Raw genomic sequence first — 57671 nt, forward strand, 5'->3', positions numbered from 1 at the left:
GTAAAGGTATACGGTCCCAAAGATCGAAAAGACACTGGTGGCACCCTACTCATCAATTTTTTTAATCCGGACAACACCCAAATCCCTTTTAACATTGTTGAAGAAAAAGCAAACCAAAAACGTATTTCACTTCGGTCGGGGTGTTTTTGTAATCCTGGGCTTGACGAAATTAACAGTTGTGTTTCTATAGAAGAAACCGCAAAATATTTTTCCAGCAGGGACGATTCCAGTGAAACAGAATTCACTGCCTCTCTCAAAAAAATGAGGGGAGCTGTAAGAGTATCGGTTGGGCTGGCCACGACAAAGCAAGATCTAGAAAGCTTTTTGGGTTTTGTAGGAAGTTTGAAAGACACCATAGTTTAACTGCTTCTCTTTATCTTTAGCAAAAAATAATTGTACTATGACCAAAAAAACTTCCCAACCTTATATCCTTGGCACCGATGCGCAAGAACTGCACCGCTTGGGCATACAACATCAAATATGGGCCAGTGAAGCACAACAAGGATGGGCAACTGCTGGGTTTTCGGCTGGACAGACCATTTTGGACCTTGGTTGCGGCCCTGGTTTTTGTAGCAAAGAATTGGCTTACATTGTTGGGGAACAGGGAAAAGTAATTGGTGTAGACCTTGATGAGGGCTATATACAGCATTTTACCCAAGTTGCAGATCTGTACCATTTGAACATGGAAGGCATCTGCTCCAGCTTTAACGATTTAAAATTACAGGATAACTCCTTGGGCGGAATGTATTGCCGTTGGGCATTGGCATGGATTCCCAATCCCAAGCAAACACTCCAAAAAATATATAAAGCCCTAAAACCTGGCGGGAAAATGGTAGTGCATGAATACTACGACTGGAGCACCCACCAAACCGAACCTCCACTTCCAGGACTCAACAAAGCCATAGCAGCTTGCCTTAAAAGCTTTAAGGAACAAGAAGGGGAGATAGACATAGGCCGTGAGCTCCCAAGAATTTTTTCTGAAATAGGTATGCGAGTTACAAGTATACGACTGATGCCAAAATTGGGGTCGCCAAAAAATTTGGTCTGGCAATGGCCAAAAACTTTTTACCACAGCTATTTTCCGCGGTTGGTAAAATCGGGGTATCTTACCGAAACTGAAGCACAACAAGCCTTTACAGATCACACAAATTTGGAAAAAACTGAAGGAGCCACCCTCTTCTGCCCTATGATGGTAGAGGTGATTGCCGAAAAAACAACCTAGCACTCTATGTACTGTAGTTCCTGGTTACTCAAACAGCCACCTGTAAATATCATTACCGTTTGCAAACAGAACCAGGGCAATCAACAAAAAGAACCCTATCATTTGGGCTACTTCCATAAACTTGTCATTGGGTTTGCGGCCCGTGACCATTTCATAGAGCAAGAACATTACGTGGCCTCCGTCCAGAGCAGGAATGGGCAAGATGTTCATAAAAGCTAAAATAATTGAGATAAGCGCGGTAGTGTGCCAAAAAGCACTCCAATCCCAAGCGTCGGGGAATAAGTTTCCAATAGCTCCAAAACCACCTACCTGTGTAGCTCCTTCAGCAGTGAAAACATATTTAAATTGGTACACATAATCCTTTAAGATATTGTACCCGTACTCAAGCCCACCGCCTATACTTTCGCCAAAGGTGTAGTTTATTTGTTTAAAATTGTTCGTGTATTCCCTAGCTAGGTTATTAATTCCCAATTGGCCGTTTTCGTTAGGGGCAACGGTATAGTTCAAAGTGTCGCCGTTACGTAAAACAGTAAGCGAAACAGGTTTTTCTGGGTTTTCTCGAACAATCTCGGACATACTCCTAAAGGTGGTCACATCTGTCCCATTAACCTGTAACACACGGTCGCCCACTTGCAATGGAGAAGTTCCTGCTGGTAGTTCAGGGTAAATAGTATCGATAACCGTTGTTCGCATAGGCATGAATGGTTCCCGTATCCCTTTTTTGAACATGGACATGCCAATATCCTCAGGAAGTGAAATGGTTTCCTGTTCACCATTGGGGTGCTGTACGGTTAGCGTAGATACATCCCTAAGCATCAAATACTTGTTGAGGTCGTTCATGTTCTCGAAATCCTCACCATTGAGTTGTAGTACGTGGTCTCCATCCTGGAACCCAAGATCCTTAAATTCCTGTGCTACAGAAAAGCCGTTGGGCAAGTTTTCGTTGGTCACTATCTTTTGTCCATTACTATAAAAAAGGAATATGTAAATTACCATTCCCACGATTATGTTCACCGTAACCCCGCCCAACATAATAATCAATCGCTGCCAAGCCGGTTTGCTTCTAAACTCCCAAGGCTGTGGTGGTTTTGCCATTTGCTCCTTGTCCATACTCTCGTCTATCATCCCGGCAATTTTTACATAGCCTCCCAAGGGCAACCAACCTATTCCGTAAGTGGTCTCGCCAATTCTTTTCTTCAGCAGCGCAAATTTTACGTCAAAAAACAAGAAGAATTTCTCAACGCGTGTCTTGAATAGTTTTGCAGGGATAAAGTGCCCCAACTCGTGAAGCACGATCAATATAGATAAGCTCAATAATAGCTGGATAGCTTTAACGGCAAATGGACTCATAATCTCTCGTCTTGATTTTTGCAGGAATCCCTGCAATTTTGAAGCCACAAAAGTAACCTTTTGGCACCTCATTTAAAAATAAATAAATACCGTGGGGTAAGACGCTAAAAAGTATTGGCCGTTACACTTTTGGATTCCCTCTTTGGGTTGTAATTTTGCTGAAATTTCTTGATACCTCATGCTTCAGTTTTTCTCGAGATATAAATTCTTTTTAGTGGTGCTTTTGGTGCTTTCAGCAATCATTATTTCCATTATCTATTCCATTTTAAAACCGAAAGAATTGTTGCCCGTATTTCAGCCCGCAGAAGTAAATGCCGAATTGGTAGACAGCACGCTTCATTACAAAAAGAAATACCACACCATTGCGCCTTTCAGTTTAAAGAATCAGAACGGCGAAACCATTACCGAAGCAACCTATGAAGACAAGATTTATGTGGCCGATTTCTTCTTTACTACCTGCCAGACCATTTGTCCGGTCATGACCGACCATATGGCTCAAATTCAGCAAGAATTGAAGAACGATGCCGAGGTGTTGCTCCTTTCGCATACAGTACAACCCGAAGTAGATACCGTTACCCAGCTAAAGAAATACGCCTTGGAAAAAGGTGTTAACGATGAGAAATGGAACCTCGTCACCGGTGACAAAGAACAGATTTACAATCTGGCCCGTAAAAGCTACCTCGCTGCAAAAGATGCCCCTTACAGCCCTTACGAGCTCATCCATACCGAAAACTTCGTCTTGGTGGACAAGAAAAAAAGAATCCGCGGATTTTACGACGGTACCCAACCAGAAGCTATTGTGGAGTTACTGAAGGATATTGAAATATTAAAGAATGAGGAGGATCACTAAGCACTTAAACTCCTTAACCCTCAGTGCAATTTTATAATTTCAACTTTGGCTAACGATTACAAATCCCTTACTTTTGCCTTGTTTAAAATCAGTCTAAATAAACTTTATGCTCACTATTGCCCATTTAAAAAGAGGACAGCGTGCTATCATTAAAACTTTTGAGGTGGAAAATGTCCCGCTGAAACTATTGGAGATGGGCTGTTTGCCGGGCAACGAAGTTTCGGTGGTACAACAGGCACCGTTTCGCGACCCCTTGTATTTAAATATTAACGGTAGCCACCTGGCAATTCGCAAAGAAACCGCCGCGCTTATTGAAATTGAACTCCTGTAATCTATGGCCAGACAAATTAATGTAGCACTTATTGGCAACCCAAATACGGGGAAGACCTCGGTTTTTAATAGGTTGACGGGACTAAACCAGCAAGTAGGAAACTATCCGGGTATTACGGTCGAAAAAAAACAAGGAATCTGCAAACTGGACCGTGGCCTAAAGGCACATATAATAGACCTCCCCGGCACCTACAGTCTCAACGCATCTTCTCTGGACGAAAGCGTAGTGATTGAATTGCTGCTCAACAAGAACGATAAGGATTTCCCAGATGTTGCCATAGTAGTGGCCGATGTAGAAAACCTAAAACGAAACCTACTCCTTTTTACACAAATTAAGGACCTTGGGATTCCCACCATCCTTGCCATAAACATGGCGGACAGGATGAAGCGCAAGGCCATTACGGTAGATGTAGAAGCATTGGAGGAAAAGCTGGAAACAAAGGTAGTTCTGGTAAGTTCCAGAAAAAACACAGGGTTTGACGACTTAAAAAAATGGGTCGTAAATCACTCCCAACTATCTACAAAACCGTGTGTAAACGCTTCGGTGATTGCACCAGAATATTTTGGCAGATTAAAGAAAGCGTTCCCAAACCAAGATTTGTATAAGCTCTGGCTGGTTATTACCCAGGATGTAAATTTTGGAAAACTGGAACGAGGAGAAGTAAAAGGTATTGCAACATTTAAGACCGAAAGTGAAAGCAACTTAAAACGACTTCAGCAAAAAGAAACCATTGCGCGCTATCAATTTATCAACGGAGTGCTAAAGGAAACGCTTACCGTAGATACTGCCAATGCAAAGGACTTCCGGAGTAGGCTGGACCGTATCCTTACACATAAATTTTGGGGATATGTTATCTTTTTCAGCATCTTATTGCTCATTTTTCAAGTGATATTCGATTGGAGCAGTTACCCCATGGATTTCATAGACGAAACTTTTGCTAATTTGAGCGAATGGGTAAAAAACACACTCCCTCCAGGTGACTTTACCAATCTTTTGGCCGAAGGAATTATCTCGGGATTGGGCGGTATCGTGATTTTCATTCCGCAGATTGCCTTTCTTTTTCTCTTTATTGCCATACTCGAAGAAAGCGGTTATATGAGCCGGGTAGTGTTTTTAATGGATCGCATTATGCGCCGTTTTGGGTTGAGCGGGAAAAGTGTTGTCCCATTGGTCTCAGGAACTGCGTGTGCCATCCCGGCCATTATGGCTACCCGTAATATCGAAAGCTGGAAAGAACGCCTTATCACCATTTTGGTTACCCCTTTCACCACGTGTTCGGCAAGATTACCTGTTTACCTCATTATTATCGCTTTGGTGATCCCAGAAGAGCGTGTGCTGGGAATTTTCAGTTTGCAAGGGCTCACATTAATGTTTTTATATCTATTAGGATTTGGAGCTGCTATTTTTTCAGCGTGGTTGCTCAACAAGTTTTTAAAGATTAGGAGCAGAACTTTTTTTGTGGTAGAAATGCCAAACTACAAGGTGCCTATGTTCAAAAACGTCGCCATTACTGTAGTTGAGAAAACCAAATCGTTCGTATTGGGTGCCGGAAAGATAATTTTGGCTATCTCTATCATCCTTTGGGTATTGGCAAGTTACGGTCCGGGAGATTTTAACGAGGCTTCCCAACTTGTTACACAACAGAACGTTTCGAACCCGCTTACCGAAGAAGAACTGGAAACAAAAATAGCTGCTTTTAAATTGGAACACAGCTATATTGGTATCATGGGAAAAGCTATTGAGCCTGCTGTACAACCCTTGGGCTACGATTGGAAAATTGGTATTGCTATTGTAAGTTCTTTTGCGGCGCGTGAAGTGTTTGTGGGTACCCTGGCCACTATTTACAGCGTAGGTAGCGAAGAGGAAGAAACCATTAAAAACCGAATGGCCGCGGAGGTAAATCCTGTCTTGGGCACACCACGGTTCAATTTTGCCAGTGGGATTTCATTGTTATTGTTCTATGCTTTTGCCATGCAATGTATGAGTACACTTGCTGTTGTGAAAAAAGAAACCAATAGCTGGAAATGGCCCATGTGGCAATTATTCTTAATGAGTGCCATTGCGTATGTCGTGGCACTGGCAGCGTATCAATTTTTAAAGTAACTTTGTAGTATGCAAACTATTCTTGTATTAATCACTTTTGCCATTGCTTTGGGCTACTTGCTCAAAAAATTTGTATGGACTCCTGTTTTTGAAAGCCGCACAACACCACCAAACTCACTGGACGGAAATAAAGTGAAGTGTGGGAAGAAAGATTGTGGGTGTCACTAATTGGCTTTTCAACAAAGTACTTTTTACTATTCTATTTGGTTTGTACCTTAAACACCAGTTCATACGGTAAATTTACAGTTCCCGTTTCCTTGGTTGGATATGGATTAATGGCAGTTGCCGTAATGGTAGTGTTTCCTCTTTTGTAAAAGGTGTGGTTTTTGGTTTCGCCTTCCTTCAGTTCCCCAAAAATTAGTTCGCTCCTATCTACCGTCATCCCGTCTTCACTGGTCTCCAGCAAAATCTTAGCACGTCCCTGCCAAAAACAGTTGGTTCCCGTGGGACAGCGAGAATCCTCTAATACTTCCTTAAAGTGAACCATAATATCGCCTACCATTTCTTGTTCGCCCAAAGCCAATGTAATGGTACCTTCCTGTATGGTCGTTATGTTTTCAATTTGTTCTGCTTCAACAGTTTGGGTTCCGTTTTTTGGGGTGCCACAGGATGCGGCTATGAAGAAAACAAGTAAGATGGATTTGTACATACACTGAAATATTTTAGATTTTAAAGGTATAAAAAGTAATGCTACCCCCTGAACAAAAAGAAATCATCCTTCATAGGTTCAATTTTTTCGTCTTTGTTGGTAATGATGTATTCTAGGGCAAGATCTGTAAATTCCTTGCCTTTTTCAGTAAGGGAAACCACTTTATTGTCAATCTCAATCATGTTGTTTTTCAGCGCTAGGGTTACCACCGTTTTGGATCGCACCTTTTGCCAATTTATATGTTCCTGCAAGTGGTTTATGTGCCGTTCGTTTTCTTCGGTGTGGTTGTTCAAGTGCAATAGAAACGTGATGAGGGAAACTTCGGTGCGTTGTTGTTTTTGGCGATATAACACGGCGATGAGTCCCTTCCTGGGCGCAAACAAGTACACCATCAAGAACACCATACCCAACATGGTGGTGATACTCCCTGAGATGGATGCATCCAACAAATTTGCCATCCAATAGCCGGCAATGGCCGAAAACACTCCAAAAAATATAGAAAGCAGCAGCATCTTCTTTAAATCTGCTGTGAGCAGATAAGCGGTTGCGGCGGGTGCGATCATCATTGCTACCACCAAAATAGCTCCCACGGCATCAAACGCACCCACCACCGTTACAGAGCTAACGGACATAAGCCCATAATGCATGAGCATAGGCGAAATACCCAGGGCCGAGGACAGACCAATATCGAAAGTACTTACCTTTAATTCCTTATAAAAAAGTAACAACAGCGCTATAATTACTATAAAAATACTTCCCATGATCCAGAGCGATTTGGGCCCAACGTCCACGCCGCCCATTAAAAGCCTATCGAATGGCGCAAAGGCCAGTTCGCCCAGCAGCACTGCATCTACATCCAAATGGACATCGTTAGCGTTCTTGGCAATGAGAATAACCCCAATGCTGAACAACGCCGGAAATACCAACCCAATGGCAGTATCTTCTTTCACCAAACCAGTTTTTTGAATGGCCTCCACCAGTACTACCGTAATCACACCCGTACATGCTGCGAGCAAAATCAGCAAAGGGGAATTAAGGTCGTGCGTTATGAAAAAGCCCAGTACAATTCCTGGCAAGATAGAATGGCTTATGGCGTCACTAATCAACGCCATTTTCCGGAGTACCAAAAACACCCCGGGAATGGCACATGCCATGGCGACCACTGCAGCAATAAGTTGTATTTCTATTTGTGGGCTAGTCATTCGTGTCGGATTGGTTGTACAAATTTTCAGCTTTATTGAATCCTTTCTGTGTCATAGACCATTGTTGCCCAGAGAGGGTGATCCATTTTTTTTCTTCCAGTTGCTGAAGGGTCTTTTTGGTAAACCCTTGAAAATTATTTAAAATTCTGATGGCATGCGGATGTGAAATATTGTCATGGGTACTTACGATATCGTACATAAACTGAAGGGTTTTCTGAAGTTTCAGGTCACGCCTATTCTGTAAAAACCGAATTTGCTTGAACAATAATCCCCGCCCAGGTGAAAACACAAACGACACCAGCACAAATACCGAAGCTACCAATACAATGACCGGCCCCGTAGAAAGATTATTTTGGGAGGCACTGATGGCCGTTCCAAAAACCCCTGAAAATGCCCCAAAAATGGCTGCTATAAAAATCATGGTGCTCAACCTGTTGGTCCATTGTCGGGCGGCGGCGGCGGGTGCCAATAGCATAGCGCTCATAAGCACAACACCTACAGTTTGTAGTCCCAGTACTATGGCGAGGACTATAAAAAATGTAATGAGCGTATCAATAAATTTGGTGTTGAAACCAAGGGTTTTGGTATAATCTGCATCGAACAGCAAGATTTTGAACTCTTTCCAAAAAAGTAATAAAATCAATAATGAAATTCCTGTGACCACCACCATTAAAATAACATCGCTCTCAACCAACGTTGCGGCTTGTCCAAAGAGATACTTGTCCAATCCTGCTTGATTGGCGTTGGGCTGTTTTTGGATAAATGTGAGCAACAACATCCCAAACCCGAAGAACAAAGAAAGTATGAGCCCTAGTGCCGTATCGGTCTTTAAATGGGTTTTGGTGATAATGCCTCGAATCCAGAATGTGCCCAGCAATCCACTTACCAAAGCCCCCAACAACAGTGTATTGCTGTCCTTGGCTCCTGTGATTAAAAACGCTACTGCTATTCCGGGAAGTGCTGCGTGGCTAATGGCGTCGCCCAACAAACTCTGTTTCCTGAGTACCGCAAAACTCCCCAACATGCCGCAAATGGCACCCAAGACTGCCGTGCCCAGTGTGATAGTACGTAGGGTGTAATCTGTCCAAAGGAGGTTGAAGTAATCGGTAATCGTCATTGGTCTTTAGTCGTTGGTCTTTGGTGTTATTTTTTTAAATATTTTTGAAGATTTGTGGTCATTTTTGCCATTTGAGAAAGCGCCAATCAAGCTTGATTATCTTGTTGGGTTGTTATAAAATTTTGTCTTCGGGAAATAGTAGAGCAAACCACACACTCTTTAATGGAATCTTGAGCAATCTGTATATATCTATTGAACTGTGCATCCGTATCTCCTACTCCTTCAGCAATGTTAAGTCCTATTGAAATTGCAGCTCTAATATATTGAGAAGTAAGTCTAAATCTCTCATCTTTGGGAAAATGATTGGTAGTTTCATATATAGAGTCTATATAATCTAGAGCTTTTTGATATACATGTAACTCTTCAAAATTAAATTTCACTTCTTTCATATTCTAGGTTTTAAAAGCTATCATTATGTCTAAAGACCGATGACTAAAGACCAACGACTCATTTATTTACTGCTACCTTATAATTAATCCCATACGTTTTCGTCAAATTATCATCATTAAAAATTTCTTTTACGGGGCCTGTGGCTATTTTTTTAACGTTGAGGAATGTGACCCAGTCAAAATATTCTGGAACTGTCTGTAGGTCGTGATGTACCACGACTACTGTTTTGCCAGCTTTCCGAAGCTCTTTTAAAATATTGATAATGGCTATTTCGGTAGTGGCGTCTACACCCTGGAAAGGCTCGTCCATAAAGTAGATGGAAGCATTTTGTACCAAGGCTCTTGCCAAAAAGACCCGCTGTTGCTGGCCCCCGCTCAACTGACTGATCTGCCTGCTTTTGAACGCCAGCATGCCAACTTTTTCCAAAGCTTCCAGTGATGCTTTTTTCTCTTTGGTGCTAGGGCGTTTTATCCAGCCCAACTGGCCGTAAGTACCCATCATAACTACATCTAGCGCCGTGGTGGGGAAGTCCCAGTCCACACTCCCTTTTTGGGGCACGTAAGCGACCTGTTTTCGTTGTTTTTCATAGGGTTTGCCGTAGATGGAGACACTGCCCGCAATGGGGTCTAAAATGCCCAAAATTGCTTTAATCAAAGTAGATTTCCCAGCTCCGTTAGGCCCTACAATGGCCATGAGCACTCCTTCGGGTACGTGCAAATCTATATCCCACAATACGGGCTTATAGTTATAGGCTACCGTAAGGTCGTCTACTTGTATGGCATATGTTGGGTTTTGCATTGATGTATTTTTAGTCACATTAAGGTTTCGACAACTGCGTTGGGTATCTTCAAAATTACTCACGTAATTTTTCAAATAGTGCTCAACCTGACATTGTTTATTTCAGTTCGTTTATTATGGTGTTTACGTTATGCTTGAACATCCCGATATAGGTTCCTTCTTCGGTGCGTGCACTTCCTAACGCATCGCTGTATAGGGAACCTCCTATTTTTACATCTTGCCCTTTGCTCTTTACAGATTGTTGTAGGGCTTCAATAGTACGCCTTGGGACAGAACTTTCTACAAAAATTGCTTTTACGTTGTTGTCTATGATGAATTGCGAAATACGTTGCACATCTTGCACGCCCGCTTCGGTTGCGGTGGAGAGTCCCTGTAATCCCACAACTTCAAAATTGTATGCTTTCCCGAAGTAGTTAAAAGCATCGTGGGCAGTAACCAAAATTCTTTTTTCCTTCGGAAGGGTTTCAATCTTGGCTTTTACCTCAGTTTCCAGTTGTGTTAATCTCTGTATATATTCTGCTTCATTTTCAGCATATTTTGAAGCATTCTTTGGGTCTTTTTCCACTAAGGTTTCAGTAACCTCTCCAGCAAACTGTTTAAAATATTCAATGTTGAACCACACGTGCGGATCGTAGTTGCTCGCAAAATAATCTGAACCAATCAGGCCAGATTTGTCCAAACTTTCGGCCAGTGCTACTTGTGTCTTCCCTGTGCGCTCCATTTTTTCGAACACTTCCACGAGCTTTCCTTCTAGGTGAAGGCCGTTGTAAAAAATAATATCGGCCGTGTAGAGTTTGTTCACATCGCCCTCGCTGGCTTTGTAGAGATGTGGATCTACACCAGCCCCCATCAAACCGTTCACTTCCACCAAGTCGCCGCCTATGTTCTTTACAAGATCGGTAATCATTGTAGTGGTGGTTACAATGTTCAATTTTTCGTTTTCGGCAGTATCTTTTCCTTCGTTTTTACACGATAGAAGAGCACTTAAGAGTATAATGGATAACGTTGTTTTTCGTACTATTTTCATCTTTAATTTTTTTCTGAATGATTAATTAGGCACCCTGAAGCTCACCCCTGCGCTCAACAAAATATCCTGTCCTTCAGTAAAACTACTGCCCACCGTAGCATCTAACTGAGGGTTGGGTTTAAGCAAATAGGTGAGGCCTGCATCCCATAAATGGTTGGCACGGCTATCCTCGGGGAAGTCGCCATATATCTCGGCATACAATCCAAATGTGTCGGTTACTGCATAGCCGTACGCTACCGTATAGATGTAGGCTATCTCCGGTGAGTCATTGCCCCACTGTGCCCCAATGTTGTAGGAAAGGCTCGATTTTTCACTTAAGGTATTCGATAGGGAAAAGCGAAAATCGGCACCCGTAGTTTCAGGTCTATAATCGCTGCCAGCCGTAAAGGGAAGGAACAAATGCCCAATCAATCCTATTTGTGGTTTCCAACCATCTTCATCGGCAATTTCAACTTTCATTCCTGCGAGCAGTGGTGAGAAGCCGCTGAGCACATCAGGGCTTTCTTGGCCATTAAAACTGAAGCGGGTCTCCTCAAAATTCCATCCCAAACGGAGCTCGAAATTGTCCAGAATACCGTAGCGCAGCAAGGTAGTGTTGTAGCCATAGGTTTCGGTCTTAAATCCGTTTTCTTCAAACGAAGTGTAAAATCCGCCCGTTTCCACTTGCAGAAATCCTTTTGGGACAGTAAGTGGGGCCTCGGTAGCGTCTGGACGGTCCGTAACCATGGGTTCGGGCACGTTTTGTTCCTGGGAAAACGCTATTGCGCTAAGGCAAAATAATGAGATAGTGATGAGTTTTTTCATGTTAGTTGGTTTGTATATATAGGTTTTCGGCTATTTTTTGAGAGATAAAAAACTGGTCGCGCCCCACTTGAATGACCATGGAGCCATCAAAAAATTCTTTTCCCAGTACCGAAATTTTAGTCCCGATAGTAATATGCTTTTTATCCAAATATTGTAAAAATTCGCTGTTGCTTTCTTTTACGCCCACACAAACGCCCTTTTGGTTTTTGTGCAATTCTGAAAGTAACTTTTTCTCGGTGGGTTTTATGTTCCCATGTTTGTCTGGGATGGGATCGCCGTGGGGATCAAAATCTGGGAAACCGAGAAACTTATCCAATCGCGAGATAAGCTCTTCACTGTGGATATGTTCCAATTGTTCTGCAATGTCATGCACTTCGTCCCAATGAAAATTGAGTTTTTCTACCAGAAAAACCTCCCACAAACGGTGTTTTCTAATAACATTGGCAGCGGTTTTTTTTCCTTTTTCGGTAAGTGAGGTGCCTTTGTATTTAATGTATGAGAGCACCTTCTTTTCAGCCAGTTTCTGCACCATATCGGTCACTGAGGAAGGTTTGGTGTCCATTGCTTCGGCAATGGCATTGGTACTTACCGCACCTTTGTTTTTACTTTCAAGGTGGTAAATGGCTTTAAGATAGTTTTCTTCGGCTAATGAATACATACGCCAAAGGTAAAACTATTTTTTGAACTGTATAGTTTTTATTTTTAGGGATGGCTAAAATTTGGTCTGTTCTATGTGTTTTGACAGAAACACCCTTCTAAGTCTTGTGTCTTCCTATCACTCGTTCCTCGCTCGTGGGAGACAGGAAGGGGAGACTTTTCTAAAAGTTTTTATGTGTGTTTAACGCAACGGGAAACCTTTGGCGGCCCACCAGGGGTGTATTTCTATGACCAATCTACCTGCTTGTACCATAGGGTCGCTATTGGCTAGGCTATCGGCCATTTTTAAGGTAGGGACATTATAAATAGTCACGCCCCGTATTTCGCCATCGTCGCCAAATGGTCCGGAGATGTCGGCATATCCTTCGGCATACATTTTCCCCAGATGCTCTAAATGAAGTTTTTGAAGGCTATCTGCTTGGGCTTTATTTTGGCTCCGGTTGGGACCTGCTTTTAAAAAAGCCATATAGTATTGTTGCATCACTACGGTATCTCCCGAATCAGGGTCCACATAGTCAAAAATCTGGTAACCGTCCTGGGTTAGTTGGGCTTTTAGCGCCGCAACCGATTGTTCTTCATCCTCTGGGCAGGGTTCCATAATATATTCGCGATGGATCTCGGGTTTGCAGGAGAAAATTAATAATGAAATGATCACTAGGGCTAACACCCCCCTTAGTCCCCCCTCAATGGGGGAAAAACTTCTTATTTCCATAATGTGAATGGTTTTTTGGTTAATTGTGAATTGTAATATTGAACCTCGCCAGTCACCTCATCTCCCAACCAATCAGGTTTTTCAAAGGGCTCGTTTTCTTCTTTCAATTCTACTTCTGCCAGGGTAAGGCCTTTGTTGTTGCCAAAGAATTCATCTACTTCAAAAATATGGTCTTTTACGGGAATTTCGTATCGCACTTTGTCTATCTGCCCGTCTTCGCATAGGGCTAGCAATGCTTCAGCATCTTGCACGGTGATCTCACTCTCCCACTCCAAGCGAATAGTTCCGGCTGCATTGGACTTTCCCTTTACAGTTAAAAATGCTTGTTCCCCCTTGATCCTAACCCGTACCGTACGTTCGGGGTGGGTGTTTAAAAAACCTTGTACGATGCGTTTTTTTGAAACAGCTTCGGTTTTATAACTATTGTTTTTTACTAGGAATTTTCGTTCTATTTCAAGCATGTACTATTTCCTTTATTTTATCTGAAGGTATCCGCTGCTTTTCATATCCATCTTCTGCAACTCTTACCATTGCTTGTGCAATAGTGTTGGGGTAGATAATTTTATATTTCTTCGGAATCAAAAAGCTGAACGTTCCCATAAAAAACTGTGCTACCCGCTCTCCTAATCGTTTCTCATCCCTATCACCACCAATTAAGGAAGGCTGAAAAATATAGGTGTTTGAAACGCCAACAGATAACACATCCCGCTCCATCTCGCCTTTAGTTTTGTTGTAAAATGTACTGCTGTTCGGGTCTGCTCCCATGGCCGAAATTACTTCAAAAGTATCAATCCCGTTCCTTTTTGCCAGTTTTGCTGCGTTTACGGGAATACCGTAATCTATTTTTTTATAGGTTTCCTTATCGGGCGTTTTAGCCTTCGTTGTGCCTATACAACACAATACCACATCGCCCGTAAACGCTTCGGAAAATTGGTCAAATTGAAACAGGTCTCCCAAATGCTCTTCAATTTTTGGGTGGGAAATATCACTGCTACTTCGACTGAACAATTTTATGGTCGCATAGCGGTTATCATCCAATAAAAAACTAAGTAATGCTCCGCCTACTAATCCCGTGGCTCCTAAAATGATAGCTGTTTTGGGCATTGTTTTGGTTTTAAATCCCAAGTTGGGGTTTGTGTTTGATAAAGGTATTAAATTTACGCTATGGAAACCGAGCTTCCCATCCGAAAAATCATCCACGTAGATATGGACGCCTTTTATGCATCCGTAGAACAATTGGACGATCCTTCCTTGGTGGGAAAAGCCATTGCCGTGGGTGGTGGTGGCACGCGCGGGGTTGTGAGTGCCGCTAGTTACGAGGCAAGGAAGTTTGGTGTGCGGTCTGCTATGAGCGGGGCCTTGGCCAAAAAATTGTGTCCAGAGCTCATTTTTGTCCGCACCAATTTTGAACGGTACAGAGAAATTTCAGCAAAAATCAGAAAGATCTTTTTTGAATATACAGACCTCGTGGAGCCCCTCTCTCTGGATGAAGCCTATCTGGACGTGACCGAAAACAAAAAAGGGAACCCCAGTGCCACTTTAATTGCTACTGAAATCCGCCAAAAAATAAAGGAACGAACGGGATTGAACGCTTCGGCAGGAATTAGCATCAACAAGTTTATTGCAAAGGTGGCGAGCGATATTAACAAACCCAACGGACAAAAAACCGTACCACCAGAGGAGGTCTTGGACTTTTTGGAACAACTGGACATCAAGAAATTTTATGGGGTGGGAAAAGTAATGAAGGAAAAAATGTACCGCCACGGTATTTACACGGGAGCCGATCTCAAGAAAAAAAGCTTTGAGTACCTGCAAGAAAACTTCGGAAAGAGTGGTTCTTATTATTACAATATTGTTCGGGGCATTCATAACAGCACAGTAAAGCCGGAGCGAACCCGTAAATCGTTGGCTGCCGAGAGAACCTTTAGCGAGAACATATCCTCTGAAATTTTTATGCTCGAAAAGCTGGAGAACATTGCCGAAGAAGTAGCCAAACGCCTAAAAAAAAGCAAGGTCGCCGGCCGTACCATTACCCTAAAGATAAAGTACCGGGATTTTACATTACAAACCCGAAGCAAGACGCTTCCGCTATACATCGCATCTAAAGAATTGATCCTGGACAACGTTAAAGATTTGTTATTGCAAGACGAAATGAAGGATTCGGTGCGTTTATTAGGTATAAGCATGAGTAATCTGAACAACGAAAAAGGAAAGAAAAAGGAAGAGATTCCTGAAAAAACCATTGATGTCCAACTAAAACTAGAATTCTGATATATGTGAGAAACTACTTTTTTGAATCTAAATATTAATCTTAAAACCCTTTCAATTATGAAAAAAGTAGCAATCACCGTAATCGCCCTTACCATTGCAACCGTATTTACGGCTTGCAAGAATGAGAACACCGAAACTGAAACCGAAACCACGACCCAAGATCTGGCCGTTGCAGACACTACCCCCGTATCCGAAACAGCTTACCTCTATGTGACCGCACCCAGCGGACTTACCCTTCGGGAATTTGACAATCTGAACAGCGACAAGCTCGCCGTCATGCCCTACGGAACAAAACTGAAAGTGCTCACCCCTGAAAAGGATAATACCATGACCGTTGGCGGTATTGCAGGCGGGATGCACCAAGTAGAGTACAATAATAAAACGGGCTTTGCTTTTAACGGTTTCCTCTCTAGGTTTTTTCCGCCCGAAAGAAACACCAATGCCAAGATGTACGTTGAAGATCTAAAAGCTACATTCCCAAATGCCTCGTATGCTGAAACAACTGGCGGCACAGCAAGTAATCCTTCCAATACCGAAACGGTACTGTTACCAACAGACCAGTGGCATGAAGCCTTTTACATAGCGCAAAAATTGTACGACATCCCTATGGCCTTCAACTTTCCGAATCCAAGAGGAAAAAATGAAGAAACCCTACACAACCCAAACAAACCAGAACAGTTATGGGAAAGCCTACTACAGATTGAAAGAAAAGACCATCAACTCCAAAAGATAACCTACTCCCAAGCTGCCGAAGGATACGGAAGCGGAGTCACCATCACCCAAGAAGGTGAGTTGATGAAGATTGAATACAGGACTGTGGCGGATTAAAAAAGGGCCAAATACGAAGAGTTTATTTTTGAAAGAGACCTTTCAGTTTTTAAATTCCTGAAAGGTCTCGAATATTTACTTCACCTGGCTCACCCGTAAGGTATTCACCATCCCTTTATCAACAATGGGCATTGCGGCTAAATTGATCAAGTAGTCTCCTTTTTCTACAAAACCGCGCTGGTGGGCTATGTTGTTTACGTCGTCCACGGTTTCGTCTGTACTTACAAATTTATCGTAATAGAACGATTTTACGCCCCAGAGCAAATTGAGTCTCGATAAGATTCTTCGGTTACTGGTATACACCAAGATATGTGCATCGGGCCTCCAAGCTGAAATCTGGAAAGCGGTGTAGCCACTGTTGGTGAGTGTGCAGATTGCCTTTGCCGAAATTTCATTTGCCATGGTAGCTGCGTGATAACAAACCGATTTGGTGATGTAGCGGTTGGTACGAATGTGTGGTGGCTCATGCGGAACCGTAATTAAGCTTGAGTTTTCTACACTCTTGCAAATCTTTGTCATGGTCTTTATTACATCTACCGGGTAACTCCCTACCGAAGTTTCACCAGAGAGCATCACGGCGTCTGCACCGTCCATGACGCTATTGGCCACATCATTCACCTCGGCTCTTGTAGGGGTTAGGGAGGTGATCATGGTTTCCATCATTTGTGTGGCAATGATAACTGGGATTCTAGCTCTTTTGGCCGTAAGCACCAATTCTTTTTGAATGAGAGGTACTTCCTGTGCCGGCACCTCTACACCCAGGTCGCCACGGGCTACCATTAAACCATCGCAATAGGCAACAATTTTATCTATGTTCTCTACAGCTTCTGGTTTTTCAATTTTTGCGATGATGGGTATTTTGTATTCACTATGGGCTTCGATGAGGGCTTGCAGCTCCTTAAGGTCATCGGCGTGGCGCACAAAAGAGAGTGCTATCCAGTCTACCTCTTGGCTTATGGCAAAAATTGCGTCTTCTTTATCTTTTTTGGTAAGTGCAGGCAAAGAAATATTGGTGTTGGGCAGGTTTACCCCTTTTTTAGAGCGTAAAGGGCCCCCTTGAACAACCTCGGCAGTTACTTCATCTTTCTTATTGGTTTCCAGAACTTTAAAAATTAATTTTCCATCATCCAAAAGGATACGTTCACCAACGTTAACATCTTTAGGAAAGTTGTCATAATTCATATACACCTTTTTGGAGGTGCCCTCAAATTCCTTTCCTGTGCAAAATTTTATAATATCCCCTGGCTGGACTACAGCTTCTTCACTCATCATCCCTACGCGCAATTTTGGTCCCTGTAAGTCTGCCAGTATTGCTGTGGTGGTATTCATTTCTTCTCCCAAAGTACGAATCATCTTAATACGCTCTTTTACATCCTCATAGTTGGCGTGCGAAAAATTGATCCTGAACACATCAACACCTTCGGCGATCATAGCTTTTAAGGTTTCTTTTTTTGAAGTTGCTGGGCCTAGGGTGGCCACTATTTTTGTCCTCTTTTGTTTCGGCATTAGTCAAATATTAAATTTTCTCTCGATTTTACTTCGGAAACATCAACTATAAAAGCTGAAATTACCTGGTCTATTTCATTTAATTGCATCAACAACTTTTTTAAGGGGGTTGTCTCGTATTCTGAAGTGATTTTCAGAAAATAGTCTACTTTTTTAAACTCAGCAAGTAGGTATTTGGTCATGATCTCTTCTTGAGCCTGTTCTCCAAACAACCCCCCTGTGGCAACTGTATGCGCTGCAACTGTCTTGCACTTATTGGCCACAAGGTGATAGGTGGTGTACTGCTTTTGGTCCTCAAAATCGAACAACGGAAAGGTTATCGCCAGCCCTTCTTTTGAAAAGTCCAAATCCCTTCTCCTGCGGTGCAAGTGCAGTTGTACATTTTTATTGAGCAAATAGGCCATTTTATAAGCTTCCTCGCTACAATGTATGGCGATAAGGGAGAACTCGTCGTCCAGCTCGTCGTCCAAAATAAGTTTATGGTGGGCCATAACGCAATTAGCTTACACGTTTAAAGATATCGAATTCCAAAACTCGTTGTCCAACTTATTCTGAAATGCAAAAACACTAAAATAGTGAACCTTTATGGAATGAATGTGAAGATTAGTTTAAATCTTTTTCTATAGCTACTTGTAGTTTGTAATAGGCTCTTTTTGAAGCGCGCTCCTCGGCCTTTTTCTTTGAGGTTGCCCTTGCCTTTGCAACAACTGTATTTTCTAACTGGAGTTTTACGGCAAAGTGCTTTAGATCGTCTTTCCCTGTATCGTCGTACACCACATATTTGAAGGATTTCTTGTTCTTTTGGCACCATTCGATAAAAAGACTTTTATAGCTAATGATTTTTCCTTCGAGCCGCTCAATATCTACATAAGGTTTTATGACCCGTTTACGTATAAACTTTTCGCAGTACTTAAACCCACGATCCAGGTAGATGGCACCCACCAATGCTTCAAAGATGTTTCCGTGTATGTTACCACCAAACTGCTTGGTAGGAATATTTGTCTTTAGGAGCTTAATGAGCTGTAGATCGCGCCCCAATTCGTTTAAATGTTCCCTACTTACCACTTTAGAGCGCATCTTGGTGAGATACCCCTCGTCTCCACTAGGTACTTCGTTGAATAAATGTGCAGCAATTACCGAACCCAGCATGGCATCGCCCAAAAACTCTAGACGCTCATAGTTTTGTGGGATGCCTTGTTTGTTTTTTTCATTTAGCGAGCGATGGGTAAACGCTTCTTCGTAAATGGTGATATTCTTGGGCTTAAATCCCAAAATCCTTTTTATGGTATTAAAAAATTCCCCTTCTTGTCCAGAACGGGAATTGAATATTTTTGGTACTAACGCCATAGAAAAGGGTTAAGCATCCAATTTCTTAAAGAGGATGCAGGCATTGTGCCCGCCAAAACCAAAGGTATTGCTCATAGCAACCTTGATATCACGTTTCTCGGTTTTGTTCAGGGTAAGATTTAAAGAGGAGTCTATATTTTCATCTACCGTGGTATGGTTAATGGTGGGAGGAACATAGCCGTTTTCCATTGCCAATATAGAAGCGATGGCCTCAATGGCTCCAGCAGCTCCCAATAAATGTCCTGTCATGGACTTGGTAGAATTAATATTGATATTTTTTGCATGTTCACCAAAAACCTTGGTGATCGCTTTCAGTTCGGCTACATCACCCAGAGGGGTGGAAGTGCCGTGTGTATTAATGTGGTCCACTTGGTTGGGGCTCATTCCCGCATCACGCAGGCAATTGAGCATAACACGTTCTACGCCTATCCCATCGGGATGTGGAGCAGTCATGTGGTGAGCGTCGCTGGACATCCCGCCACCTACTACTTCGGCATAAATTTTTGCGCCACGTGCCTTGGCGTGTTCGTATTCTTCCAAGATCAATGCTCCGGCACCTTCGCCCAACACAAACCCGTCTCGGGTAGCATCGAACGGTCTTGAGGCAGTCTCAGGAGAATCGTTTCGGGTAGATAGTGCGTGCATGGCATTAAAACCTCCCATACCCGCAATGGTCACGGCGGCCTCGCTTCCTCCTGTAACTATCACATCGCAATGTCCTAAACGTATATAGTTTAGGGCATCTATCATAGCGTTTGCAGAAGAAGCACAGGCAGAGACCGTTGTATAGTTGGGTCCCATAAAACCGTGCTTTATAGAGATATTACCCGGGGCAATATCGGCTATCATCTTAGGAATAAAGAAGGGGTTGAAACGTGGCGTTCCATCCCCTTCTGCATAGTTGATGACTTCATTCTGGAAGGTCTCCAACCCGCCTATTCCTGCTCCCCAGATTACCCCAACACGAAATTTATCTACTTCGTCCAAGTTAATGCCGGCATCGGTAATGGCTTGGTCGCTCGAAACAAGGGCATACTGGGCAAAACGGTCCAGTTTGCGTGCTTCTTTCCTGTCAAAATGGTCTTGTGGTTCGTAATTTTTGAGTTCGCAAGCGAATTTTGTCTTGAACTTTTCGGTATCAAAATAGGTTATAGGGGCGCATCCGCTTTTTCCATTCTTAAGACCATCCCAGTATTCTGAAATAGTGTTGCCAATGGGTGTAAGGGCTCCTAGACCGGTAACTACAACTCGCTTTAACTCCATATAAAAGGTAGTTTATTTAGCTTCCTCTATGTATGAAATTGCTTGACCAACGGTAGCAATGTTCTCTGCTTGATCGTCTGGGATCTGGATATCAAATTCCTTTTCGAATTCCATGATAAGCTCAACGGTGTCAAGGCTGTCTGCCCCTAGGTCGTTCGTGAAGCTTGCTTCGTTTACAACTTCGTTTTCGTCTACGCCTAATTTGTCTACAATGATTGCTTTAACTCTTGATGCAATGTCTGACATAATGTTCTGTTTTAAAATTTAATTAAGTGGCAAAAATAAAATATTTTAATTGAAAAAGCCATTAATAGCTTAAAATGTGCTTACCAATGTAGTAATTTTTTGGGCGAAGTAAAACCCTATTGCCTACTTTTGTGAATTATTTAATGAATACTTCAGTGAAAACCAGGTCACCAAAGAAAGAGAGAAGAATTATAATTTTTGCTTCGGGCAGCGGTACCAACGCCCAAAATATTATTCAATACTTTCAGCAATCCAAGGTTGCCGAGGTTGTTCACGTGCTCAGTAACAACAAGAGTGCCAAAGTATTAGATCGCGCCAAAACCCTTGGTGTAAAAAGATCCAGCTTCACTAGAAACGAATTGATTTCAGAAGAAGGGGTGCTTCAAATTTTAAAGAAGGAACAACCCGATCTCATTGTACTGGCGGGATTCTTGTTGAAATTTCCTGAAATCATCCTAAAGGAGTTTCAGCATAAAGTAATAAATGTACACCCGGCATTACTACCCAAATTTGGTGGAAAAGGGATGTACGGTCACCATGTACACAAGGCCGTTGTAGCAAATGAGGAAAGTGAAACGGGCATTTCCATACATTATGTAAATGAAAATTATGACGAGGGTGCGATCATACTTCAGAAAAAAACAATAATAGCCCCCAGCGATACAGCTGAAACTGTTGCAAAAAAAGTACAATTACTGGAGTATGAATGGTTGCCTAAGGTAATTGAAGAGTTGTTGTCCTCCCCAAACCCCTCCGACGAAGGGGCCTTATCCCTATAATATGAGCAAAAAACAAAAATTCTATGTAGTATGGTATGGCAATCCCGCCGGGATATTTGGTAGCTGGAAAGAGTGCCAATTATCTATTAGAGGAGTGAGCGGGGCGCAGTACAAATCGTTCCCCACCTTTGCAGAAGCCAAAAAGGCCTACAATAAAGAATATGCAGATTATAAGGGTAAGAACACCAAAAAGAAAACCCTCACTAAAGAACAGTTGGCAAAAATTGGCGAACCCAACCTATATAGCATTGCCGTAGATGCAGCATCCAGCGGTAATCCTGGCAAGATGGAATACCGTGGGGTAGATACACAGACCCACAAGCAGTTGTTTCATCAAGGTCCTTTCCAGCAAGGCACCAATAATATTGGTGAGTTTTTAGCGCTTGTTCATGGCATTGCCTACTTAAAACAGCAAAAAAGTGATCGTATACTCTATACAGATTCCCGTATAGCCATGGGCTGGGTACGTAAGAAAAAATGTAATACCAAGCTCAAGAAGACCCAAAAAAATGCAAAACTGTTCGAGCTGGTGGCACGGGCAGAGCACTGGTTAAAAACCAACAGCTACCAAACTAAAATTGTGAAATGGGAGACCAAGGCCTGGGGAGAAATTCCCGCTGATTTTGGGAGGAAGTAATTTAGTTATTATCTACCCGCCACTTTATATCCAGTTTTATAACCAAGTCGTCAATATCGTTCACCGCGTTATCTATCGCAAAGCTCAACATATCACCAGCATTGAAATCTAGATTATAGCTTGAGTTCCTATATTGTAGCGTAAATGGGTTTAGTACAAAAACACCATCAAGTTCTGGAAGTAAATTGTTATTGGCAACTGCAACGCCATTTTTAAACAGGGTAATTTCTCTTTGGTTATCATCATCCGTCGCGCTTATGGTAATGCCCACGATAGTCCCATCAAAAGGCATTCTAGGACCATTTTGCAAGTCACCACCACCAAATTCTATCTCGGCTGGGTCTGATCCAGCGCCCAAGCGCCCGTATTCCAAAGTTGTATTTTCAACGCTCAACCATTTGTCACGTGCTGCATCAAAAAGGAAAAGTTTATTATCTATCACTGCCATCTGGCCAGTGTTTCTTCCGGAGGGGTTTGTTTGGGGCACCAATTCTAATGCAGCGATACCGTCGGTTTCTGTTTTTATCTCAAGCATTGCCGTTGGCTCGGTAGTCCCTATGCCCATTTGCGCCATAAGGCTTAATGGCAAGAAAGACAGTATGTATATAAGTTTTTTCATCTTTACTGTTTTTGAAAAGTTTATTGTCTCCATTTCGACCATATTACCATAGACACGTCCTTAACCGATCCTGTAGTATCGTCATCTACTTTTACCAAAAAATAGTCTCCGGCTGAAAAATCGATATTGAGGTCTGTGAGCAACAACCTTCCGTCTACCAAATTGTAGTTGTGCGTTTGTATAAGGTTTCTTAAACTGTTATAAACCTCAAGTGTAATTCCCTTGGTTAGACTTCCTCCTGAAGAGTTTATCGCCGCATACACAACAGTTCCATTATAGGGCATATTAGGCCCATTATTCTGTATATCGCCTGCATATTCCAGATTTTTGTTGTTTAGATCCCCTTCAAGACCAAAGGTTACCGTGGAAGATTCTACAGTCAACCATTTGCTTCTAGTAGCATCAAAAAGATACAATCTATCGCCAATGACCGAAATTTGTCCTGCGGCTGAACCTACCGGTGTAGTTTGTGGGTTTAATTGTAAGGTGGGCAAACCAGATGCTGTTGAATTAACCTCTAGTTCTGCTGAAGGATTTGTTGTGCCAATTCCTACTTGTGCGAAAGTTAAAAAACCACATAAAAATGTAGCGTAAAATAGTAGTTGTTTCATAATCAATAATTTGGGGTGCTTCAAAACTATAGATAAAAGAAATAAGTGCCATTGTAGCTTAACGAGTTTATGCTGTATTTTATCGAAAAAATCGTCTATTTTTTAAATTTTGTAGGAAATCAACGTCAACTTTGAAGCTCCAACACGATAAAGCAATTTATTTTTTCGGCCAAATGTTGACACAAATCTGATTAAGATTAGAGACAATTTAAAGCAAATGATTTAACACTTCTATTTTAAGAAGAGTGCTCTCATAAATAGTTATGTCTTTTAGGAAGATTCCCCGTATATTTGCACCTTCATTTCAAATACTGCTATGAGTAAACTTGTAATCGTTGGAACCGTTGCCTTTGATGCCATTGAAACCCCCTTTGGAAAAACAGACAAGATATTGGGTGGAGCCGCAACATACATAGGTTTGGCCGCCTCCCAGTTTAATACTGATGGCGCTATAGTCTCGGTAGTAGGGGGAGATTTCCCCAAGGAAGACATCGATATGCTGAAAGATAAAGGGATGAGTGTAGCGGGTCTAGAGATTGTAGAAGACGGAAAAACCTTTTTCTGGAGCGGTCGCTACCATAACGATATGAACAGCCGCGACACCCTGGCCACAGAGTTGAACGTGCTCGAATCCTTCTCTCCCGTTGTTCCAGAAAGCTATAAAGATGCAGAGGTAGTAATGCTGGGCAACCTCCACCCTATGGTACAAATGAGCGTAGTAGAACAAATGGAGGATCCAAAATTGATCGTACTGGATACGATGAACTTTTGGATGGACGTTGCCATGGACGATCTAAAAAAGGTTATTGAAAAAGTAGATGTAATAACTATAAACGACGAAGAAGCAAGACAGCTTTCTGGAGAATATTCCTTGGTAAATGCTGCCAAGGAGATTTTTACCATGGGCCCAAAGTATGTGGTGATTAAAAAAGGAGAGCACGGCGCCCTTATTTTTCACAAGGACAATATGTTCTTCGCACCCGCACTACCACTTGCCGAAGTTTTTGACCCCACAGGAGCCGGAGACACATTTGCAGGAGGTTTCACAGGCTACCTTGCAAAAACAGGCGATTACAGCTTTGAGAATATGAAACGAGCCATAATACACGGGTCATGCCTCGCATCTTTTTGTGTGGAGAAATTTGGCACAGAACGTATGCAGAACTTAAATAGGGACGAAGTGAACAAGCGCTTGCACCAGTTTAAGAGCCTAACACAATACGATATAGAATTAACATAACAACACGCCCTGAACTTTCGGGGCGTTTTTGACTTTACTACTAATGAGTGACGCTTTAAAACACGAATGTGGGATTGCCCTGGTGCGATTGTTAAAACCGCTGGAGTACTACAAAGAAAAATATGGTACAGCCTTTTACGGGGTTAACAAGATGTACCTCATGATGGAAAAGCAGCACAACCGGGGGCAGGATGGAGCTGGATTTGCAAGTATAAAACTGGATGTTCAACCTGGGGACAGGTACATAAGCCGTATACGCAGTAACAAGGCACAGCCCATACAGGACATCTTTGGGCAAATAAACAATCGCATTAACGAAGAGTTTAAAACCAAACCAGGTCTCAAGGACGATGTACGACTACAAAAACGCCACATCCCATATATAGGCGAGTTGTTTTTGGGCCACGTGCGCTATGGCACGTTTGGCGGCAATAGTGTAGAGACCGTGCACCCGTTTCTTCGAACCAACAACTGGATGCACCGTAACCTCATCATTGCCGGTAACTTTAACATGACCAATACTACCGAGCTGTTCGAAAACCTTATACAGCTAGGAATGCACCCCAAGGAAAAAGCCGATACCATTACCGTTATGGAAAAGATTGGGCATTTCTTGGACGATGCCGTTCGTAAACTCTACAAAAAAGCAAAGGCCAAGGGATTGACCAAGATTGAGGCCTCCCCATTTATTGTTGAAAATTTAAAGTTGGGGAAAATCCTTAGAAAATCCGCCAAGAACTGGGACGGTGGTTATGCCATGGCAGGACTATTGGGCCACGGTGATGCATTTGTTTTAAGAGATCCCGCAGGAATTCGCCCCGCATACTATTATAAGGACGACGAGGTACTAGTAGTGGCCAGCGAGCGCCCTGTAATACAAACGGTCTTTAACGTTCCTTTTGAAAGCGTACGGGAAATTGAGCCCGGTCACGCATTGTTAATGAAGAAGAACGGCACGATGAAAATGGAACAAATCCTGGAGCCACTGGAGCGCAAATCGTGTTCGTTTGAACGTATCTATTTTTCCCGTGGAAGTGATGCCGAAATTTATCAAGAACGAAAAGAACTGGGAAGATTAATAATGCCGAAGGTGCTGGAAAACATAAATTACGATACCGAAAACACCGTGTTCTCGTTCATACCCAATACAGCCGAAACATCCTTCTACGGAATGTTGGACGCTGCCCAAAATGAGCTGAACAAGCAAAAAAATGAAGCTATCCTTGAAGAAGCAGACAAGCTTACCGAAGAACGTTTGCTGCAAATTCAATCACACAAGATACGTACCGAGAAGATAGCCATTAAAGACGTAAAGCTAAGGACCTTTATAACGGACGATAGCTCACGGGACGATCTCGTAGCCCACGTTTATGACGTCACCTATGGCGTTGTGAAACCAAATGACAACTTGGTTATCATTGACGATAGCATTGTTCGCGGCACAACACTTAAAAAGAGTATCCTTAAAATGCTAGATCGCTTACAGCCCAAGCAGATTGTAGTGGTGTCTTCCGCCCCTCAAATACGGTATCCAGACTGCTACGGAATTGATATGGCAAGGCTGGAACATCTTGTAGCTTTCAACGCAGCACTGGAACTACACAAAGAACGTGGCACAGCAACTATTATTGAAGAAATTTACGAGAAGTGTAAAAAGCAGGTGCAACTAAATGATACAGAGGTTGTGAACCACGTAAAAGAACTCTATGCTCCTTTTACAGACGAAGAACTATCAGATAAGATCGCCGAGATTATTTCAGAAGAAAGCATCAATGCAAAGGTGAAGTTGATTTTCCAATCGGTTGACGATTTGCACAAGGCCTGTCCAAAAAACTTGGGTGATTGGTATTTCACAGGTAACTATCCTACTCCCGGTGGTAACCGTGTAGTAAATAAAGCCTATATAAACTTTTTTGAGGGCAACCCAGAACGCGCCTATTAAATGTTAAAAATATATCACAAGATGCATTTTAACGAATTTTGTTTCCACTTGGTCTAAAAGTAGGAAAAGTCTTAACGCTAGGTTGAAAATAAAATCTATATTTGACTAATACCATAGCATAAGTAGGTTAAGTTCATGGTAGATTTGGGGCAAAAAAGGTGAACGCTAGTTTACCTTTTTTTTTGTTCCAAATCCAAATTGGGGTGGCGAGCAGTGATGAGCGAGAGCGAACCGCTGTGGGGCGTGCCATACTATTCCTAACGCTAGGTTGCTTTATTTATAGCAAACCCCTGAAGGTATGTTGGGCAACAACGAACCGCTGAAGACTTTTCGCCCTTTCCACTACCCTATTATTTCTTTACTCACAACCAAATCCAAACAAGCTGGCGAGCAGTGATGAGCGAGAGCGAACCGCTGTGGGGCGTGCCATCCTATTCCTAACGCTAGGTTGCTTTATTTACAGCAAACCCCTGAAGGTATGTTGGGCAACAACGAACCACTGAAGACTTTTCAACCTTCCTTAAACACCGGTTCGTCTTTTACACCTCTAACATGTAAGGTATTACTGCTTGTACAAGCTATTCTAAATTAACAGAAAGGCAGGCAATTACTTGTTCATCATTTCTACCAACAGAGCATTTACTAGGGTTTTAACACTTAAACGAAAAAATACTCCTTTGGTCTAAAATTTATTTTTCAACAAACTGAATAGCATATATTTGACCCATACCATAGCATAAGTAGGTTAAGTTCATGGTAGATTTGGGGCAAAAAAAGGTGGACAAACGTTCACCTTTTTTTATGCCCCAAACTTTGGGGTGGCGAGCAGTGATGAGCGAGAGCGATGAACTGCGAGGCGTTTACCGCTCCTCTTGAACAAACGTTCACCTTTTCTTCCTACGGCATACAGGTTATATATCCCCAAATTTCGGGGGTGGCGAGCAGTGATGAGCGAGAGCGATGAACTGCGAGGCGTTTACCGCTCCTCTTGGACAAACGTTCCCCTTTTCTTCCTCGGCATACAGGTTTTATATCCCCAAATTTCGGGGGTGGCGAGCAGTGATGAGCGAGAGCGATGAACTGCGAGGCGTTTACCGCTCCTCTTGGACAAACGTTTACTTTTTGCATACAATACATTTTGGATTTGAGAGCAAGAGTCTGTCAGAGCGAACTACTGTATGAAAATTCGCTTGAACTTCAAAAAGCATTCACTTTATTCAAAAGTAGTTTATTAAACCGAAAAACCTCTTCCAGTTCTATTGAAAGAGGTTTTTAGCTTTATTAAGATTCAGCTTATTTGTTCTGCATGTATCTTTTTAAAACTTCGTCCCAATCAATTACGTTGAAAAATGCTTCCACATAATCTGGGCGTCTGTTTTGGTAGTTGAGGTAGTATGCGTGCTCCCAAACATCCAATCCAAGAATTGGCGTGCCGCCACACCCTATTCCGGGCATCAGGGGATTGTCCTGGTTAGCGGTACTGCAAACTTCTACCTTACCTCCGTCATGCACGCACAGCCAAGCCCAACCTGAACCAAATTGTCCTTTGGCCGCTTCAGAAAATTTCTCCTTCAAATCTGCAAAGCTCCCAAATGCACTGTTAATAGCACTCTCCAACTCTCCAGAGGGCTCTCCGCCTCCATTGGGCGACATTATTTCCCAGAACAAACTGTGGTTATAATATCCACCGCCGTTGTTACGTACGGCTTTGTTTTCCTTGTCAAGGTTGATCAAGATATTCTCTATGGTTTTTCCTTCCATATCGGTTCCCTCAATCGCCTTGTTCAATTTATCGGTGTATCCTTGGTGATGTTTCCCATGGTGAATTTTCATGGTTTTTTCGTCTATATGCGGAGCCAATGCGCCGTGGTCGTATTTTAATTTCGGTAGTTCAAATGACATATTCTTCGTTTTTTTGGTTACTATTATTTTTCAATTGTAAATATACATATTACACACCCTTGTGAATGTTATAGAATTTATAAGATTTTTATATCTGTATAGACAAAGTTGATATGCTCTGCCTTGGTGTTAAAATTTGTACTTTTATAAAAAAAACAGTGGCCAACTTTTTGCCTTTTCAAATTTACAATGCTTCTGCTGGTAGCGGAAAAACCTTTACCCTCGTAAAATTATATCTGAAACAATTAATAACCGCCCATAGGGACGATGGTTACAAGAATATGCTAGCCATTACATTTACCAACAAGGCGGTGGCCGAGATGAAACAGCGCATTGTTGAGGCTTTGGTGGAATTTTCTGAAGATTTTGACGAGAAGGACCCCCCTGTGATGCTTACACAAATAGCTGCCGAAACCAATCTGGACATTCTCCAACTGCAGCAAAAGGCAAAAAGAGTCCTTACTCATTTATTGCACCATTACGCCCATTTTAGTGTAGAGACTATAGACCATTTTAACCATAGGCTTATACGCACTTTTGCAAGGGACTTAAAGTTGCCGGCACATTTTGAGGTAAGCCTGGATACTCCACAGCTTATCATGGAGGCCGTGGACCAACTCATTGCAAAGGCCGGAGAGGACAGGGCCATTACAAAGCTTTTGATACGATTTGCCCTACAGAAAACCGACGAGGACAAATCTTGGGACGTTGCAAGAGATATTGCTGGGGCCGCTAGTTTGCTATTGAGTGAAAACGATGCAGCACATCTCAAAAAGCTAGAAACAGCGACACTTGAGGATTTTCAGGATTTCGAAAAATCTATCCGAAACAAGAGAGACGAAAAACTCACAGCAGTTTCAATACTGGCGCAGGACACACTTTCGCTCATTACTGAAGCTGGCTTGGAAAAAAATGACTTTTCAGGAGGTAACCGCGCTTATTTCCCCAGTTATCTTGAAAAATTGGCAGCGCAGGACCTGGGGGTTTCCTATGGTGCCGCCTGGCAAGAAACCCTCGGGGAAAAACCCATGTACCCCACTTCAAAGACTCCCGACCATATCGCTGATACCATAGATGGGATTACTTCCCAGTTGGTAGCCGTGTTTCAACACACAAAGCACCTTGTTTCAGAAATATGGCTGTATGACAATATCGTGAAAAACCTCGTGCCACTCTCGGTAATCAATTTGGTACAGCAAGAATTTGAAGCATTGAAAGAGCAATACAATGTGCTGCCTATTTCAGAATTCAACACCATCATCCATAAGGAGATAAAGGATCAACCAGCACCTTTTATCTATGAACGTTTGGGCGACCGCTACCGTCATTTTTTTATAGACGAATTTCAGGACACTTCACTATTACAATGGCAAAATTTAATCCCATTGATAGACAATGCCCTATCCCAGCAATTTGAAGACCAAGAGCAGGGAACCCTTTTATTGGTGGGCGATGCCAAACAGTCCATTTACCGTTGGAGGGGTGGTTTGCCGGAGCAGTTTATGAATTTATACGAAAATGTTAACCCCTTTGCGATACAGGAAAAGAAGGTAGAAAACCTTGAAACCAACTATAGGAGCTGTGAAGAAGTGATAGGTTTTAACAATCAGTTTTTCAGTTTTATACAACAGTATTTTGGCAATCCCGTACACGGAAATCTGTACGAAATAGGGAATAAACAAAAACATAACACCAAAGAGAACGGCTATGTCCAACTAGAATTCATAGACGCCGAGAACAAGGAGCACGCCCACAAACTGTACGGTGAGCAGGTACGTGAAACCATTACGAAACTCACGCAGAACGAATATGCCCCAGAGGAAATTTGTATCCTTTGCCGCACCAAGAGCAACGGTATTGCCCTGAGCACTTATTTAATGGAACACGGCATTGATGTAGTATCATCAGAAACCTTGTTGCTTCAATTTTCGCCACTGGTGCAGTGTATCATAAATACGCTAACCTTTGCTGTTTTCCCTACTCATGAAACAGCAAAAGTTTCATTTTTGGAATTTGTACACGACACATTCAACATTAAAACCCAAAAACACGATTTTCTGGTGGAACTTTTGCCCTTAGAGGACGTTCAATTTACCGAGGGTCTCAAAAAATACGGGATTTACTTTTCGGTTGCTGAAGTTAATACCAAATCGTTATACCAAACCTGCGAATACATCATAAGTGCTTTGCAATTGCACAAAAGAGCTGATGCCTACCTCTTCACTTTTATGGATTTTGTGCTGGATTTTGAGAACAATCCCCAAGCCGGAAAAATAAACTTTTTGGAACATTGGGAACAAAAAAAGGGTACGGCCAGCATTCCATCGGGAAATACACAGGGTGCAGTACAGGTTATGACCATCCACAAATCGAAAGGACTGGAATTTCCTGTGGTTTTGTTTCCTTATGCAGATACAGATATTTATGGCGAAATAGACCCAAAAACCTGGTTTCCTATAAACCACGAGCCTTTAGAAGAAGCCCTCATAAACTATAAGAATGAAGTGGCGAACTACGGAGAGGCCGGGCAACTCATTTATACCGAAAGACGCAACACCCTAGAGCTGGACAACTACAACCTATTGTATGTTACCCTGACCAGGGCCGTGGAACAACTTTACATATATGCTGAAAAGCCCTCGCGACAAATTTCAGACCCACCGAAGAATTTTGGGCAAACCCTAATTGCTTTTTTACAGCATAAAGGTATGTGGCAAGACTCCCAAACAGTGTATCGTTTTGGAAATGCCGAAGCTACCGCAACATCTCGCCCTAGGGAAACCGAAAAACAGCACTTAATTTCTGAAGAGCCCATATTTATAACATCCCGCCCAGAAAACCACCAGCTTAATGTTGCCAGTGCCGAAGCACTCCTATGGGAAAATGAAACCGAAGTAGCCATAGACTTTGGGAATCTGCTGCACGATACCATGGAGAAAATAAGAACACGGAAAGATATCGTTTCAGTTTTCGAAAACTATAGAAAGCGAAGCATACTTCCTTCTGAAAAATTAGCTGCATTGCAAACTACGGTTGCTACCATTACAAACCATCCTGAGGTTTCTTTTCTATTTGATGATTCTTTGGATACAAGTTCTATTTTCAACGAACGTGACATTGTAACAAAGGACCACCAGCTAATGCGCCCGGACAGACTGAACTTTATGGATACTAAAAAGGTGGTTGTTACAGATTATAAGACCGGGACCCCCCTCGAAAAACATAAAACCCAACTTACGGCTTATGCGCAATCACTACAGGATATGGGCTTTGTGGTAACGCTAAAAGTCTTAATTTATGTGAACGGGGACACTATTTCCATAAATAAAATTTAACTTTGCTAGCCAACAAAAACACTAGGTATGTACGGAAAGATTAAAGAACATTTACAAAAGGAACTACAGGAGATAAAGGACAATGGGCTTTATAAAAAAGAGCGCATTATTACCTCGCCACAGGACGCTGTTATAAAAATTTCCACAGGAGAGGAAGTCGTAAATTTTTGCGCAAACAATTATTTAGGCCTCTCCTCAAATAAAGAGGTGATACAAGCTGCTAAAGATACCATGGACACCCATGGCTTCGGCATGTCCTCTGTTCGGTTTATCTGTGGTACACAAGATATCCACAAAACGCTGGAAGCAAAGATTGCCGAATACTATCAAACCGAGGATACCATACTATACGCAGCGGCCTTCGACGCCAACGGAGGTGTTTTTGAACCATTGTTGACCAAAGAAGACGCTATTATCTCAGATTCCTTAAACCACGCTTCAATTATTGACGGTGTTCGCTTGTGTAAGGCAGCCCGCTACCGGTATGAGAACAGCAACATGGACGACCTGGAAAAACAACTTATTGCAGCCAATGAAAATGGAGCTCGCTTTAAGATAATAGTAACGGACGGCGTTTTCTCTATGGACGGGATCGTGGCACCCCTGGACAAGATTTGTGATCTTGCCGAAAAATACGACGCTCTTGTTATGATAGACGAATGCCATGCCACTGGATTTATTGGAGAGACTGGCCGTGGAACATTGGAAGAAAAAGGAGTGATGGGACGTATCGATATTATTACTGGAACCCTAGGCAAAGCTATGGGCGGAGCCATGGGGGGATACACAACCGGAAAAAAGGAAATTATTGAGATACTTCGACAAAGATCAAGACCTTATCTGTTTTCAAACTCACTGGCACCGGCCATAGTGGGAGCCTCTATTAAGGTGTTCGACATGTTATCCAAGGACACTACCCTGCGTGATAAGCTTGAAGAGAACACCAACTATTTCAAAAAAGAAATGAAAGCCGCTGGGTTCGATATAGTTGATGGAGACTCGGCCATAGTGCCCGTGATGCTGTACGATGCAAAACTTTCCCAACAAATGGCAGATATGTTGCTAGAAGAGGGAATATATGTGATAGGTTTTTTCTACCCTGTTGTACCCAAGGGGAAAGCAAGAATTAGGGTTCAACTGTCTGCCGCTCATGAAAAATCACACTTGGATAAAGCCATTGGAGCATTTGTTAAAGTAGGTAAGAAATTAGGGGTAATTAGCTAATAGCGTGACATAGAATAAAAAGGAAGCTATCTCTATTTATGAAAAATTTAGTAGATTTGCTTTTGTTTATAAGTTTTAACAACTTACTTTTGTTCCATTAACACTTAAAAATTAAACAATCGAATATGAAACATCTTAACAGTATTTTAGTTGCTGCGCTCCTTATCATTGGGGTTGGTGCAGCTAACGCACAGGACGAAAACAACCCTTGGGCAATAGGTGCCGGTATCAACGCAGTAGACATCTTCCCAACAGGGATTGATGACGAAGGTCGTTTCCCGGCAACAGACGAAAATTTCACGGAAATTAAAGGTGAAATGTTTGACGAATATTTCAACGCTAACGACCACTGGAATATTTTGCCTTCAGTATCTAGAGTATCTGTAGGAAGATACATTGGCAGCGACTTCTCATTCACTGCTGTTGGTACAATCAACAAAATAAGCAAAATAGGTGACCTTAGAATTGACGACGTGACATATTACGGTGTTGATGGTGAGATTAAGTATAGCTTGAGAGACTTATTGAACGGTCCTGGTGGATGGTTCGATCCTTCTATTGGTGTTGGTGGTGGTTACACTTGGGTAGACGACATAGGATTTGGTACTGCAAACGGTATCGCCGGTGTACGCTTTTGGTTAGGCGAAAACTTCGCTTTAGACCTTCAGTCTACTTACAAGCACGCTTTCGAAGATTCATACGGTATACAACATTTCCAACACTCTGCTGGATTCATGTTTAAATTTGGTGGAAAAGATACTGATGGTGACGGTATCTACGACGTAGACGATGAGTGTCCTGAAACTCCAGGTCTTCCTGAGTTCAACGGATGCCCTGATACTGATGGTGACGGTATTGAAGACAGAAACGATGCATGTCCTAACACACCAGGTCTAGCTGAATTTAACGGATGTCCTGATACTGATGGTGATGGTATCCCAGATCCACAAGATGCTTGTCCTACTGTAGCTGGTCTTGCTTCTATGAACGGTTGTCCAGATGCTGATGGTGATGGTATCACTGACGCTGAAGATGCTTGTCCTAACGAGGCTGGTCCTAAAGCTAACAACGGTTGTCCTTACGAGGATCGTGACGGTGACGGTGTATTGGACAAAGATGATGAGTGTCCAGACGTTCCTGGTACTGTTGCAAACAACGGTTGTCCAGAAGTAACTGTAGAAATTATCAACCAGTTGAACGAGTACTCTAAAACTATCTTGTTCGATTACGATAAGGCTACTATCCGTCAAGAGTCTTACTCTGCACTTCAGAGTATTGCAGACATTATGAAGGAGTACCCATCTGCTAACTTCCATATTGAAGGACACACAGATAGCAGAGGTAGCGACTCATACAACGAGAAATTATCTCGTGAGCGTGCAGCTTCAGTAATGCAGTACTTAACTACAATTGGTATCCCAGGCAGCAGGTTAACATCTGAAGGTTATGGAGAGACCCGTCCAATTGCTACAAACAACACTGCAGCAGGAAGACAACAGAACAGACGTGTTGAGATTTCTTTGAAGAAATAAATAACACTCTAAATAAATAACTAGAAACGCCTCCAATTTTGGGGGCGTTTCTTATTTTTAGGGTATGCAAACCTTTTTGGAAGAAACCCTACAGCTCATTGAACAAAAACAGGAAAACCTGTCTAGTTGCATCTTCATCCTCCCCAGCAAAAGGGCTGGTGGATTCCTAAAGAACCACCTAAGGAAACAAACCCAAAAAACTACATTCCTCCCCAAGATAATTAGCATAGAAGAGCTTATAGAAGAGCTCTCCGGTTTAGAGATTATAGACACTACCGAGCTTCTTTTTAAAAGCTACGAAGTTTATAAGAATACAAAAGCAATAGCGGAAAAAGAATCCTTCGAGGGGTATGCTTCCTGGGCCATCACCTTGATGAACGACATCAATGAAGTAGATAGATATCTGCTGGACCCAAAACAGTTCTTTGGATATTTGGGAAGCATAAAATCGCTGGAGCGTTGGAATGTCACTTCAGAAAGATCCAGCTTCATCAAGAATTATCTAGATTTCTGGAAACAACTTCCAGAATTTTATTTCAACCTCAAAGAAACACTTTTAAAAGAGGACATTGCCCACCAAGGCCTCGTGTACAGAGAGGCCGCCGAAAACACAGAATACTATCTCCAAGCGAACGGGGAGCGAAAACACGTTTTTATAGGATTTAACGCCTTAAATACTGCCGAGCAGCAAATTATCCAAGCTTTTCTGGAAATTGAGCACAACAGCATCTATTGGGATGCAGAAAACCATTTTGTAGACAATACCAAGCACGGGGCATCACTTTTTTTTAGAAGATACCTCAAGGAATGGAAGATGTATAAGGACAACACTCCAAGGCTGATATCAAACAATTTTGACCAACCCAAAGATATCACCAGTATCGCTTGTTCAAAAAACAGTGCACAGATTAAATACGCGGGGCAGTTATTGGAACAATACAGTCAAGAAAAATTGAACAGCACAGCAATAGTCCTTGCAGATGAAACATTACTCCTACCATTACTACACTCCTTGCCAAATAATGTTACCCAGGTAAATGTGACCATGGGAGCGGCGCTGAAAAACTTCCCGATAGCGGTGTTTTTTGAAACTTGGCTGGCTATCCATAAAAAAGGAAGCGATACATTTTATTTCAGGGACACCTTAAAACTATTGGGAAGTCCCGTGGCATCTCAACTATTAAACAGCCAGCAAGTTACGCAAGCCATTACCCAACAAAACAGGAGCCACTATACCCTAGCGCAACTGCAAGATATTTCAGCAGAAAAAGACAGTACAAATCTTCAGTTATTGTTCGGGAATATAGAGACCTCCCCCCAAAGAGCTCTTGAAATACTTGGCAAAATAATATTCGAGCTCCAAACAACAACCACAAACAATGTAGTGGAAAAAGTAGTACTACATAAATTATTTGGGATAATGGAACAACTACTGGCACTGGGCAAAAAATACGACCACATTTCCAATCTTTCCACCTTGATAGAGTTGTTCAACGAGCTCATCGCCTCCACAACAATAGATTTTAAAGGCGAGGCCTTTCAGGGCTTACAAATTATGGGGGTACTGGAAACCCGTGTGCTGGATTTCGAGAATGTTATCGTGCTTTCGGTCAACGAAGGGGTCCTTCCCTCGGGAAAATCGAATGCATCATTTATTACCTACGACCTCAAGAAACAATTCAACCTACCTTCTTACATAGAGAAAGACGCCATTTATACATACCATTTTTACCATATGCTCCATAGGGCGAAAGAGATCACATTGTTGTACACCAACTTTTCTGAAGGATTAAATAGTGGAGAAAAGAGCAGATTTATCCTTCAGTTGGAGATAGAGGGACACCCCAACCACACTTACATCGAAAAAGTTGTAACGCCCAATATTTCCATTCAGCAAAAAGAAGTAACGAAAATTGAAAAGACAGAAAAAGTAACTCAACGGCTCGTCACTATAGCAACAAAAGGGTTTTCCCCTTCGGCACTCACGAGCTACATTCGTAACCCCATAGACTTCTACTACCAAAGAATACTGAAGGTTACCGAGTTTAACGAAGTTGAGGAGACCGTTGCCTTTAACACGCTGGGAACCATCGTCCACGATACCTTGGAGCAATTATATAGCCCGTTGGTAAATTACCCGCTTACAAAAGAAGTACTTGAAAATTTACAGGAAAAGATTGCCGGGGAGGTCACGCAACAATTTTCTATAAATTTTCAAGGTGGAGATATCTCAAAAGGGAAAAACCTTATCATTTTTGAAGTTGCCAAGCGCTATGTAGAAAACCTCATCGCGCAAGATCTTACTGAAATAGAAAATGGCAACACAATTGAGATTGTACATATTGAGAGCGACCTCACCCACACTATTGACATCCCAGAGCTATCCCATCCTGTAAATATCCATGGGAAAGTAGACCGTGTAGATCTGTACAATGGACAACTGCGCATTATAGATTACAAAACCGGGAATGTGCAGCAGGCCGATCTAGATTTGGTAAATTGGGAAGAGCTGCCTATAGACTATAAATACAGCAAAGCATTTCAGGTACTTACGTATGCTCTTATGCTCTATGGAAACCAACCTTTTGATGTAGCGCAGGCGGGAATAATTTCCTTTAAGAATATGGCAAACGGGTTCTTGAAATTTGGCACGAAAGATTCGCCAAGGAGCCGAAACAAAAACCAAGAAATCACAAGGGAAACACTCGAGCTATTTTCAGAAGAACTTAAAAAGCTAATATTGGAGATTTGCAGTCCCGAAATCCCTTTCACCGAAAAAGAAGTATGACCAACATGAAAGTACTTACAAACAACATTCTTGAGCGAAACGGTAAAAAACCCATTGTATACGATGTGTATTTCACACCCAACCACAGTCCGAAACCTATTGTTATTTTTTGTCACGGGTACAAGGGGTTTAAGGATTGGGGTGCGTGGCATCTGGTAGCAAAAGCATTTGCCGAAGCTGGTTTTTTCTTTGTTAAGTTCAACTTTTCGCATAATGGGGGTACCGTAGAAGACCCTATAGACTTTCCCGACTTAGAGGCTTTTGCGCAAAACAATTATAGCAAAGAGCTGGAAGATCTGGAGGCCGTCATCAACTTTATCGCTACTACAAAGAGGTTTCACGAAGAAGCCGCGGTGGATACTATCTCACTTATTGGTCACAGCCGTGGCGGCGGCATCGTTCTCATAAAAGCTGAAGAAAATAAGCTCGTAAAAAAAGTGGTTACTTGGGCAGGCGTAAGCGATTATAAAACTAGATTCCAAGAAGGTTCCGAAAGTTTCGAAAACTGGAAAAAAACGGGACGAACCTATGTGGAGAATGGCCGTACCAAACAACAAATGCCGCACGATTGGCAATTTTTTGAAGATTTTAAACAAAATGAGGAGCGCCTTTCCATAAAAAGAGCACTCGAAAGCTTAGAAAAACCGTGCTTGATCGTTCACGGTAGTGAAGATGAAACGGTTGCCGTTGAAGAAGCTAAAAAAATGAAGTTGTGGAACAACAACGCTTCATTAAAAATTATTGAAGGCGCAAATCACGTTTTCGGCTCCATGCACCCTTGGCGGGAAAACGCTCTGCCTTCTAATGTAGAGCACGTTGTAAGTGAAACCATCTTGTTTTTACGTAATTGAGTTAAAAATATAGTGTTTTACTGTAAAATTGGGGGAAAAGCCCCTTGACTCGTGAAGGTACTTTTCTGAAATTTGTTGAAACCAATTACATTAGATTATGAGAACCAAGAACAGAATCCCGGGATTGAAGAGTAAGTGGAAACAAATATTAAAAGGCACCCCCAGTAAAGAACAGCTAAGGCAGTTTATGAGGGATATTGAACGGCAGAAGAATATCAAAACCGCCAATGCGCAATAAGTTTATAAAAACTATTTCTACCAATATATATTATATATATTAAGGGGCAAGCCGTAAAAAGCTTGCCCTTTTTCGTGGAGAATATCGGAGTCCCCTCGACTCTACGCTCCTACGTCGCAATGCTCAGGATAAACTTCTCCTCCGAACACATCTTCTTAAAAAAATAAAGGGACAACCGTTGAAGGATTGTCCCTTTTCGTGGAGAATATCGGAGTCGAACCGATGACCTTTTGGCTGCCAGCCAAACGCTCTAGCCAGCTGAGCTAATCCCCCATTTCAGGCTACGAAGATAATAAATTTTTCGGTTCCCATCGCAAAATAAATAATGCTTCCGCGCATAGCAAATCATTCTCCGGGAAAAAGTATCTTTACCCGCCTTGCACATCAAATACTCAACTATGATTCGGAAAGCGAAACCTTCAGAAATCGGCACTCTTTTAACCATAACAAAAGCTTGTGCCGCTAAGATGGCTTCGGAAGGAATCTTTCAATGGGACGAAGCATATCCCAATGTAGCAGCTTTTCAGAAGGACGAAAAAAGAGGGGAACTCTATGCGCTGTTTGCCGAAGAAACCATTATCGGCTGCATTACCATCTCAACGTTCAAGGATGAAGAGTATAACACGGTAGATTGGCTGACCAAAGATGGTTTACAGTACTATATCCATCGTCTTGCCGTACACCCCGATTTTCAGCATCAAGGCCAAGCAAAGAAACTAATGGATTTTGCTGAATCCTTTGCGAAACAGCAGGGCGCCGTTTCAGTGCGGTTGGATACCTTCAGTCAAAACATACGGAACCAACGCTTTTACGAGGCCCGTGGCTATCAAAAATTGGGCGATGTGTATTTTCCCAGACAGGCCGAATATCCATTCCATTGTTACGAATTAGTGCTTTAGAGCAAAATTGTAGAAACAGCAACCCATGTAAAAGAGCAAATCTTTAGCTTTGCAGCACCAATGAGCGTGACCAACATTTCCTTTAAACGTATCCAACAACTCGCCATTCCTGCCATAGTTGCCGGCATTGCAGAGCCCGTGCTTTCCAGCACCGATGCTGCCGTGGTGGGCAACATCCCAGAGTTTGGCACGGAGAGCTTAGCCGCGGTGGGCATTGTGGGTACTTTTCTTTCGGCATTGATCTGGATCTTGGGACAAACCCGTAGCGCTATTTCGGCTATTATCTCACAAAACTTAGGGGCGGGAAAGATTGGGGACCTACGAAGTTTTCCGGCGCAGGCAATATTCTTTAATATCGGTCTCAGTATCATTGTTTTGGCGAGTACGTATTTTTTTGTGGAAGAAATCTTTACCCTCCTAAATGCTGAAGGTATTATCCTCGAGTTCAGTATAGATTATTACAACATTCGCGTATGGGGCTTCCCATTAACGCTGTTTACCTTTGCCGTTTTTGGTATTTTCCGTGGATTACAGAATACTTTTTGGCCCATGATCATTGCGGCCATAGGCGCAGGACTTAATATTGCACTGGATTTTGCACTGGTTTATGGTATTGACGGTATACTAGAGCCCATGGGAGTTGTGGGTGCTGCTTGGGCTAGTTTGATTGCCCAAATTCTTATGGCAATCCTCTCCTTTATTTTAATACTGAAAAAAACCAAGGTCTCTTTGCGGCTTGTGCTTCCACTCCATTTTGAGATGCGTCGTTTGGTTTCTATGAGTTTCAACCTGTTTTTGCGCTCCCTTGCTTTAAACGCTGCTTTGATACTCTCAACAAGAGAAGCGGCCGCGTTGGGCAAAGAATATATTGCAGCGCATACCATTGCGTTCAATATTTGGATATTTACAGCTTTCTTTTTGGATGGCTACGGAGCCGCAGGAAATATTTTGGGCGGAAAGATATTGGGAGAGCGTAACTTCAAAAATCTTTGGAAACTCACTAAAAAAGTGAACCTATACAACATTGCGGTGGCAACACTGCTAGTATTGATAGGTTTGGCGTTGTACTACCCCTTAGGGTTGCTCTTTAACAAAGACCCAAAAGTTTTGCAATTGTTCTATGGGATGTTCTTTATGGTATTGATCTGCCTGCCGTTCAACGCAGTAGCATTTACGTTGGATTCAATCTTTAAGGGGTTGGGCGAAATGGGCTATTTAAGGAACGTGTTGTTAAGTGCTACTATTTTCGGTTTTATTCCCGTATTGTATCTTTCAAAATACCAAGAATGGGGGCTTATTGGAATTTGGTTGGCACTTATAGTTTGGATAGCCTGGCGTGGTGCAGCGCTCATCATTAAGTATTACAGAAAATACCTTCCCCTGGCAAGGGCATAACGTTTAAAACGACTATAAAGAAATAAATTTGTTTCTATGACTGAAATTTTTGACTACCTAAACGGAAAAGGCGGGCTTTACGTACTCGGACTCATAGTGGTCGTGGTATTCTTGATAAAAAAAATACGTGCAGAAATGTACTTTAGAAGCGTCCATAAAAAAGACAAAAAGAAGAAATAAACCTCCCGAAACTTGCTATACATAAAATTATGGTAATTTTACTTTATAAATCTATGCTATGGAAATAATCGAATTCTTAGGCGGTCCTGGACTGTTCTTGCTTTTGGCCATATTGGTAGTTGTGGTGGTGGTTTATAGTAAATTTAAAAACCGAAGATGAGCAATATACGAATCACAAAATCTTTTTCTTTTGAAACAGGCCACGCCCTGTATGGCTACGATGGGAAATGCCGTAACGTGCACGGGCATAGCTATAAGTTGTTCGTAACCGTAATTGGCACCCCGATTGCAGACACCAACCACGTAAAATATGGAATGGTGATAGATTTTGGCGACCTTAAAAAAATAGTAAAAGAGGAAATTGTGGATGTTTTTGATCATGCTACCGTATTCAACAAAAACACCCCTCACGTAGAACTGGCAAAGGAGCTGAGCAATCGTGGACACAACGTGCTGTTGGTAAATTACCAACCCACCAGCGAGATGATGGTAATAGATTTTGCCGAAAAAATAAAGACCCGCCTCCCAGAAAACATCCAGCTATACTCCTTAAAGTTACAGGAAACAGCCACCAGCTATGCTGAATGGTATGCTAGTGACAACCCTTCGACCCCACTCAGGGTACTAAAAACTAATTAATGAATTTAAAAACCTTGCACACTGAGCGTAGCCGAAGTGTATCTTTGAACCATGCAAATCCCTCCAGGAAAAAAAATATACTTCTCTAGCGACAACCACTTGGGCGCTCCTAATGCTGCTGAAAGTTTGCCGCGCGAGAAGAAGTTTGTGCGTTGGCTGGACGAAATAAAGGAAGATGCAGCGGCTATATTCCTATTGGGCGATCTCTTCGATTTTTGGTTTGAGTACAAGACCGTGGTTCCAAAGGGGTTTGTACGTGTATTGGGTAAATTGGCAGAGTTGAGTGACAGTGGCATCCCAATCCATTTTTTTGTGGGAAATCATGATTTATGGATGGGCGATTATTTTGAAAAGGAACTCAACATACCTACCTATCGCGAACCTAAAGAGTTTGTCCTTAACAACAAAGTGTTCTTTATAGGTCATGGAGACGGAAAAGGACCGGGAGACAAAGGGTACAAGCGAATGAAGAAAGTATTTCAGAACCCTGTTTTCAATTGGTTGTTCCATTGGTTCCACCCAGCTTTGGGAATGAAGCTTGCGCAGTATCTCTCTATAAAGAACAAATTGATCTCTGGTGAGGAGGACAAGAAATTCCTTGGCGAGGAAAACGAATGGCTGGCACAATACGCAAAGCGAAAGTTAGAGGCCAAACATTACGATTATTTCATTTTTGGACATCGTCATCTCTCCATGGAGATACAAGTAGGCGAAAACTCTAAGTACTACAACCTAGGCGATTGGATCACCCAGTATACCTACGGCGTGTTTGATGGGCAACAGTTTGCACTAAAGACTTTTGAAGGTTAGTGGGTGGTTATTTCAACAGTGCTTCTAATGTTAATGCGTCCAACTTTCCATCTGGAAAAAGATTGTTATTTTCCTCAAAGTTTTTGAGAGCGGTTTGGGTCTCCAAGCGATATAAGCCATCGTGCCGTATGGTATCTCCTTTTTCAATTAAGATTCGCTGTACCTCATAGACCAAGGCATTTTTTTCACCCAGTTTAAAGGTGTTTTCCCTTGGGCTGGAATAGAACATTTTACGTATGAGGTCTTTTCTTTTCTCGGCTTCGGAAGGTTTTGTGTCAGTTTCAACGTTGGGTTGCTCTTTGGACAGTAGTTTATCCTCAAAATATTTCACGTTTGCCAAGAGTTCGGCGTACTTGGTTACGGCTGTGGTGGTTTCATGATCATCGTCTTCTGGATTTCTCACGTCTATATCGTTAGCGCTCCATTGGGTAATCACGTAACCGTTCAGTTTTTCAACAGCTTCTAGATAATCCAATTTCAATTCTTTTTCAGCAGAGATTTCACGTATTGCATCTGGAGCCTCGTAATAATAGTTTGGAGGATGGAAACGTTGCCATGTATAGTAAAAGTTATAGCCCATTATGGTAACTATTATAGCGAGTAAAAAAATGATGATGGCTTTCATGCTGTGGGTGGTTAATTACATTAAAGATAGAAAAAATTAAGGTTTAATATCCTTTAGTCGAAGTTGGAGGGATACATGTCCCTGCCATTCGTTTTCATCTATCACATAGGCGGCTTTAAAGGGTTGTCCTTTACAGGCTATACCTTGCTTAGCTGCCATTCCGAAGCCTATCCCAGTAAATTGAGCGCTATTACCTTGTTTAACAACTACGCGTAGGTGGCTTTTATCCTCACCTACACATTTTCCAAGGCCTACGTCCTTTAGGTGTTGTGACATAAAAACTGGCCGTCTGTTTCCAGGGCCAAAGGGTGCAAATTGTTTTAAGATACGATAGAATTTTGGGGTGATATCTGCAAGGTCTATTTCGGCATCTAGCTCCAGTTCAGGCTTAAGGAGTTTTGGGTCTATGGTTTGGGCGACTACTTTTTCAAATTCATCTTTAAATTTTTGGTAATCTTCTTCGAGCAAGGTCAATCCCGCAGCATATTTATGCCCCCCAAATTGCTCGATATGCTCTTGGCAGGCCTCCAGCGCATTGTACACGTCGAACCCTCTAACGGAACGTGCGCTGGCAGCCAGTTTTTCTCCGCTTTTCGTGAACACCAGCGTGGGGCGGTAGTAGGTCTCAGTAAGTCGTGATGCTACGATACCTATCACGCCTTTGTGCCAGTTTTCGTTATATACCACGGTGGTCGTACGGTCCTCTTCCTTTTTTTCTGAAATCTGCAATAATGCTTCCTCGGTTATAAGTTTATCGGTATCTCGTCTTTGGGTATTGAACTCTTCAATCTCACCGGCCCAAACAGCTGCTCTGTTTATGTCTGTCTCGGTAAGGAGGGTTACAGCGTGGTTGCCATGTTTCATCCTTCCTGCGGCATTGATGCGTGGCGCAATGATAAAGACAACATCGGTTATGGTGAGTTCGGTTTTCTTGACTTGTTTTAATATAGCCTTGAAACCCGTACGCGGATTGCTATTAATCACCTTTAGCCCGAAATATGCCAAAATCCTATTCTCTCCCGTAATAGGAACAATATCTGCCCCAATGGCAGTAGCCACCAAATCCAGATACAGTACCAGATCTTCAATAGTTTGGTTTCGGTTCTTTGCCAGGGCTTGTATCAACTTGAAGCCTACACCACAACCGCATAACTCTTTATAGGGGTATTCACAATCATCCCTTTTAGGGTCTAGTACTGCCACCGCTTTTGGGATTTCAACTCCTGGCCTGTGATGGTCACAGATAATAAAATCTATATTTTTTTCTGAAGCATAGGCAACTTTTTCAATAGCTTTTACGCCACAGTCCAGAGCAATTATCAAACTGAAATCGTTGTCATGCGCAAAATCTATCCCTTGGTACGACACTCCGTAGCCTTCTTCATAACGATCTGGGATATAGGTGGCCACGTTGGGATAATAGCTTTTTAAGTATGACGACAACAGAGCAACGCTGGTGGTGCCATCCACATCGTAGTCGCCATATACCAGGATATTCTCTCCTCCTGCAATAGCTTTTCCAATACGCTGTACGGCCTTGTCCATATCTTTCATAAGGTAGGGGTCGTGCAATCCATCCAAAGAAGGTCTAAAAAACTTTTTGGCATCTTCAAAGGTTTCAATCCCCCGTTGTATGAGCAAGGAGGCAATGATTGCATTTACCCCTAAGGTCTGGGAAAGTTGTGTGGTTTTTTCTTCGGAAGGTTTTGGTTTTAGGGTCCAGCGCATACGTTCAAGGTTCATATTCTTCATTAAGAATTATGGAGGTATAAACTTTAGGGGAGAAATGTAAAGGTAACCAATTAAGTGATGAATTTAAATGTATGTAAATTTTTGTATATTTAAATACTCCCCCTCTAAAATAGTTTTACATGAAATGTTTCAACTTTATTATTGCGCTGTGCCTATTTCCGGTTACACAACTATTGGCACAAGATGGAAGTTATGACACCTCATTTGGCAACAACGGAATAACCATAACCGATTTTGAGGGAGAGGCAGATATTGCACGACAAATGGCACTACAACCCGATGGGTCTATATGGGTATACGGCCATAAATCGTTTAACATAGGCTTTGAAAAAATAATAGTTCGCTACGCTCCTAACGGACTGTTGGATACAAACTTTGGCAACAACGGAATTGTATTGGTAACAGAGCAGGATGACCTGAATTATACACAATTACTTCCCCTGGGCGATGGAACAGTACTTGCCGCAGGAATACAGGAGAACAATTCCCAGAACGATTTTATTATAACCAAATACACTGTTACAGGCTCCATTGATACTAGCTTTGGCAGCAACGGGACAATAACTTTGAACGTAGATAACGAAGAAGAAATCTTTGTGCATCTCACCAACAACAATACCATTACCCTGCTGGGCGCTACTGAAAGTAATAATGAATTTGTTTTGGTTATGGCCAGGTATTTGTCTGATGGCACGCTGGACACAACCTTTGGCACAGGAGGAATAGCCACCACTGTTCTTGAGACGAATCCTTCGCTTACTTACAATATATACGAAACCCTATCCTATAATTCTGGGTTTCTTATCTCCTATTCATCATTAGCTCAGAATCAGAACCGAATAGTAAAGTTTGCCAAGATGAATGGAAATGGAACCTTGGACACCTCGTTTGGTAACGCCGGTATCGCCAATCCTGGTATTGCACATGATGCATACACCCAAGTGGCATTAACTGTACTTCCTAATGATAGTTTTATGGCTCTCATTCATATTTCACGCTATTTCACAACCGGGCAAAGCGAAACTTATTTCTCCAGATATTTATCAAATGGTAATTTAGACCTGTCTTACGCCAACAACGGAATTAGAGATGTTGGATATTTTGAATTTGCACCATACAAAATTATCCGGCAAGCAAATAGCCGTTTGCTAGCTTATGGTGGGTCTAGCGGGATTGATGGGCCTACGGTTACGATAATTCGATTTTATGAAAATGGTTTTATGGATAACTCTTTTTCTGGCAATGGTGTGTTTTCACAAGATATGGTTCCTGTAGGAATGCGCTTGGCTCCAGATGGCGCAATCCTTGGAGTATCTAGTACCCCGTGGTATAGTGGTTTTGAAGATTTTGCAGTGTATAGACTGAATAACAACCCTTTAAGGGTTGAAGAAAACTACAAAAGTAATGTTGGGGTTTTTCCCAACCCAACTAGTGACTTTATAATGGTATCTTGTACCGAATGTTCTCTGCGCAATATCCCATACCAAATAACCGATGCCTTTGGAAGGGTAGTTATAAGAGGAAAGATTGCTGAAACCCCAATTATTTCATTGGAGGGTCTAGCCACAGGAATATATTATCTAGCTACTGCCGAAACCACGGTAAAACTTATTAAAAAGTAAGGTTTTACTAATTGAAATACATCCTGGATACGTTAGCTGGTTTTAATGGCTGAATTATCTTTAAAGGACAGGCCACATTTGTGCTCCAATCCATAAAAAGATATAGTCCTACTAGGGTTTGTTGCGCCGTCCTTTCTAGAGATTTTTATGGAGGCTGAAACTACAATTGCCTAGAATAGTACAAGAATTTTTTCATAATTAAGTATCTTCACATTCTTCAAAAGAAAAGACAAAAAAACTTTATACCATACAAAATGCCATTAGTAACACCCCTCTCACCAGATCACGATAAAAACACACAGGAGCTAGCCGAATTCTTTAACGAGACCCTTGGTTTTTGCCCCAACAGTGTGCTAACCATGCAACGTAGGCCCGCTATAAGCCGTGCCTTTATAAACCTCAATAAAGCTGTCATGGCAAACGAAGGTAATGTTACCTCTGCTCTAAAAAGAATGATTGCTTGGGTAAGTAGTAATGCTACGGGATGTCGCTACTGCCAAGCCCATGCCATTCGCGCTGCTGAACGCTACGGAGCAGAGCAGGAACAGTTGGACAACATTTGGGAATACCGCACCCATCCCTCCTTTAACGAGGCAGAACGTGCAGCACTGGACTTTTCACTGGCCGCCAGCCAAGTACCCAACGCAGTGGACGAGGAGATTAAAGAACGCCTCTATGAACATTGGAACGAGGGCGACATCGTTGAAATGCTGGGTGTGATCTCACTTTTCGGATACCTAAACCGCTGGAACGACAGTATGGGCACCAGCATTGAAGAGGGTGCCGTGGAGAGCGGTGAGCAGTATTTAGGAAAACACGGTTGGGAAAAAGGGAAACACGAGTAGAAATAGAAACTTAAACTGAAATCGAAGTTTGAAAACCGCGCTATAATCTCAAATGTGCAATTAGTTCTAACTCTCAGCGTTAGAGGGCTGGGGTGAGGGACTTGGTCATAATAAAATCTCCGCAACTTTTTGTTGTAACAGCGGCACTACATTTCCTTCAAACCAAGGGTTTTTTGCCCTCCAAAACCTGTTTACGGGTGAAGGGTGCGGGAGCGGCCAAACGTTTGGGAGATACTCCTCATAGTTCTCAACTTTAGAGGTCAAATTTCTATTTTCATGAGGCAGGTAGTAGGCGGTTGCGTAGCTGCCAATGAACAAGGTAAGCTGTACATTCCTCATTTTTTCCAATACACGGTCATGCCATAGCGGGGCGCACTCTTTTCTTGGGGGTAGATCACCTGTTTTTGCTTTTCCCGGATAACAAAACCCCATGGGTAGTATCGCAAAGTTTTCAGTATTATAAAAGGTAGCCTCATCCACACCTAGCCACTCCCTCAATTTCTTACCACTCTGGTCTGCCCAGGCCTTTCCACTCTCGTGTACAATACGTCCTGGGGCTTGACTTATAAGAATTATTTTAGAGTTCGGGCTGGCTTCAATAATGGGTCTGGGACCTAGTAGCAAATGACTCTTGCAAACCGAACAGTCTCTTATTTCTGAAAGGAGTTGCTTCATCTTGTATTGTTTCCTTCCAACACAACAACCAGCTCTCCTTTAGGCGGATGTGCCCTATAATATTCCAAAACCTCAGCAATGGTCCCGCGAATGGTTTCTTCATGTAGTTTGGTAATTTCACGTGATACCGACACCTTCCTATCTTCACCAAAATATTCCATAAAATGCCCCAATGTTTTTACCAGTTTGTGGGGTGATTCGTAAAAAATCATGGTTCGAGTTTCTTGTGCCAACAATTGTAGGCGTGTTTGCCTACCTTTTTTTACGGGCAAAAACCCCTCAAAAACAAACTTATCGTTGGGCAAACCGCTGTTTACCAAAGCAGGAACAAAGGCCGTGGCACCCGGGAGGCAATCTACTTCTATGCCTGCTTGTACACAGGCTCGGGTAAGTAAAAATCCTGGGTCACTAATGGCTGGCGTACCGGCATCGCTTATAAGGGCAATGGTTTGGCCTGCTTCAATGCGTTTTACGATACCTTCAACCGTTTTGTGCTCGTTGTGCATGTGGTGGGATTGCATAGGTGTCGCTATGTCGTAATGTTTTAAGAGCTTTCCGCTGGTCCGGGTATCTTCAGCAAGGATAAGGTCTGCTACCCTCAAAACTTCAATAGCACGAAAGGTAATATCCTTTAAATTGCCAATGGGCGTAGGAACTAGGTAGAGTTTGGACACTAGAATTTATTTAAAATATTGACTGCCAAGTAAAGCACTAATTAAATTTTTTCTCAACCAACGCCATGAACCTGTCCTCGTACTCTTGTTTCTCTGCCCAGAAGTTATAGTCTGGTTTTACCTTGGTCTTTATAAAGGTTTGGGCCTCTTCAAAAGTCTCTATGGTGTTTATTTGTGAAAGGACACGGGTATAGTCCTCGGTATTACCATTAAAAAGATGCTTTACATAGGCAAGACGATCGTTCAAACCAATATTCATCCCGCTCGCTACCTGATCGTTAATGGATTTCGGCTTTTCGCTCATCCCTAGATCGTCTATCAAGCGTTTTTTGTTTTCTGGTACGGGAACACCCTTTGCAGGTTGGCGTTCTTCAAACTTTTTTTCGGCTTTTGGAGCTTTCTCTGTTGTAGTCTTTCTTTCAAAAGTTGGGGTTTGCTGGTAGGTGCTGGCAAACTCTTCGAGGTCATTTTTCATGTATTTTTTCTTGGGAAGCACTTCTTCCAAGATTTTGTCTACTTGTTGAGACTCGGCAGGCATCTGGGCTACAAGATCCTTTATTTTTTCAATAAGCGGTTCTACCAGATCTTCTTTATGTTGTGGTTGTGGGATGGGTTCCGGTTCGGTAAACCAATTTTGTTCTTTGTAGCTCTTGCTGTCAAAAGATTCAATTTCATTCTTGCTGGGAACCGTTGTCTCTCCCTCGATTTGTTGCTCCAAATGTTCCAAAATCGTCAGTTTTTCATATATAGCAGCAACCTTCTTTTTTAGTTGGACAGTGCTTGGGCACTGTTCTTGAAGGATTTCTTTTGCCAAATCTTGTAGGTCTTGTTGCAACTTTTTTTTCATCTGTATCAATAACTTTTTTAGTTCCTAAGGGATGGGGTCTACTTTGTTTTGTTAAATTTACGCATCCTATATGTAAACGTCAAGAATTTCCGTTTTATTCTAAAAAACACCCTATGTTTCTCGAAAATACCGTAAATCAAAAAGAGCAATTTGGCTGGATCGAGGTGATCTGTGGCTCTATGTTTTCTGGTAAGACCGAAGAACTCATACGCCGATTGAAGCGTGCACAATTTGCCAGGCAAAAGGTCGAGATTTTTAAGCCTACCGTAGATACCCGTTACGAAGAAGACCACGTGGTCTCGCACGATAGCAACCAGATACGTTCCACACCCGTTCCCGCTGCGGCAAACATACCCATCTTGGCAGATAATTGTGATGTAGTGGGCATCGATGAGGCCCAGTTTTTTGACGATGAAATAGTAAAGGTGTGCAACGATCTTGCAAACCGTGGCGTACGTGTAATCGTTGCCGGGCTGGATATGGATTATAAAGGCAACCCCTTTGGCCCCATGCCTGCACTCATGGCTACGGCAGAGTATGTTACCAAAGTACATGCGGTATGTCCTCGCACCGGAAACCTTGCACATTATAGCTTCAGAAAATCCAACGACGACAACCTCGTACTATTGGGTGAGACCGAAGAATATGAACCATTGAGTCGTGCTGCCTACTATAAAGCCGTATTAAGGGAAAAAGTAAGAAAAATGGAGGTGCAGGATCCAGAACAAATAGTCCCCAAACAAGGCCAAGAGGCCAAAAAGCAAGGTTAAGAATGGCCCAATTTAAAGAAACAGTGCTGGAAATAGACCTAAACGCTCTTGCACATAACTATACATATCTTACCTCAAAACTTCATAATGGCATTAAAACCATGGCCGTTGTAAAAGCTTTTGGGTATGGTAGTGAGAGTACCGCCATTGCCAAGGAGCTTGAACGGTTGGGGGTACATTATTTTGCAGTTGCCTATGTAAAAGAAGGGATTGCTTTACGCGATGCTGGAGTAACTGCGCCTATTTTGGTATTACACCCACAGCCCATAAATTTTGAAGCGTTAATAGACCGTTGTTTGGAGCCTTCTATCTATAGCATTAGGATATTAAGTCATTTTATCGAGGTTGCCCGGTCCAAGAACCAAAAAGCATATCCCGTGCATTTAAAGTTCAATACAGGCTTGAACCGGTTGGGGTTCCGCGGAAGCGAAACTGAAACAGTTTTGGCCAAGCTGAAACACACGAAAGCCCTAAAAATAAGTTCTGTTTTTTCACATTTGGTTGCGAGTGAAGATGCAAATGAAAAGGAATTCACACTAAGGCAAATTGAGAGTTTTAGGACTATTTCAGAAAATATTCAAAAAGAACTGCCCTACGATTTTTTCTTGCACCAGAGCAATACATCTGGGGTACTCAACTACCCGCAAGCGCAGTTCGATATGGTCAGGGTGGGTATCGGGCTGTATGGTTTTGGCAATTCTGATATAGAAAACAAAAACCTAAAACCTGTCGCTACCTTAAAATCTGTAATCTCCCAAATCCATATAGTAAGAAAGGGCGAATCTGTAGGGTATAACCGCGGATTTATCGCAAAAAATCCTTCAAGAACAGCGACCATTCCTATTGGTCATGCCGATGGTATTTCCAGGGCTTACGGGAAAGGTGTTGGCTGGGTAACCATACATGGTCAAAAAGCACCTATCGTGGGAAATGTGTGTATGGACATGCTTATGGTAAACGTAACAAATATTGATTGTGCCGAAGGGGACCAAGTAATTGTTTTTGGGACAAACCCCACCGCACAGCAACTTTCCGAAGCTGTGGGCTCCATTCCCTACGAATTGCTCACGGCCATCTCTCAACGAATAAAACGTGTTGTTTGTCGAAAGTAAACAAGCGTATTTCTCAAAACTTTGCGTTTCTAAATCCTTTTTACCTAATTTAGTGTTGTATTAACATTAAACCACCAAACTATGCTTAAAGAATTTAGAGATTTTATCATGACGGGCAACGTCATAGACTTGGCAGTTGCCGTAATCCTTGCGGGAGCCGTAGGGCTTGTAGTAAATGGGTTTGTATCCGATATTATGATGCCCATTGTAGGCCATTATGCGGGAGGAGTAGATTTTGCAGATATGAAATACGTGCTCTCTGAAGCCGTTGTAGCTGCAGATGGAACCGTAGAAAAGCCCGAAAATGCCGTTATGTATGGTAAATGGGTAAACGCTATCATTAACTTGATAATCGTTGGATTTGTATTGTTTATGATTGTAAAAGCATACGCAAAGGTGCGCAAGAAAAAAGAAGAGGCTCCTGCTCCAGATCCAGGACCATCAGAAAAAGATATCCTTATGGAAATTAGAGACGAGCTGCGCAAAAAATAGCCTCCACGTTTAAATGTGAAGGTTGCTGAGTGATTTTGAGTTAGCTTTAGCAAGCTCAAAATTGCATCGAGCCACCGCTACACTGCTCAAGTTAAACCAAACCACCCCGACTCACGAAGGGGTGGTCTTTTTTTGGGATAATTTTGAGAATTCCTGTACAGTAAACCCGTATTTTTGAACCGTTTAAATAACCCTTTAAAACTTCCCGTATATTGCGGGCCCTTGGTATGAAAATAGCAGTAATAGGTGCCACCGGAATGGTAGGAACCGTCATGTTGAAATTGTTGGAAGAACGTAATTTTCCCTTAACCGAACTTATCCCTGTAGCTTCAGAAAAATCGGTGGGGAGAGAACTGTTGTACAAAGAGAAATTAGTGCCCATAGTATCCATGGAAACTGCTATTGCAGCTCGCCCGGAAATAGCTATCTTTTCTGCAGGGGGAAGTACCTCTCTGGAATATGCCCCTAAGTTTGCTGAAATTGGCACCACGGTTATAGACAACTCTTCTGCTTGGAGAATGGACCAATCCAAAAAATTGGTCGTGCCGGAGATAAACGCATCGGTATTAACCCCAGAAGATAAAATAATTGCCAACCCAAATTGCTCCACCATACAACTGGTCATGGCATTGGCACCTCTTCACAAAAAGTACCAGATGAGGCGTGTGATAGTTTCAACATATCAATCGGTTTCGGGGACTGGGGTAAAGGCCGTACAGCAATTGGAAAATGAAATTACCGGCGTTGGTGGACCTATGGCCTATCCTTATCCCATACACAAAAATGCATTGCCCCATTGTGATGTTTTTGAAGCCAACGGTTACACCAAAGAAGAAATGAAACTGGCCCGAGAACCCCAAAAAATATTGGACGACAGGACATTCTCGGTTTCTGCCACTGCGGTTCGCATACCTACGGCTGGCGGCCATAGCGAATCCGTAAACGTAGAGTTTGTCAACGATTTTAATCTTTCCGAAGTAAGAAGGCTTTTGCAGCAAACCCCTGGCATTGTGGTACAAGACAATCCAGACACCAACACATATCCCATGCCCATCTATGCCCACGACAAGGACGATGTGTTTGTGGGTAGGATAAGAAGGGATGAGACCCAGCCCAACACCCTCAATATGTGGATCGTGAGTGACAACCTGCGTAAAGGGGCGGCAACAAATGCTATCCAAATAGCAGAATATCTGGTTGAAAAGGGATTGGTGTAAGCCTCTAAATATTTTTCGTCTAAACTTTGGTAACAGCCAAAAACTCTTTTAGATGAAGATTTTCCACACCATCCTACGTATAGGTTTAGGACTAATGCTCTTGGCGTTTGGCCTCAATAAGTTTTTCTGGTTTCTTCCAGATTTTAAGTTTGACGGTTTTCCGGAAGCCGAACACCTATTTGAGGCCCTTAGGTATTCATGGGAAGCCCCTAGCGGTAAAGGATATGTGCTAGGGACTGTTGGCCTGGTCGAAATTATGGCAGGATTCCTTTTGGTCATAAAAAAATGGATCCCGTTTGCGATGGTTTTATTAATGCCTGTGTCCGTACACATTGTACTGTTTCACGCTTTTGTATACTTTAATCCTATGAATCTTGGCCCAGCGTTGTTTGTGTTTGCGGCAAACTGCTATTTAATGTATATAAACTGGGATGCATACAAAGGATTGTTCAAGTAAACCACCTAGGGAGATTTAAATCTCGATTATGGAGTAAACATTTCATTTAAAAAACTTTACGCCCGTTTCTCCGGTTGGATGAAACGGGTTTTTTAGTATCTTTAAATAACAAACCATCAAAACCATTCACTATGAATTCAACTTTTACCTCTATCATGCGTATTGTATTGGGACTGGCGCTATTGGTCTTTGGCCTAAACAAGTTCCTCAATTTTATAAAAATGTTCGAAATGCCCCCCGCAGCGGCAAATTTTATGGAGTCCCTCGAAACTACTGGATACGTTTTTTACATTGTTGCTATTATAGAAATTTCCGTAGGGCTTATGCTCTTGTTTAAAAAATGGGTCCCCTTTGCCCTTGTACTGTTAGCCCCGCTTACGGTAAACATTCTGCTGTTCCACTTGTTTTTGGATGTTTCGGATATTGCCGTGGCCATTGTTATTTTCACTTTTAATGTTATCCTCATTTATAAATACTGGAAGGCATATAGACCACTTTTTCAGTATTGAAGTATAAAAATCGTTTTTTGAAATAGCGTAACGGCAGTTTTTCAGTATTTTAGTGGCTTGAATTATCACAATCAAACAAATGAGAAAATTAATCCTACCCGTTCTTTGCACACTAGCACTTATAAGCTGTAAAAACGAGAATGAAACTACCAAAACCGAAACTATTGCCGTGACCTACCCCGAGACCAAAAAAGTAGATACCGTAACCAACTATTTTGGAACCGAAGTAAAAGACCCCTACCGCTGGCTGGAGGACGATATGAGCGAGGAAACAGCAGATTGGGTACAACGCCAGAACAAGACCACCTTTGGGTACCTGGACAACATCCCTTTTCGTGAAGAATTGAAGGAGCGCCTTACAGATCTCTGGAACTATGAGAAAGTTGGGTCTCCCTTTAAGGAGGGCGACTACACCTATTTCTTTAAAAACGATGGCCTGCAGAACCAGTATGTGATCTATCGCTACAAAACAGGTGAAGACCCCAGTACAGCCGAAATTTTCTTGGATCCTAATACCTTTAAGGAAGATGGAACCATCTCTTTGGGTGGCTTAAATTTTTCTGAAGACGGAAAAACAGCCGCCTATAGTGTTTCTGAAGGAGGAAGCGACTGGCGAAAAGTGCTCGTAATGAACACTGAAACCAAGGAAATCGTGGAAGATACCCTAGTGGATATAAAATTTAGTGGTATTGCCTGGAAAGGTAACGAAGGCTTTTACTACTCAAGCTATGACAAGCCAGAGGGCAGCGAGCTCTCGGCAAAGACAGACCAGCACAAACTGTATTATCATAAATTAGGAACATCACAGGAAAAGGACGAATTGATATTTGGTGGCACCGAAGCCCAAAAACACCGCTATGTGGGCGGAAGTGTTTCCGAAGATAACCGATGGTTACAAATCTCGGCCAGTACCTCAACATCCGGCAATAAACTGTTCTTAAAGGATTTGAGCAAACCCAATAGCAAGCTCATTACCGTGCTGGACCATACCGATTCTGATACGTTTGTCATTGACAACGTGGGGACCAAACTATACCTGGTGACCAACCTGAATGCGCCCAACCGAAAGATAGTAACCGTAGATGCCAGTAACCCCACTCCAGAAAACTGGAAAGATTTTATCCCTGAGACCGAAAATGTGCTGAGTCCAGGAACGGGTGGTGGCTACTTCTTTACCGAGTATATGGTAGATGCCGTGAGCAAGGTAATGCAATATGATTATGACGGGAATCTGGTACGAGAGATTGAATTGCCTGGCGTAGGTAGTGCAGGCGGATTTGGAGCAAAAAAGGAAGAAAAGGAGCTGTACTACAGCTTTACCAACTATGTAACACCGGGAAGCATCTATAAATTTGATATTGAAAGCGGCAAAAGTGAGCTGTACCGAAAGCCAGAAATAGATTTCAATCCTGAAAACTACGAAAGCAAACAAGTATTCTATACCTCTAAAGACGGTACTAAGGTACCCATGATCATTACCCACAAAAAAGGCATAGAGCTCAATGGAAAAAACCCAACTATTCTGTATGGTTACGGTGGTTTCAACATTAGTTTGACCCCAAGTTTTAGCATTTCTAATGCTGTATGGATGGAACAGGGCGGTATCTATGCAGTTCCCAACCTTCGCGGTGGCGGTGAATACGGGAAAAAATGGCACGATGCCGGGACTAAAATGAACAAACAAAATGTGTTTGACGATTTTATAGCAGCAGCCGAGTACTTGATAGCCAATAATTACACCTCTAGCGACTACCTTGCTATCCGCGGTGGCTCAAACGGTGGTTTGCTCGTGGGCGCTACAATGACCCAGCGACCCGACTTGATGAAAGTGGCGCTACCGGCCGTGGGCGTATTGGATATGTTACGCTACCACACCTTTACTGCTGGAGCTGGATGGGCATACGATTATGGTACTGCTGACGACAACAAAGAGATGTTCGAGTACCTAAAAGGCTACTCGCCCGTTCACAATGTGAAAGCAGGCACAGAGTATCCCGCAACGCTTGTTACCACAGGAGATCATGACGACCGTGTAGTGCCCGCGCATAGCTTTAAATTTGCAGCAGAACTACAGGACAAGCAAAGTGGCGACAATCCAACCTTGATACGCATTGAAACAGATGCCGGGCATGGGGCAGGAACTCCAGTAAGCAAGACTATAGAGCAGTATGCCGATATCTTCGGTTTTACGCTTTACAATATGGGCTACGAAACGCTCCCCAGCAAGACCGATAAAGATATCCAACAGTAATTTTTTAGATACTAAATTTTTTTTACCAACCTCAAAGGACTTGAATAACCTTTGAGGTTTTTTTTCAAAATTATGTCACTAAACATTTCCATAAACTCTTTTGCGTATCCTGAAAGCCCCAAAGGGATAAAGGTCCTGTCCAATATCAGTTTTCGGGTTGGAAAGGGAGAGCATGTTTCGGTATTGGGTGAGAGCGGTTGTGGAAAATCCACGTTGCTTCACTTAATCTATGGGTTGTTGAATTTAGACAAGGGCGAGATTTTCTATGGAAAAAAACAGCTGTTTGGTCCTAGCCATAGTTTAATTCCCGGTCATAGTTTTATGAAATTGGTCTCGCAGGAATACAATTTGATGCCCTACACCTCGGTAGCCGAAAATGTAGCAGAATACCTCACTAGGCAGAACAAGACCCAAGACCTAGAGCGAATGACCGAAGTATTGCAAACCGTAGGCCTTTTGGATTTAAAGGAGCGAAAAGTAGAAACGTTGAGCGGTGGTCAAAAGCAACGTGTATCCCTGGCCAGGGCACTGGCAAAGGCTCCCGAGGTGTTATTGCTGGACGAGCCCTTTAGCAGTATTGACACCTTTCACAAAAACAGCTTGCGTCGCAATTTGTTCACCTATTTAAAAGAGCACGGTATAAGTTGTATTACAGCGACCCACGATGCTAAGGAAGCTTTGTCTTTTTCAGACAGGATGCTAGTGCTAAGGCATGGGGAAATGCTCCAATTGGGCACGCCAGAGAAGGTGTATGCCTCTGCAACTTCGGTATACGAAAAAAGCTTTTATGGTGAGGTTTCCACACTTCCTGCCGGTATCTTATCTGAAGAACCGCTTCATCTGTTTCCACATCACTTAAAAATTTCAGCAGAAAAAACCCCCTTAAAAACTACGGTGAAAGCTTCATATCTTAAGGGAAAGACTTATCTCATTTTGGGTGAAGGGAATTCAGGAATTGTATTTTTTGAGCACTTCGAAAAACTTGACAAAGGAGCAACGGTGTACCTTTCCTTGGTCTGACACTTTAGAAAATAAAAATTAGCATCGTGGCGAAGCTTTAAATTTCTTAACAAACGCTCAAAATACTCGTTAAAATCCTCCCAAACGGCACTAAAACACACTTTGTGCCGCTCCTTACACGTATCTTTATATAAACTTGAACAACGATGAATATAAAGAACAAAACTGTAATTATTACAGGTGCCTCTAGCGGCATTGGTGAAGCAACTGCGCTTAAGCTTTCAAAAGAAGGAGCTAACGTGGTCTTGGCCGCAAGACGTGAAGACAGATTAAGGAAATTAAAAAGTAAGATTGAAAAAGAAGGTGGAAATGCCCTCGTGGTAACTGGAGACGTTACCAATAAAAACGATTGGCAACACTTACAAAAAGAAGCAAGGGACACCTTTGGATCTATCGATGTACTAATAAACAATGCTGGGCTCATGCCCCTCTCATACGTAAAAAATCTTCATACCGATGAGTGGGACACTATGGTAGACGTGAACATAAAAGGCGTGCTAAATGGTGTC

At 42.4% G+C, this 57671-nt stretch carries 59 protein-coding genes and 1 tRNA gene (2 of these 60 only partly in view); 34 read left to right on the top strand and 26 right to left on the bottom strand.

Annotated features, from left to right (window positions below; genetic code table 11):
- On the top strand, nt 1-363 hold the 3' end of the coding sequence (locus C8D94_RS01240) for an aminotransferase class V-fold PLP-dependent enzyme (RefSeq protein WP_115122093.1). Its footprint begins 1035 nt before the window's first position; the window shows 363 of its 1398 coding nt (coding positions 1036-1398); its start codon lies off the left edge, out of view; it ends in the stop codon at nt 361-363.
- Between the two features lie 37 nt (nt 364-400).
- Nucleotides 401-1222 carry a class I SAM-dependent methyltransferase gene (locus tag C8D94_RS01245; RefSeq protein WP_115122094.1) on the top strand — a complete coding sequence of 274 codons (822 nt, stop codon included), beginning with the start codon at nt 401-403 and terminating at the stop codon, nt 1220-1222.
- Between the two features lie 24 nt (nt 1223-1246).
- Here C8D94_RS01245 and rseP read toward each other — a convergent pair whose 3' ends face one another.
- Nucleotides 1247-2572, bottom strand: a complete 1326-nt coding sequence (gene rseP, locus C8D94_RS01250) for an RIP metalloprotease RseP (RefSeq protein ID WP_115122980.1) — start codon at nt 2570-2572, stop codon at nt 1247-1249.
- 178 nt (nt 2573-2750) lie between these two features.
- Between rseP and C8D94_RS01255 the strand changes: the two genes are divergently transcribed.
- The 4 genes from C8D94_RS01255 to C8D94_RS15220 all read left to right on the top strand — a co-directional run bounded on the left by C8D94_RS01255 (nt 2751) and on the right by C8D94_RS15220 (nt 6024).
- Nucleotides 2751-3422: an SCO family protein gene (locus C8D94_RS01255; protein WP_115122095.1), complete on the top strand. Its 672-nt coding sequence runs from the start codon at nt 2751-2753 to the stop codon at nt 3420-3422.
- 106 nt (nt 3423-3528) lie between these two features.
- Complete coding sequence (locus C8D94_RS01260; protein ID WP_115122096.1) at nt 3529-3753, top strand: FeoA family protein; 225 nt, start codon at nt 3529-3531, stop codon at nt 3751-3753.
- Between the two features lie 3 nt (nt 3754-3756).
- Nucleotides 3757-5856, top strand: a complete 2100-nt coding sequence (feoB, locus tag C8D94_RS01265) for a ferrous iron transport protein B (RefSeq protein WP_115122097.1) — start codon at nt 3757-3759, stop codon at nt 5854-5856.
- Between the two features lie 9 nt (nt 5857-5865).
- Entirely contained in the window at nt 5866-6024 is a 159-nt protein-coding gene (locus C8D94_RS15220) for a hypothetical protein (RefSeq protein WP_170134699.1), read from the top strand.
- A 31-nt stretch (nt 6025-6055) separates the two neighbouring features.
- Here C8D94_RS15220 and C8D94_RS01270 read toward each other — a convergent pair whose 3' ends face one another.
- From C8D94_RS01270 to C8D94_RS01320, 11 genes are all read right to left on the bottom strand, one after another.
- Complete coding sequence (locus C8D94_RS01270; RefSeq protein WP_115122098.1) at nt 6056-6505, bottom strand: hypothetical protein; 450 nt, start codon at nt 6503-6505, stop codon at nt 6056-6058.
- 41 nt (nt 6506-6546) lie between these two features.
- Entirely contained in the window at nt 6547-7707 is a 1161-nt protein-coding gene (locus C8D94_RS01275) for a metal ABC transporter permease (protein WP_115122099.1), read from the bottom strand.
- Nucleotides 7700-8824, bottom strand: coding sequence for a metal ABC transporter permease (locus C8D94_RS01280; RefSeq protein WP_115122100.1), 1125 nt, complete (start codon nt 8822-8824; stop codon nt 7700-7702). Before C8D94_RS01280 ends, C8D94_RS01275 begins: the two co-directional genes overlap by 8 nt.
- 86 nt (nt 8825-8910) lie before the next feature.
- A complete protein-coding gene (locus tag C8D94_RS01285) occupies nt 8911-9213 on the bottom strand; it encodes a four helix bundle protein (protein WP_115122101.1) in 303 nt (100 codons plus the stop codon).
- 58 nt (nt 9214-9271) lie between these two features.
- Complete coding sequence (locus C8D94_RS01290) at nt 9272-10012, bottom strand: metal ABC transporter ATP-binding protein (protein ID WP_115122102.1); 741 nt, start codon at nt 10010-10012, stop codon at nt 9272-9274.
- A 97-nt stretch (nt 10013-10109) separates the two neighbouring features.
- Entirely contained in the window at nt 10110-11039 is a 930-nt protein-coding gene (locus C8D94_RS01295; RefSeq protein ID WP_115122103.1) for a metal ABC transporter solute-binding protein, Zn/Mn family, read from the bottom strand.
- A gap of 21 nt (nt 11040-11060) precedes the next feature.
- The gene (locus tag C8D94_RS01300; RefSeq protein ID WP_115122104.1) at nt 11061-11843 is read right to left on the bottom strand and encodes a transporter; all 783 of its coding nucleotides are present in this window, start codon (nt 11841-11843) and stop codon (nt 11061-11063) included.
- A gap of 1 nt (nt 11844) precedes the next feature.
- Nucleotides 11845-12501, bottom strand: coding sequence for a metal-dependent transcriptional regulator (locus C8D94_RS01305; protein ID WP_115122105.1), 657 nt, complete (start codon nt 12499-12501; stop codon nt 11845-11847).
- Nucleotides 12502-12681: 180 nt separating this feature from the next.
- Nucleotides 12682-13098, bottom strand: coding sequence for a YciI family protein (locus C8D94_RS01310; protein ID WP_394340205.1), 417 nt, complete (start codon nt 13096-13098; stop codon nt 12682-12684).
- A 104-nt stretch (nt 13099-13202) separates the two neighbouring features.
- Complete coding sequence (locus C8D94_RS01315; protein ID WP_115122107.1) at nt 13203-13673, bottom strand: CYTH domain-containing protein; 471 nt, start codon at nt 13671-13673, stop codon at nt 13203-13205.
- Nucleotides 13666-14316 (bottom strand): NAD(P)H-binding protein, encoded by a 651-nt coding sequence (locus tag C8D94_RS01320; protein ID WP_115122981.1) that lies wholly within the window; start codon nt 14314-14316, stop codon nt 13666-13668. The genes C8D94_RS01315 and C8D94_RS01320 overlap by 8 nt, the downstream gene beginning before the upstream one ends.
- Nucleotides 14317-14376: 60 nt before the next feature.
- Between C8D94_RS01320 and dinB the strand changes: the two genes are divergently transcribed.
- The gene (gene dinB, locus C8D94_RS01325; RefSeq protein ID WP_115122108.1) at nt 14377-15483 is read left to right on the top strand and encodes a DNA polymerase IV; all 1107 of its coding nucleotides are present in this window, start codon (nt 14377-14379) and stop codon (nt 15481-15483) included.
- 57 nt (nt 15484-15540) lie between these two features.
- On the top strand, nt 15541-16311 hold the full coding sequence (locus C8D94_RS01330) for an SH3 domain-containing protein (protein WP_115122109.1): 771 nt from the start codon (nt 15541-15543) through the stop codon (nt 16309-16311).
- 75 nt (nt 16312-16386) lie between these two features.
- Here C8D94_RS01330 and pyk read toward each other — a convergent pair whose 3' ends face one another.
- The 5 genes from pyk to C8D94_RS01355 all read right to left on the bottom strand — a co-directional run bounded on the left by pyk (nt 16387) and on the right by C8D94_RS01355 (nt 20673).
- Entirely contained in the window at nt 16387-17817 is a 1431-nt protein-coding gene (pyk, locus tag C8D94_RS01335; protein ID WP_115122110.1) for a pyruvate kinase, read from the bottom strand.
- Nucleotides 17817-18308, bottom strand: a complete 492-nt coding sequence (locus C8D94_RS01340; RefSeq protein ID WP_115122111.1) for an IPExxxVDY family protein — start codon at nt 18306-18308, stop codon at nt 17817-17819. Before C8D94_RS01340 ends, pyk begins: the two co-directional genes overlap by 1 nt.
- Nucleotides 18309-18420: 112 nt before the next feature.
- Nucleotides 18421-19164, bottom strand: coding sequence for a ribonuclease III (gene rnc, locus C8D94_RS01345; RefSeq protein WP_115122112.1), 744 nt, complete (start codon nt 19162-19164; stop codon nt 18421-18423).
- A 9-nt stretch (nt 19165-19173) separates the two neighbouring features.
- A complete protein-coding gene (gene fabF / locus C8D94_RS01350) occupies nt 19174-20427 on the bottom strand; it encodes a beta-ketoacyl-ACP synthase II (RefSeq protein ID WP_115122113.1) in 1254 nt (417 codons plus the stop codon).
- A gap of 12 nt (nt 20428-20439) precedes the next feature.
- Nucleotides 20440-20673, bottom strand: a complete 234-nt coding sequence (locus C8D94_RS01355) for an acyl carrier protein (protein WP_034259990.1) — start codon at nt 20671-20673, stop codon at nt 20440-20442.
- Nucleotides 20674-20816: 143 nt separating this feature from the next.
- Between C8D94_RS01355 and purN the strand changes: the two genes are divergently transcribed.
- Both purN and C8D94_RS01365 read left to right on the top strand, forming a co-directional pair.
- Nucleotides 20817-21452, top strand: a complete 636-nt coding sequence (purN, locus tag C8D94_RS01360) for a phosphoribosylglycinamide formyltransferase (protein WP_115122114.1) — start codon at nt 20817-20819, stop codon at nt 21450-21452.
- Nucleotide 21453: 1 nt separating this feature from the next.
- Nucleotides 21454-22089: a ribonuclease H1 domain-containing protein gene (locus tag C8D94_RS01365; protein ID WP_115122115.1), complete on the top strand. Its 636-nt coding sequence runs from the start codon at nt 21454-21456 to the stop codon at nt 22087-22089.
- 1 nt (nt 22090) lies between these two features.
- Here the strand turns inward: C8D94_RS01365 and C8D94_RS01370 are convergent, their stop codons facing one another.
- Together C8D94_RS01370 and C8D94_RS01375 are read right to left on the bottom strand one after the other, a co-directional pair.
- Entirely contained in the window at nt 22091-22708 is a 618-nt protein-coding gene (locus tag C8D94_RS01370) for a hypothetical protein (RefSeq protein ID WP_115122116.1), read from the bottom strand.
- A 20-nt stretch (nt 22709-22728) separates the two neighbouring features.
- Nucleotides 22729-23319, bottom strand: coding sequence for a hypothetical protein (locus C8D94_RS01375; protein ID WP_115122117.1), 591 nt, complete (start codon nt 23317-23319; stop codon nt 22729-22731).
- 316 nt (nt 23320-23635) lie between these two features.
- Between C8D94_RS01375 and C8D94_RS01380 the strand changes: the two genes are divergently transcribed.
- On the top strand, nt 23636-24559 hold the full coding sequence (locus tag C8D94_RS01380) for a PfkB family carbohydrate kinase (RefSeq protein ID WP_115122118.1): 924 nt from the start codon (nt 23636-23638) through the stop codon (nt 24557-24559).
- A 43-nt stretch (nt 24560-24602) separates the two neighbouring features.
- Nucleotides 24603-26501, top strand: a complete 1899-nt coding sequence (locus tag C8D94_RS01385; protein ID WP_115122119.1) for an amidophosphoribosyltransferase — start codon at nt 24603-24605, stop codon at nt 26499-26501.
- 1293 nt (nt 26502-27794) lie between these two features.
- Here the strand turns inward: C8D94_RS01385 and C8D94_RS01390 are convergent.
- Nucleotides 27795-28403 (bottom strand): superoxide dismutase, encoded by a 609-nt coding sequence (locus C8D94_RS01390; RefSeq protein ID WP_115122120.1) that lies wholly within the window; start codon nt 28401-28403, stop codon nt 27795-27797.
- 170 nt (nt 28404-28573) lie between these two features.
- On the opposite strand from C8D94_RS01390, the gene C8D94_RS01395 reads away from it, so the two are divergent.
- The 6 genes from C8D94_RS01395 (at nt 28574) to C8D94_RS15225 (ending at nt 38371) form a co-directional block, all read left to right on the top strand.
- Nucleotides 28574-31738 (top strand): UvrD-helicase domain-containing protein, encoded by a 3165-nt coding sequence (locus C8D94_RS01395; RefSeq protein ID WP_211308893.1) that lies wholly within the window; start codon nt 28574-28576, stop codon nt 31736-31738.
- Between the two features lie 27 nt (nt 31739-31765).
- Nucleotides 31766-32962, top strand: a complete 1197-nt coding sequence (kbl, locus tag C8D94_RS01400; protein WP_115122122.1) for a glycine C-acetyltransferase — start codon at nt 31766-31768, stop codon at nt 32960-32962.
- 125 nt (nt 32963-33087) lie between these two features.
- Nucleotides 33088-34494 (top strand): OmpA family protein, encoded by a 1407-nt coding sequence (locus C8D94_RS01405; RefSeq protein ID WP_115122123.1) that lies wholly within the window; start codon nt 33088-33090, stop codon nt 34492-34494.
- 64 nt (nt 34495-34558) lie between these two features.
- Nucleotides 34559-37282: a PD-(D/E)XK nuclease family protein gene (locus tag C8D94_RS01410; protein WP_115122124.1), complete on the top strand. Its 2724-nt coding sequence runs from the start codon at nt 34559-34561 to the stop codon at nt 37280-37282.
- 5 nt (nt 37283-37287) lie between these two features.
- Nucleotides 37288-38133, top strand: a complete 846-nt coding sequence (locus C8D94_RS01415) for an alpha/beta hydrolase family protein (RefSeq protein WP_115122982.1) — start codon at nt 37288-37290, stop codon at nt 38131-38133.
- A gap of 97 nt (nt 38134-38230) precedes the next feature.
- Nucleotides 38231-38371 carry a hypothetical protein gene (locus C8D94_RS15225; RefSeq protein WP_170134703.1) on the top strand — a complete coding sequence of 47 codons (141 nt, stop codon included), beginning with the start codon at nt 38231-38233 and terminating at the stop codon, nt 38369-38371.
- A gap of 199 nt (nt 38372-38570) precedes the next feature.
- On the opposite strand, the gene C8D94_RS01420 is transcribed toward C8D94_RS15225, so the two are convergent.
- Nucleotides 38571-38644, bottom strand: a tRNA-Ala gene (locus C8D94_RS01420).
- Nucleotides 38645-38769: 125 nt separating this feature from the next.
- Between C8D94_RS01420 and C8D94_RS01425 the strand changes: the two genes are divergently transcribed.
- The 5 genes from C8D94_RS01425 to C8D94_RS01440 all read left to right on the top strand — a co-directional run bounded on the left by C8D94_RS01425 (nt 38770) and on the right by C8D94_RS01440 (nt 42294).
- Entirely contained in the window at nt 38770-39270 is a 501-nt protein-coding gene (locus C8D94_RS01425) for a GNAT family N-acetyltransferase (protein ID WP_115122125.1), read from the top strand.
- 60 nt (nt 39271-39330) lie between these two features.
- Nucleotides 39331-40665 carry an MATE family efflux transporter gene (locus C8D94_RS01430; RefSeq protein ID WP_115122126.1) on the top strand — a complete coding sequence of 445 codons (1335 nt, stop codon included), beginning with the start codon at nt 39331-39333 and terminating at the stop codon, nt 40663-40665.
- Nucleotides 40666-40701: 36 nt separating this feature from the next.
- Nucleotides 40702-40845, top strand: a complete 144-nt coding sequence (locus tag C8D94_RS15230; RefSeq protein WP_170134704.1) for a hypothetical protein — start codon at nt 40702-40704, stop codon at nt 40843-40845.
- A gap of 156 nt (nt 40846-41001) precedes the next feature.
- A complete protein-coding gene (locus tag C8D94_RS01435; protein WP_115122127.1) occupies nt 41002-41484 on the top strand; it encodes a 6-pyruvoyl trahydropterin synthase family protein in 483 nt (160 codons plus the stop codon).
- A 51-nt stretch (nt 41485-41535) separates the two neighbouring features.
- Nucleotides 41536-42294: a UDP-2,3-diacylglucosamine diphosphatase gene (locus C8D94_RS01440; RefSeq protein WP_115122128.1), complete on the top strand. Its 759-nt coding sequence runs from the start codon at nt 41536-41538 to the stop codon at nt 42292-42294.
- Between the two features lie 7 nt (nt 42295-42301).
- Here C8D94_RS01440 and C8D94_RS01445 read toward each other — a convergent pair whose 3' ends face one another.
- On the bottom strand, nt 42302-42919 hold the full coding sequence (locus tag C8D94_RS01445; RefSeq protein ID WP_115122129.1) for a peptidoglycan-binding domain-containing protein: 618 nt from the start codon (nt 42917-42919) through the stop codon (nt 42302-42304).
- A gap of 36 nt (nt 42920-42955) precedes the next feature.
- Nucleotides 42956-44647, bottom strand: coding sequence for a single-stranded-DNA-specific exonuclease RecJ (gene recJ / locus C8D94_RS01450; RefSeq protein WP_115122983.1), 1692 nt, complete (start codon nt 44645-44647; stop codon nt 42956-42958).
- Nucleotides 44648-44790: 143 nt separating this feature from the next.
- Here recJ and C8D94_RS01455 point away from each other — a divergent pair, with 143 nt between their 5' ends.
- Both C8D94_RS01455 and C8D94_RS01460 read left to right on the top strand, forming a co-directional pair.
- Nucleotides 44791-46293, top strand: a complete 1503-nt coding sequence (locus C8D94_RS01455; protein WP_115122130.1) for a T9SS type A sorting domain-containing protein — start codon at nt 44791-44793, stop codon at nt 46291-46293.
- Nucleotides 46294-46547: 254 nt separating this feature from the next.
- Nucleotides 46548-47138, top strand: a complete 591-nt coding sequence (locus tag C8D94_RS01460; RefSeq protein ID WP_115122131.1) for a carboxymuconolactone decarboxylase family protein — start codon at nt 46548-46550, stop codon at nt 47136-47138.
- Between the two features lie 105 nt (nt 47139-47243).
- On the opposite strand, the gene C8D94_RS01465 is transcribed toward C8D94_RS01460, so the two are convergent.
- Genes C8D94_RS01465 through C8D94_RS01475 form a run of 3 tightly spaced genes read right to left on the bottom strand, consistent with a single transcriptional unit; the run spans nt 47244 to nt 49334 of the window.
- Entirely contained in the window at nt 47244-47813 is a 570-nt protein-coding gene (locus C8D94_RS01465) for a uracil-DNA glycosylase family protein (protein ID WP_115122132.1), read from the bottom strand.
- A complete protein-coding gene (gene rsmI / locus C8D94_RS01470; protein WP_115122133.1) occupies nt 47810-48487 on the bottom strand; it encodes a 16S rRNA (cytidine(1402)-2'-O)-methyltransferase in 678 nt (225 codons plus the stop codon). The genes C8D94_RS01465 and rsmI overlap by 4 nt, the downstream gene beginning before the upstream one ends.
- Nucleotides 48488-48524: 37 nt before the next feature.
- Entirely contained in the window at nt 48525-49334 is an 810-nt protein-coding gene (locus tag C8D94_RS01475) for a hypothetical protein (RefSeq protein WP_115122134.1), read from the bottom strand.
- Between the two features lie 113 nt (nt 49335-49447).
- On the opposite strand from C8D94_RS01475, the gene C8D94_RS01480 reads away from it, so the two are divergent.
- The 9 genes from C8D94_RS01480 to C8D94_RS01520 all read left to right on the top strand — a co-directional run.
- Nucleotides 49448-50104 carry a thymidine kinase gene (locus tag C8D94_RS01480; RefSeq protein WP_115122135.1) on the top strand — a complete coding sequence of 219 codons (657 nt, stop codon included), beginning with the start codon at nt 49448-49450 and terminating at the stop codon, nt 50102-50104.
- A 2-nt stretch (nt 50105-50106) separates the two neighbouring features.
- Nucleotides 50107-51216 carry an alanine racemase gene (gene alr, locus C8D94_RS01485; protein WP_115122136.1) on the top strand — a complete coding sequence of 370 codons (1110 nt, stop codon included), beginning with the start codon at nt 50107-50109 and terminating at the stop codon, nt 51214-51216.
- A gap of 81 nt (nt 51217-51297) precedes the next feature.
- Entirely contained in the window at nt 51298-51708 is a 411-nt protein-coding gene (mscL, locus tag C8D94_RS01490; RefSeq protein WP_115122137.1) for a large conductance mechanosensitive channel protein MscL, read from the top strand.
- A 227-nt stretch (nt 51709-51935) separates the two neighbouring features.
- On the top strand, nt 51936-52925 hold the full coding sequence (locus C8D94_RS01495) for an aspartate-semialdehyde dehydrogenase (protein ID WP_115122138.1): 990 nt from the start codon (nt 51936-51938) through the stop codon (nt 52923-52925).
- A 52-nt stretch (nt 52926-52977) separates the two neighbouring features.
- A complete protein-coding gene (locus C8D94_RS01500; RefSeq protein ID WP_115122139.1) occupies nt 52978-53382 on the top strand; it encodes a DoxX family membrane protein in 405 nt (134 codons plus the stop codon).
- A 131-nt stretch (nt 53383-53513) separates the two neighbouring features.
- The gene (locus tag C8D94_RS01505) at nt 53514-53891 is read left to right on the top strand and encodes a DoxX family membrane protein (RefSeq protein ID WP_115122140.1); all 378 of its coding nucleotides are present in this window, start codon (nt 53514-53516) and stop codon (nt 53889-53891) included.
- Between the two features lie 79 nt (nt 53892-53970).
- On the top strand, nt 53971-56142 hold the full coding sequence (locus C8D94_RS01510) for a prolyl oligopeptidase family serine peptidase (protein ID WP_115122141.1): 2172 nt from the start codon (nt 53971-53973) through the stop codon (nt 56140-56142).
- Between the two features lie 72 nt (nt 56143-56214).
- A complete protein-coding gene (locus C8D94_RS01515) occupies nt 56215-57162 on the top strand; it encodes an ABC transporter ATP-binding protein (protein WP_115122142.1) in 948 nt (315 codons plus the stop codon).
- A 146-nt stretch (nt 57163-57308) separates the two neighbouring features.
- Nucleotides 57309-57671, top strand: partial view of an SDR family oxidoreductase gene (locus C8D94_RS01520; RefSeq protein WP_115122143.1) — the start only. 384 nt of this gene lie beyond the right edge of the window; the window shows 363 of its 747 coding nt (coding positions 1-363); the start codon lies at nt 57309-57311; its stop codon lies beyond the right edge, outside the window.

It is taken from the genome of Marinirhabdus gelatinilytica (assembly GCF_003353425.1).
Taxonomy (GTDB): domain Bacteria; phylum Bacteroidota; class Bacteroidia; order Flavobacteriales; family Flavobacteriaceae; genus Marinirhabdus; species Marinirhabdus gelatinilytica.

Coding starts and splice junctions, on each gene's coding strand:
- C8D94_RS01245 (WP_115122094.1), top strand. CDS start 401: ATGACCAAAAAAACTTCCCAACCTTATATCCTTGGCACCGATGCGCAA.
- rseP (WP_115122980.1), bottom strand. CDS start 2,572: ATGAGTCCATTTGCCGTTAAAGCTATCCAGCTATTATTGAGCTTATCT.
- C8D94_RS01255 (WP_115122095.1), top strand. CDS start 2,751: ATGCTTCAGTTTTTCTCGAGATATAAATTCTTTTTAGTGGTGCTTTTG.
- C8D94_RS01260 (WP_115122096.1), top strand. CDS start 3,529: ATGCTCACTATTGCCCATTTAAAAAGAGGACAGCGTGCTATCATTAAA.
- feoB (WP_115122097.1), top strand. CDS start 3,757: ATGGCCAGACAAATTAATGTAGCACTTATTGGCAACCCAAATACGGGG.
- C8D94_RS15220 (WP_170134699.1), top strand. CDS start 5,866: ATGCAAACTATTCTTGTATTAATCACTTTTGCCATTGCTTTGGGCTAC.
- C8D94_RS01270 (WP_115122098.1), bottom strand. CDS start 6,505: ATGTACAAATCCATCTTACTTGTTTTCTTCATAGCCGCATCCTGTGGC.
- C8D94_RS01275 (WP_115122099.1), bottom strand. CDS start 7,707: ATGACTAGCCCACAAATAGAAATACAACTTATTGCTGCAGTGGTCGCC.
- C8D94_RS01280 (WP_115122100.1), bottom strand. CDS start 8,824: ATGACGATTACCGATTACTTCAACCTCCTTTGGACAGATTACACCCTA.
- C8D94_RS01285 (WP_115122101.1), bottom strand. CDS start 9,213: ATGAAAGAAGTGAAATTTAATTTTGAAGAGTTACATGTATATCAAAAA.
- C8D94_RS01290 (WP_115122102.1), bottom strand. CDS start 10,012: ATGCAAAACCCAACATATGCCATACAAGTAGACGACCTTACGGTAGCC.
- C8D94_RS01295 (WP_115122103.1), bottom strand. CDS start 11,039: ATGAAAATAGTACGAAAAACAACGTTATCCATTATACTCTTAAGTGCT.
- C8D94_RS01300 (WP_115122104.1), bottom strand. CDS start 11,843: ATGAAAAAACTCATCACTATCTCATTATTTTGCCTTAGCGCAATAGCG.
- C8D94_RS01305 (WP_115122105.1), bottom strand. CDS start 12,501: ATGTATTCATTAGCCGAAGAAAACTATCTTAAAGCCATTTACCACCTT.
- C8D94_RS01310 (WP_394340205.1), bottom strand. CDS start 13,098: ATGGAACCCTGCCCAGAGGATGAAGAACAATCGGTTGCGGCGCTAAAA.
- C8D94_RS01315 (WP_115122107.1), bottom strand. CDS start 13,673: ATGCTTGAAATAGAACGAAAATTCCTAGTAAAAAACAATAGTTATAAA.
- C8D94_RS01320 (WP_115122981.1), bottom strand. CDS start 14,316: ATGCCCAAAACAGCTATCATTTTAGGAGCCACGGGATTAGTAGGCGGA.
- dinB (WP_115122108.1), top strand. CDS start 14,377: ATGGAAACCGAGCTTCCCATCCGAAAAATCATCCACGTAGATATGGAC.
- C8D94_RS01330 (WP_115122109.1), top strand. CDS start 15,541: ATGAAAAAAGTAGCAATCACCGTAATCGCCCTTACCATTGCAACCGTA.
- pyk (WP_115122110.1), bottom strand. CDS start 17,817: ATGCCGAAACAAAAGAGGACAAAAATAGTGGCCACCCTAGGCCCAGCA.
- C8D94_RS01340 (WP_115122111.1), bottom strand. CDS start 18,308: ATGGCCCACCATAAACTTATTTTGGACGACGAGCTGGACGACGAGTTC.
- rnc (WP_115122112.1), bottom strand. CDS start 19,164: ATGGCGTTAGTACCAAAAATATTCAATTCCCGTTCTGGACAAGAAGGG.
- fabF (WP_115122113.1), bottom strand. CDS start 20,427: ATGGAGTTAAAGCGAGTTGTAGTTACCGGTCTAGGAGCCCTTACACCC.
- C8D94_RS01355 (WP_034259990.1), bottom strand. CDS start 20,673: ATGTCAGACATTGCATCAAGAGTTAAAGCAATCATTGTAGACAAATTA.
- purN (WP_115122114.1), top strand. CDS start 20,817: ATGAATACTTCAGTGAAAACCAGGTCACCAAAGAAAGAGAGAAGAATT.
- C8D94_RS01365 (WP_115122115.1), top strand. CDS start 21,454: ATGAGCAAAAAACAAAAATTCTATGTAGTATGGTATGGCAATCCCGCC.
- C8D94_RS01370 (WP_115122116.1), bottom strand. CDS start 22,708: ATGAAAAAACTTATATACATACTGTCTTTCTTGCCATTAAGCCTTATG.
- C8D94_RS01375 (WP_115122117.1), bottom strand. CDS start 23,319: ATGAAACAACTACTATTTTACGCTACATTTTTATGTGGTTTTTTAACT.
- C8D94_RS01380 (WP_115122118.1), top strand. CDS start 23,636: ATGAGTAAACTTGTAATCGTTGGAACCGTTGCCTTTGATGCCATTGAA.
- C8D94_RS01385 (WP_115122119.1), top strand. CDS start 24,603: ATGAGTGACGCTTTAAAACACGAATGTGGGATTGCCCTGGTGCGATTG.
- C8D94_RS01390 (WP_115122120.1), bottom strand. CDS start 28,403: ATGTCATTTGAACTACCGAAATTAAAATACGACCACGGCGCATTGGCT.
- kbl (WP_115122122.1), top strand. CDS start 31,766: ATGTACGGAAAGATTAAAGAACATTTACAAAAGGAACTACAGGAGATA.
- C8D94_RS01405 (WP_115122123.1), top strand. CDS start 33,088: ATGAAACATCTTAACAGTATTTTAGTTGCTGCGCTCCTTATCATTGGG.
- C8D94_RS01410 (WP_115122124.1), top strand. CDS start 34,559: ATGCAAACCTTTTTGGAAGAAACCCTACAGCTCATTGAACAAAAACAG.
- C8D94_RS01415 (WP_115122982.1), top strand. CDS start 37,288: ATGAAAGTACTTACAAACAACATTCTTGAGCGAAACGGTAAAAAACCC.
- C8D94_RS15225 (WP_170134703.1), top strand. CDS start 38,231: ATGAGAACCAAGAACAGAATCCCGGGATTGAAGAGTAAGTGGAAACAA.
- C8D94_RS01425 (WP_115122125.1), top strand. CDS start 38,770: ATGATTCGGAAAGCGAAACCTTCAGAAATCGGCACTCTTTTAACCATA.
- C8D94_RS01430 (WP_115122126.1), top strand. CDS start 39,331: ATGAGCGTGACCAACATTTCCTTTAAACGTATCCAACAACTCGCCATT.
- C8D94_RS15230 (WP_170134704.1), top strand. CDS start 40,702: ATGACTGAAATTTTTGACTACCTAAACGGAAAAGGCGGGCTTTACGTA.
- C8D94_RS01435 (WP_115122127.1), top strand. CDS start 41,002: ATGAGCAATATACGAATCACAAAATCTTTTTCTTTTGAAACAGGCCAC.
- C8D94_RS01440 (WP_115122128.1), top strand. CDS start 41,536: ATGCAAATCCCTCCAGGAAAAAAAATATACTTCTCTAGCGACAACCAC.
- C8D94_RS01445 (WP_115122129.1), bottom strand. CDS start 42,919: ATGAAAGCCATCATCATTTTTTTACTCGCTATAATAGTTACCATAATG.
- recJ (WP_115122983.1), bottom strand. CDS start 44,647: ATGCGCTGGACCCTAAAACCAAAACCTTCCGAAGAAAAAACCACACAA.
- C8D94_RS01455 (WP_115122130.1), top strand. CDS start 44,791: ATGAAATGTTTCAACTTTATTATTGCGCTGTGCCTATTTCCGGTTACA.
- C8D94_RS01460 (WP_115122131.1), top strand. CDS start 46,548: ATGCCATTAGTAACACCCCTCTCACCAGATCACGATAAAAACACACAG.
- C8D94_RS01465 (WP_115122132.1), bottom strand. CDS start 47,813: ATGAAGCAACTCCTTTCAGAAATAAGAGACTGTTCGGTTTGCAAGAGT.
- C8D94_RS01475 (WP_115122134.1), bottom strand. CDS start 49,334: ATGAAAAAAAAGTTGCAACAAGACCTACAAGATTTGGCAAAAGAAATC.
- C8D94_RS01480 (WP_115122135.1), top strand. CDS start 49,448: ATGTTTCTCGAAAATACCGTAAATCAAAAAGAGCAATTTGGCTGGATC.
- alr (WP_115122136.1), top strand. CDS start 50,107: ATGGCCCAATTTAAAGAAACAGTGCTGGAAATAGACCTAAACGCTCTT.
- mscL (WP_115122137.1), top strand. CDS start 51,298: ATGCTTAAAGAATTTAGAGATTTTATCATGACGGGCAACGTCATAGAC.
- C8D94_RS01495 (WP_115122138.1), top strand. CDS start 51,936: ATGAAAATAGCAGTAATAGGTGCCACCGGAATGGTAGGAACCGTCATG.
- C8D94_RS01500 (WP_115122139.1), top strand. CDS start 52,978: ATGAAGATTTTCCACACCATCCTACGTATAGGTTTAGGACTAATGCTC.
- C8D94_RS01505 (WP_115122140.1), top strand. CDS start 53,514: ATGAATTCAACTTTTACCTCTATCATGCGTATTGTATTGGGACTGGCG.
- C8D94_RS01510 (WP_115122141.1), top strand. CDS start 53,971: ATGAGAAAATTAATCCTACCCGTTCTTTGCACACTAGCACTTATAAGC.
- C8D94_RS01515 (WP_115122142.1), top strand. CDS start 56,215: ATGTCACTAAACATTTCCATAAACTCTTTTGCGTATCCTGAAAGCCCC.